General features: G+C 62.0%; 54 protein-coding genes, 6 tRNA genes and 2 pseudogenes (2 of these 62 running past the window's edge). 16 read left to right on the top strand and 46 right to left on the bottom strand.

Going from position 1 to position 56,045, the window contains the following annotated elements:
- Positions 1–892, top strand: the 3' portion of a protein-coding gene (locus BLS27_RS06705; protein ID WP_090343797.1) for a DHA2 family efflux MFS transporter permease subunit. It extends 659 nt beyond the left edge of the window; 892 of the gene's 1,551 nt are visible here — the last part of the coding sequence; the start codon falls outside the window, past its left edge; the stop codon is at positions 890–892.
- A gap of 63 nt (positions 893–955) precedes the next feature.
- Here BLS27_RS06705 and uvrB read toward each other — a convergent pair whose 3' ends face one another.
- Complete coding sequence (uvrB, locus tag BLS27_RS06700) at positions 956–2,971, bottom strand: excinuclease ABC subunit UvrB (RefSeq protein WP_043215438.1); 2,016 nt, start codon at positions 2,969–2,971, stop codon at positions 956–958.
- Positions 2,972–3,258: 287 nt separating this feature from the next.
- On the opposite strand from uvrB, the gene BLS27_RS06695 reads away from it, so the two are divergent.
- Both BLS27_RS06695 and BLS27_RS06690 read left to right on the top strand, forming a co-directional pair.
- On the top strand, positions 3,259–4,455 hold the full coding sequence (locus BLS27_RS06695) for an amino acid aminotransferase (protein ID WP_090343795.1): 1,197 nt from the start codon (positions 3,259–3,261) through the stop codon (positions 4,453–4,455).
- A 62-nt stretch (positions 4,456–4,517) separates the two neighbouring features.
- Positions 4,518–4,593, top strand: a tRNA-Asn gene (locus BLS27_RS06690).
- 62 nt (positions 4,594–4,655) lie between these two features.
- Here the strand turns inward: BLS27_RS06690 and BLS27_RS06685 are convergent.
- The 17 genes from BLS27_RS06685 to BLS27_RS06605 all read right to left on the bottom strand — a co-directional run bounded on the left by BLS27_RS06685 (position 4,656) and on the right by BLS27_RS06605 (position 18,367).
- Positions 4,656–5,069, bottom strand: a complete 414-nt coding sequence (locus BLS27_RS06685; RefSeq protein WP_043215443.1) for a cupin domain-containing protein — start codon at positions 5,067–5,069, stop codon at positions 4,656–4,658.
- Between the two features lie 137 nt (positions 5,070–5,206).
- Positions 5,207–5,764 (bottom strand): DUF1285 domain-containing protein, encoded by a 558-nt coding sequence (locus BLS27_RS06680; protein ID WP_090343793.1) that lies wholly within the window; start codon positions 5,762–5,764, stop codon positions 5,207–5,209.
- Positions 5,765–5,774: 10 nt separating this feature from the next.
- The gene (locus BLS27_RS06675; protein ID WP_043215446.1) at positions 5,775–6,380 is read right to left on the bottom strand and encodes a DUF4823 domain-containing protein; all 606 of its coding nucleotides are present in this window, start codon (positions 6,378–6,380) and stop codon (positions 5,775–5,777) included.
- 66 nt (positions 6,381–6,446) lie between these two features.
- Positions 6,447–7,415, bottom strand: coding sequence for a GTP 3',8-cyclase MoaA (locus BLS27_RS06670; protein WP_043215448.1), 969 nt, complete (start codon positions 7,413–7,415; stop codon positions 6,447–6,449).
- A gap of 104 nt (positions 7,416–7,519) precedes the next feature.
- Entirely contained in the window at positions 7,520–8,155 is a 636-nt protein-coding gene (locus BLS27_RS06665; protein ID WP_043215450.1) for a TetR/AcrR family transcriptional regulator, read from the bottom strand.
- Between the two features lie 392 nt (positions 8,156–8,547).
- Positions 8,548–9,333 carry a TatD family hydrolase gene (locus BLS27_RS06660; RefSeq protein WP_090343791.1) on the bottom strand — a complete coding sequence of 262 codons (786 nt, stop codon included), beginning with the start codon at positions 9,331–9,333 and terminating at the stop codon, positions 8,548–8,550.
- Between the two features lie 33 nt (positions 9,334–9,366).
- The gene (locus BLS27_RS06655; protein WP_090343789.1) at positions 9,367–10,353 is read right to left on the bottom strand and encodes a DNA polymerase III subunit delta'; all 987 of its coding nucleotides are present in this window, start codon (positions 10,351–10,353) and stop codon (positions 9,367–9,369) included.
- Positions 10,346–10,978 carry a dTMP kinase gene (gene tmk, locus BLS27_RS06650; RefSeq protein ID WP_090343787.1) on the bottom strand — a complete coding sequence of 211 codons (633 nt, stop codon included), beginning with the start codon at positions 10,976–10,978 and terminating at the stop codon, positions 10,346–10,348. Before tmk ends, BLS27_RS06655 begins: the two co-directional genes overlap by 8 nt.
- Before the next feature lie 9 nt (positions 10,979–10,987).
- A complete protein-coding gene (gene mltG, locus BLS27_RS06645) occupies positions 10,988–12,145 on the bottom strand; it encodes an endolytic transglycosylase MltG (protein ID WP_043214419.1) in 1,158 nt (385 codons plus the stop codon).
- Positions 12,146–12,148: 3 nt separating this feature from the next.
- Positions 12,149–12,970: an aminodeoxychorismate lyase gene (gene pabC, locus BLS27_RS06640; RefSeq protein WP_090343785.1), complete on the bottom strand. Its 822-nt coding sequence runs from the start codon at positions 12,968–12,970 to the stop codon at positions 12,149–12,151.
- On the bottom strand, positions 12,970–14,214 hold the full coding sequence (gene fabF, locus BLS27_RS06635) for a beta-ketoacyl-ACP synthase II (RefSeq protein WP_043214415.1): 1,245 nt from the start codon (positions 14,212–14,214) through the stop codon (positions 12,970–12,972). The genes pabC and fabF overlap by 1 nt, the downstream gene beginning before the upstream one ends.
- A 152-nt stretch (positions 14,215–14,366) precedes the next feature.
- Entirely contained in the window at positions 14,367–14,603 is a 237-nt protein-coding gene (acpP, locus tag BLS27_RS06630) for an acyl carrier protein (protein ID WP_043214413.1), read from the bottom strand.
- A gap of 206 nt (positions 14,604–14,809) precedes the next feature.
- Positions 14,810–15,550, bottom strand: coding sequence for a 3-oxoacyl-ACP reductase FabG (gene fabG / locus BLS27_RS06625; RefSeq protein WP_043214411.1), 741 nt, complete (start codon positions 15,548–15,550; stop codon positions 14,810–14,812).
- Between the two features lie 16 nt (positions 15,551–15,566).
- Positions 15,567–16,505: an ACP S-malonyltransferase gene (gene fabD / locus BLS27_RS06620; protein ID WP_043214410.1), complete on the bottom strand. Its 939-nt coding sequence runs from the start codon at positions 16,503–16,505 to the stop codon at positions 15,567–15,569.
- A gap of 124 nt (positions 16,506–16,629) precedes the next feature.
- Positions 16,630–17,640: a phosphate acyltransferase PlsX gene (gene plsX / locus BLS27_RS06615; RefSeq protein WP_090343783.1), complete on the bottom strand. Its 1,011-nt coding sequence runs from the start codon at positions 17,638–17,640 to the stop codon at positions 16,630–16,632.
- 3 nt (positions 17,641–17,643) lie between these two features.
- Positions 17,644–17,826 (bottom strand): 50S ribosomal protein L32, encoded by a 183-nt coding sequence (gene rpmF / locus BLS27_RS06610; RefSeq protein ID WP_008096416.1) that lies wholly within the window; start codon positions 17,824–17,826, stop codon positions 17,644–17,646.
- Between the two features lie 13 nt (positions 17,827–17,839).
- Complete coding sequence (locus BLS27_RS06605; protein ID WP_043214407.1) at positions 17,840–18,367, bottom strand: YceD family protein; 528 nt, start codon at positions 18,365–18,367, stop codon at positions 17,840–17,842.
- Positions 18,368–18,463: 96 nt separating this feature from the next.
- On the opposite strand from BLS27_RS06605, the gene BLS27_RS06600 reads away from it, so the two are divergent.
- Positions 18,464–19,042, top strand: coding sequence for a Maf family protein (locus BLS27_RS06600; RefSeq protein ID WP_070573263.1), 579 nt, complete (start codon positions 18,464–18,466; stop codon positions 19,040–19,042).
- Positions 19,043–19,124: 82 nt separating this feature from the next.
- Here BLS27_RS06600 and BLS27_RS06595 read toward each other — a convergent pair whose 3' ends face one another.
- The 3 genes from BLS27_RS06595 to rluC are packed head-to-tail and all read right to left on the bottom strand — an operon-like array spanning position 19,125 to position 21,762.
- Entirely contained in the window at positions 19,125–20,117 is a 993-nt protein-coding gene (locus BLS27_RS06595; RefSeq protein ID WP_090343782.1) for a S49 family peptidase, read from the bottom strand.
- Positions 20,110–20,799, bottom strand: a complete 690-nt coding sequence (locus BLS27_RS06590) for an HAD family hydrolase (protein ID WP_090343780.1) — start codon at positions 20,797–20,799, stop codon at positions 20,110–20,112. Before BLS27_RS06590 ends, BLS27_RS06595 begins: the two co-directional genes overlap by 8 nt.
- Positions 20,800–20,805: 6 nt before the next feature.
- Positions 20,806–21,762: a 23S rRNA pseudouridine(955/2504/2580) synthase RluC gene (gene rluC, locus BLS27_RS06585; RefSeq protein WP_043214399.1), complete on the bottom strand. Its 957-nt coding sequence runs from the start codon at positions 21,760–21,762 to the stop codon at positions 20,806–20,808.
- 907 nt (positions 21,763–22,669) lie between these two features.
- Here rluC and rne point away from each other — a divergent pair.
- Positions 22,670–25,858 carry a ribonuclease E gene (gene rne, locus BLS27_RS06575; protein ID WP_090343778.1) on the top strand — a complete coding sequence of 1,063 codons (3,189 nt, stop codon included), beginning with the start codon at positions 22,670–22,672 and terminating at the stop codon, positions 25,856–25,858.
- 115 nt (positions 25,859–25,973) lie between these two features.
- On the opposite strand, the gene murB is transcribed toward rne, so the two are convergent.
- From murB to BLS27_RS06535, 8 genes are all read right to left on the bottom strand, one after another.
- Complete coding sequence (murB, locus tag BLS27_RS06570; RefSeq protein WP_090343777.1) at positions 25,974–26,990, bottom strand: UDP-N-acetylmuramate dehydrogenase; 1,017 nt, start codon at positions 26,988–26,990, stop codon at positions 25,974–25,976.
- A complete protein-coding gene (locus BLS27_RS06565; protein ID WP_043214393.1) occupies positions 26,987–27,451 on the bottom strand; it encodes a low molecular weight protein-tyrosine-phosphatase in 465 nt (154 codons plus the stop codon). Before BLS27_RS06565 ends, murB begins: the two co-directional genes overlap by 4 nt.
- Positions 27,451–28,215 (bottom strand): 3-deoxy-manno-octulosonate cytidylyltransferase, encoded by a 765-nt coding sequence (gene kdsB, locus BLS27_RS06560; RefSeq protein WP_070573253.1) that lies wholly within the window; start codon positions 28,213–28,215, stop codon positions 27,451–27,453. The genes BLS27_RS06565 and kdsB overlap by 1 nt, the downstream gene beginning before the upstream one ends.
- On the bottom strand, positions 28,212–28,397 hold the full coding sequence (locus BLS27_RS06555) for a Trm112 family protein (RefSeq protein WP_003247142.1): 186 nt from the start codon (positions 28,395–28,397) through the stop codon (positions 28,212–28,214). Before BLS27_RS06555 ends, kdsB begins: the two co-directional genes overlap by 4 nt.
- 42 nt (positions 28,398–28,439) lie before the next feature.
- The gene (gene lpxK / locus BLS27_RS06550; protein ID WP_090343775.1) at positions 28,440–29,450 is read right to left on the bottom strand and encodes a tetraacyldisaccharide 4'-kinase; all 1,011 of its coding nucleotides are present in this window, start codon (positions 29,448–29,450) and stop codon (positions 28,440–28,442) included.
- Positions 29,450–29,884: an ExbD/TolR family protein gene (locus BLS27_RS06545; protein ID WP_043214387.1), complete on the bottom strand. Its 435-nt coding sequence runs from the start codon at positions 29,882–29,884 to the stop codon at positions 29,450–29,452. The genes lpxK and BLS27_RS06545 overlap by 1 nt, the downstream gene beginning before the upstream one ends.
- Positions 29,881–30,516, bottom strand: coding sequence for a MotA/TolQ/ExbB proton channel family protein (locus BLS27_RS06540; protein ID WP_043214385.1), 636 nt, complete (start codon positions 30,514–30,516; stop codon positions 29,881–29,883). The genes BLS27_RS06545 and BLS27_RS06540 overlap by 4 nt, the downstream gene beginning before the upstream one ends.
- A gap of 110 nt (positions 30,517–30,626) precedes the next feature.
- A complete protein-coding gene (locus BLS27_RS06535; protein WP_090343773.1) occupies positions 30,627–32,846 on the bottom strand; it encodes a DNA internalization-related competence protein ComEC/Rec2 in 2,220 nt (739 codons plus the stop codon).
- A gap of 142 nt (positions 32,847–32,988) precedes the next feature.
- Here BLS27_RS06535 and BLS27_RS06530 point away from each other — a divergent pair, with 142 nt between their 5' ends.
- Positions 32,989–33,630 carry a DUF2062 domain-containing protein gene (locus tag BLS27_RS06530; protein ID WP_139205743.1) on the top strand — a complete coding sequence of 214 codons (642 nt, stop codon included), beginning with the start codon at positions 32,989–32,991 and terminating at the stop codon, positions 33,628–33,630.
- Here BLS27_RS06530 and BLS27_RS06525 read toward each other — a convergent pair.
- From BLS27_RS06525 to BLS27_RS06515, 3 genes are all read right to left on the bottom strand, one after another.
- Positions 33,514–34,293: an ABC transporter permease gene (locus BLS27_RS06525; protein WP_043214381.1), complete on the bottom strand. Its 780-nt coding sequence runs from the start codon at positions 34,291–34,293 to the stop codon at positions 33,514–33,516. The genes BLS27_RS06530 and BLS27_RS06525 overlap by 117 nt on opposite strands.
- Positions 34,290–35,222 (bottom strand): ABC transporter ATP-binding protein, encoded by a 933-nt coding sequence (locus tag BLS27_RS06520; protein ID WP_070573244.1) that lies wholly within the window; start codon positions 35,220–35,222, stop codon positions 34,290–34,292. Before BLS27_RS06520 ends, BLS27_RS06525 begins: the two co-directional genes overlap by 4 nt.
- A 140-nt stretch (positions 35,223–35,362) precedes the next feature.
- Complete coding sequence (locus BLS27_RS06515; RefSeq protein WP_043214375.1) at positions 35,363–35,986, bottom strand: glutathione S-transferase; 624 nt, start codon at positions 35,984–35,986, stop codon at positions 35,363–35,365.
- Between the two features lie 185 nt (positions 35,987–36,171).
- Between BLS27_RS06515 and BLS27_RS06510 the strand changes: the two genes are divergently transcribed.
- Positions 36,172–38,619 (top strand): acyl-CoA dehydrogenase, encoded by a 2,448-nt coding sequence (locus tag BLS27_RS06510; RefSeq protein WP_090343771.1) that lies wholly within the window; start codon positions 36,172–36,174, stop codon positions 38,617–38,619.
- A 94-nt stretch (positions 38,620–38,713) separates the two neighbouring features.
- Positions 38,714–39,124 (top strand): PA2817 family protein, encoded by a 411-nt coding sequence (locus BLS27_RS06505; RefSeq protein WP_043209867.1) that lies wholly within the window; start codon positions 38,714–38,716, stop codon positions 39,122–39,124.
- A gap of 116 nt (positions 39,125–39,240) precedes the next feature.
- Here the strand turns inward: BLS27_RS06505 and BLS27_RS06500 are convergent.
- The 5 genes from BLS27_RS06500 to BLS27_RS06480 all read right to left on the bottom strand — a co-directional run bounded on the left by BLS27_RS06500 (position 39,241) and on the right by BLS27_RS06480 (position 39,799).
- Positions 39,241–39,316 (bottom strand) — tRNA-Gly (locus tag BLS27_RS06500).
- An 86-nt stretch (positions 39,317–39,402) separates the two neighbouring features.
- Positions 39,403–39,478 (bottom strand) — tRNA-Gly (locus tag BLS27_RS06495).
- Positions 39,479–39,481: 3 nt separating this feature from the next.
- Positions 39,482–39,557, bottom strand: a tRNA-Glu gene (locus tag BLS27_RS06490).
- 88 nt (positions 39,558–39,645) lie between these two features.
- Positions 39,646–39,721: transfer RNA gene (locus BLS27_RS06485), tRNA-Gly, on the bottom strand.
- Positions 39,722–39,723: 2 nt separating this feature from the next.
- Positions 39,724–39,799: transfer RNA gene (locus BLS27_RS06480), tRNA-Glu, on the bottom strand.
- 314 nt (positions 39,800–40,113) lie between these two features.
- Here BLS27_RS06480 and BLS27_RS06475 point away from each other — a divergent pair.
- Positions 40,114–40,881: a hypothetical protein gene (locus BLS27_RS06475; protein WP_090343769.1), complete on the top strand. Its 768-nt coding sequence runs from the start codon at positions 40,114–40,116 to the stop codon at positions 40,879–40,881.
- Positions 40,882–41,093: 212 nt separating this feature from the next.
- Here BLS27_RS06475 and BLS27_RS06470 read toward each other — a convergent pair whose 3' ends face one another.
- Both BLS27_RS06470 and BLS27_RS23595 read right to left on the bottom strand, forming a co-directional pair.
- Positions 41,094–41,576 carry a GAF domain-containing protein gene (locus BLS27_RS06470; RefSeq protein ID WP_090343767.1) on the bottom strand — a complete coding sequence of 161 codons (483 nt, stop codon included), beginning with the start codon at positions 41,574–41,576 and terminating at the stop codon, positions 41,094–41,096.
- Positions 41,573–41,692: pseudogene (locus tag BLS27_RS23595) on the bottom strand (AAA family ATPase); the annotation flags it as partial. The gene BLS27_RS06470 and the pseudogene BLS27_RS23595, both read right to left, overlap by 4 nt.
- A gap of 95 nt (positions 41,693–41,787) precedes the next feature.
- Here BLS27_RS23595 and BLS27_RS06465 point away from each other — a divergent pair.
- Positions 41,788–44,144 (top strand): annotated as a pseudogene (locus BLS27_RS06465) (response regulator).
- On the opposite strand, the gene BLS27_RS06460 reads toward BLS27_RS06465, so the two are convergent.
- Together BLS27_RS06460 and msrB are read right to left on the bottom strand one after the other, a co-directional pair.
- On the bottom strand, positions 44,134–44,622 hold the full coding sequence (locus BLS27_RS06460; RefSeq protein ID WP_070573232.1) for a glutathione peroxidase: 489 nt from the start codon (positions 44,620–44,622) through the stop codon (positions 44,134–44,136). The pseudogene BLS27_RS06465 and the gene BLS27_RS06460 sit on opposite strands and share 11 nt — an antisense overlap.
- A gap of 13 nt (positions 44,623–44,635) precedes the next feature.
- Positions 44,636–45,031: a peptide-methionine (R)-S-oxide reductase MsrB gene (msrB, locus tag BLS27_RS06455; protein WP_043209856.1), complete on the bottom strand. Its 396-nt coding sequence runs from the start codon at positions 45,029–45,031 to the stop codon at positions 44,636–44,638.
- Between the two features lie 163 nt (positions 45,032–45,194).
- Between msrB and BLS27_RS06450 the strand changes: the two genes are divergently transcribed.
- The gene (locus BLS27_RS06450; protein ID WP_043209854.1) at positions 45,195–46,406 is read left to right on the top strand and encodes a pyridoxal phosphate-dependent aminotransferase; all 1,212 of its coding nucleotides are present in this window, start codon (positions 45,195–45,197) and stop codon (positions 46,404–46,406) included.
- 280 nt (positions 46,407–46,686) lie between these two features.
- Entirely contained in the window at positions 46,687–47,574 is an 888-nt protein-coding gene (gene htpX / locus BLS27_RS06445; protein WP_043209852.1) for a protease HtpX, read from the top strand.
- A gap of 60 nt (positions 47,575–47,634) precedes the next feature.
- Here htpX and BLS27_RS06440 read toward each other — a convergent pair whose 3' ends face one another.
- Positions 47,635–48,285: a thiopurine S-methyltransferase gene (locus tag BLS27_RS06440; RefSeq protein WP_043209850.1), complete on the bottom strand. Its 651-nt coding sequence runs from the start codon at positions 48,283–48,285 to the stop codon at positions 47,635–47,637.
- Positions 48,286–48,386: 101 nt separating this feature from the next.
- Between BLS27_RS06440 and BLS27_RS06435 the strand changes: the two genes are divergently transcribed.
- Positions 48,387–49,154, top strand: a complete 768-nt coding sequence (locus BLS27_RS06435; RefSeq protein WP_090343763.1) for a DODA-type extradiol aromatic ring-opening family dioxygenase — start codon at positions 48,387–48,389, stop codon at positions 49,152–49,154.
- Between the two features lie 108 nt (positions 49,155–49,262).
- On the opposite strand, the gene BLS27_RS06430 is transcribed toward BLS27_RS06435, so the two are convergent.
- Positions 49,263–50,939 carry a DEAD/DEAH box helicase gene (locus BLS27_RS06430; protein WP_043209845.1) on the bottom strand — a complete coding sequence of 559 codons (1,677 nt, stop codon included), beginning with the start codon at positions 50,937–50,939 and terminating at the stop codon, positions 49,263–49,265.
- Between the two features lie 353 nt (positions 50,940–51,292).
- On the bottom strand, positions 51,293–52,048 hold the full coding sequence (locus BLS27_RS06420) for a spermidine synthase (protein ID WP_043209843.1): 756 nt from the start codon (positions 52,046–52,048) through the stop codon (positions 51,293–51,295).
- A 117-nt stretch (positions 52,049–52,165) separates the two neighbouring features.
- Here BLS27_RS06420 and BLS27_RS06415 point away from each other — a divergent pair, with 117 nt between their 5' ends.
- Positions 52,166–53,512: a class II 3-deoxy-7-phosphoheptulonate synthase gene (locus tag BLS27_RS06415; protein WP_043209841.1), complete on the top strand. Its 1,347-nt coding sequence runs from the start codon at positions 52,166–52,168 to the stop codon at positions 53,510–53,512.
- Positions 53,513–53,614: 102 nt separating this feature from the next.
- Here BLS27_RS06415 and BLS27_RS06410 read toward each other — a convergent pair whose 3' ends face one another.
- Positions 53,615–53,836: a DUF1127 domain-containing protein gene (locus BLS27_RS06410; RefSeq protein ID WP_043209839.1), complete on the bottom strand. Its 222-nt coding sequence runs from the start codon at positions 53,834–53,836 to the stop codon at positions 53,615–53,617.
- A gap of 96 nt (positions 53,837–53,932) precedes the next feature.
- Here BLS27_RS06410 and BLS27_RS06405 point away from each other — a divergent pair, with 96 nt between their 5' ends.
- Complete coding sequence (locus BLS27_RS06405; protein WP_052352446.1) at positions 53,933–54,784, top strand: LysR substrate-binding domain-containing protein; 852 nt, start codon at positions 53,933–53,935, stop codon at positions 54,782–54,784.
- 9 nt (positions 54,785–54,793) lie between these two features.
- Here the strand turns inward: BLS27_RS06405 and BLS27_RS06400 are convergent, their stop codons facing one another.
- Positions 54,794–55,543 carry a sulfite exporter TauE/SafE family protein gene (locus tag BLS27_RS06400; RefSeq protein WP_090343761.1) on the bottom strand — a complete coding sequence of 250 codons (750 nt, stop codon included), beginning with the start codon at positions 55,541–55,543 and terminating at the stop codon, positions 54,794–54,796.
- Positions 55,544–55,653: 110 nt separating this feature from the next.
- Between BLS27_RS06400 and BLS27_RS06395 the strand changes: the two genes are divergently transcribed.
- Positions 55,654–56,045, top strand: the 5' end (the start) of a protein-coding gene (locus BLS27_RS06395; protein WP_043209832.1) for a LysR family transcriptional regulator. Its footprint extends 562 nt past the window's final position; only the first 392 of its 954 coding nucleotides appear in the window; its start codon is at positions 55,654–55,656; the stop codon falls past the right edge of the window.

Genomic DNA, 56,045 nt, shown 5'->3' with positions numbered 1-56,045 from the left:
CTGCTTGCAAGTGTTTCTAGAGGAAGGCCATCGCAAGGATTGGCTAGAGTCGAACCTGATCGTCAGCCTCGGCACGGTAGCACTGATCAGCCTGATCACGTTTGTCATCCTGCAGTTCTCCAGACCTCACCCGCTGATCAACCTGCGCATCCTCGGCAACCGCAATTTCGGGCTCAGCAGCGTGGCAAGCTTGGGGATGGGCGTAGGGTTGTATGGCTCGATCTACTTGTTGCCGCTGTACCTGGCGCAGGTCCAGGGCTACAACGCCTTGCAGATCGGCGAGGTGATCATGTGGATGGGGTTGCCGCAGCTGTTCCTGATTCCGCTGGTGCCGCTGCTGATGAAGGTGATTCCGCCCAAGGTCCTCTGCGCACTGGGCTTTTGCCTGTTCGGACTGGCCAGCTTCGGCTCAGGCGTATTGAACCCTGATTTTGCCGGGCCGCAATTCGATCAAATCCAGATCATCCGTGCCGTGGGGCAGCCGATGATCATGGTGACCATCTCGCTTATCGCCACCGCCTACATTCTGCCGGAAGACGCCGGCTCAGCGTCGAGCCTGTTCAACATCCTGCGCAATCTGGGCGGGGCGATCGGTATCGCCCTGCTGGCGACACTGCTGGACGCGCGAACCAAGGTGTATTTCGATTACCTGCGAGAATCAGTGGTGCCAAGCAATCCACAGGTGGCCGAACGGCTATCGCAGTTGGCCGAGCGGTTGGGCAGCGATGACGCGGCGCTGGGCAAACTGAGCGAGATCACCCACCAGCAAGCGCTGATCATGGCCTACAACGACGCCTTCCACTGGGTTGGCTTGGGACTGGTGGTGAGCATGGTGGCCGTGTTGCTGACCCGCAAGTTGCCACCGGGAATGAAGCCGGGCGAGGCCCATTGAATGGGTGTCGCCTGCCCTTTTCGCGGGCAAACCCGCGAAGAAGTCTTACAGGCACTCGAGCGATCAACTCACTATTAATCGATCGCGCAGTTGGGTGATCTCGTCGCGCAATTGGGCGGCCGCCTCGAACTCCAGGTCGCGGGCGTACTGGAACATCTTCTCTTCCAATTGCTTGATGCGCTTGGTGATCTGCGCCGGCGTCTGCAACTCAGCCTCGTTGCGGGCGCTCTCTTGCGCTGCCTTGGCCATGCTCTTGCGCTTCTTGCTGCGTCCGCCCGGAACGCTTGCGCCTTCCATGATGTCGGTGATGTCCTTGACCACGCCTTTGGGCACGATGCCGTGGGCCAGGTTGAATTCGATCTGCTTGGCCCGGCGTCGCTCGGTCTCGTCGATGGCCCGTTGCATGGAGCCGGTGACCTGGTCGGCATAAAGGATCGCCTTGCCGTTGAGGTTACGTGCGGCGCGGCCGATGGTCTGGATCAGGGAGCGTTCCGAACGCAGGAAACCTTCCTTGTCGGCATCCAGGATGGCCACCAGGGACACCTCGGGCATGTCCAGGCCCTCGCGCAAAAGGTTGATGCCCACCAGCACGTCGAATGTACCCAAGCGCAGGTCACGGATGATCTCGACCCGTTCGACAGTATCGATGTCCGAGTGCAGGTAGCGTACCCGCACGTCGTGATCGGCCAGGTAGTCGGTAAGGTCCTCGGCCATGCGCTTGGTCAGGGTGGTGGCCAGCACCCGCTCGCCAGCACCCACGCGCTTGCGGATTTCCGACAGCAGGTCATCGACCTGGGTCAGGGCCGGCCGCACCTCCACCTGCGGATCCACTAGGCCGGTGGGGCGCACCACCTGCTCCACCACCCGCCCGGCGTGCTCGGCCTCGTACGGACCGGGGGTGGCCGAGACGAAGATGGTCTGCGGGCTGACGGCCTCCCACTCGTCAAAGCGCATGGGGCGGTTGTCCAGGGCCGATGGCAGACGGAAGCCGTACTCCACCAGAGTTTCTTTGCGCGAGCGGTCGCCCTTGTACATCGCACCGACCTGGGGAACGCTGACGTGGGATTCATCGATAACCAGCAACGCGTCCGCCGGCAGGTAGTCGTACAGGGTCGGTGGCGGCGCGCCGGCCGGTCGGCCGGACAGGTAGCGCGAGTAGTTTTCGATGCCGTTGCAGTAACCAAGCTCGAGGATCATCTCCAGGTCAAAGCGGGTGCGCTGCTCCAGACGCTGGGCCTCTACCAGCTTGTTCGCCTTCTGTAGGTAGTCCAGGCGGTCCTTGAGTTCTTCCTTGATGCCCTCCACTGCCTCGAGCAAGGTCTCGCGTGGCGTGACGTAGTGGCTCTTGGGGTAGAAGGTGAAGCGCGGCAGCTTACGGAAGACCTCGCCGGTGAGCGGGTCGAATGCGGCGATGTTCTCCACCTCATCGTCGAACAGCTCGATGCGGATGGCCTCAAGGTCCGATTCGGCCGGGAAGATATCCACCACATCCCCACGCACGCGGAAAGTGGCACGGGCGAAGTCCATCTCGTTGCGGGTGTATTGCAGGTCCGCCAGGCGGCGCAGCAGTGCGCGCTGGTCGAGTTTATCGCCACGATCGACGTGCAGGACCATCTTCAGGTAGGTCTCGGGGCTACCCAGGCCGTAGATGCAGGACACCGTGGTGACAATGATCGCGTCGCGGCGTTCCAGCAAGGCTTTGGTAGCCGACAGTCGCATCTGCTCGATGTGATCGTTGATCGAGGCGTCCTTCTCGATGAAGGTGTCGGACGAGGGCACGTAGGCCTCAGGCTGGTAGTAGTCGTAGTAGGAGACGAAATACTCCACTGCGTTGTTCGGAAAGAACGCCTTGAACTCGCCGTACAACTGCGCCGCCAGGGTCTTGTTCGGTGCCAGTACCAGGGTCGGACGCTGCACCTGCTGGATGACATTGGCGATGCTGAAGGTCTTGCCCGAGCCGGTCACGCCCAGCAGGGTCTGGTGCGAAAGCCCAGCCTCGATGCCTTCGACCATCAGTCGGATGGCTTCGGGCTGGTCGCCGGCCGGCTGGAAACGGGTGACGAGTTGGAACTCGGACATGACGGACCTCGCGGTAACGCAGCAACTGTAAATTTAGCCAGTAGTCTATACCCAAATGCGCTCGCCCAGGACCAGAATCAAGGTCAAGCTGCGAACGCGCATTACAGTGGACCGGGCAATTCGACCAATGGTTGAAAAATATTCGCACAAAAGCCCGGAAAACCTGCGCCAGACTGTCGCGGTGACCGATGGGTATCACTATACTGACTCCCCGTTTGCGCACCACTTCTGTGCACTCGGCCGGAGTGTGCGCGTCCTATCACTCTCCAATCAGAGCCAAGGTAACAATGAGCCTGTTTTCCGCTGTCGAGCTGGCACCCCGCGACCCCATCCTGGGCCTCAACGAAGCATTCAACGCCGACCCACGTACCGACAAGGTCAACCTGGGCGTAGGCGTGTACTGCAATGAGGAAGGCCGCATTCCGCTGCTGCGCGCCGTGATCGAAGCCGAGACCCAGCGTGCTGCCCAGCACGCCTCGCGCGGCTACCTGCCGATCGATGGTATCGCCACCTACGACCAGGCCGTACAGAAGCTGCTGTTCGGCGCCGAGTCGCCACTGCTGGCCGCTGGCCGCGTGGTCACCGTACAGGCCGTTGGCGGTACCGGTGCTCTGAAAATCGGCGCCGACTTCCTCAAGCGTATTTCGCCCAACGCCGTCGTAGCCATTAGCGATCCGAGCTGGGAAAACCACCGCGCCCTGTTCGAAAGCGCTGGCTTCCCGGTGCAGAACTACCGCTACTACGATGCGCCGAGCAATGACGTCAACCGCACTGGCATGCTCGAGGACCTGAACAATCTGCCTTCCGGCTCCATCGTCGTGCTGCACGCCTGCTGCCATAACCCGACCGGCGTCGACCTGACCCTGGACGATTGGAAAAACGTTCTGGACGTCGTCAAAGCCAAGGGCCACGTGCCCTTCCTGGACATGGCCTACCAGGGCTTCGGTGACGGCATCGCTGAGGACGCCTTCGCGGTGCGCCTGTTCGCCGAGTCGGGCATGGAGTTCTTCGTTTCCAGCTCGTTCTCCAAGTCGTTCTCGCTGTACGGCGAGCGCGTTGGTGCGCTGTCGATCGTCACCGCCTCGAAAGACGAAAGCACCCGTGTGCTGTCGCAGGTCAAGCGTGTCATCCGCACCACCTACTCCAACCCGCCGACTCACGGCGCGACCATCGTCGCCACCGTGCTCAACAACGCTGAACTGCGCCAAATGTGGGAAGCGGAGCTGGGAGAGATGCGCGAGCGTATCCACGGCATGCGCAAGCAGATGGTCGAGCTGCTGGCCCAGTACGGCGCCAAGCGCGACTTCAGCTTCGTGAGCCGCCAGGTGGGCATGTTCTCCTATTCGGGCCTGACCGTTGAACAAGTGGCCCGCCTGAAGAACGACTTCGGTATCTATGCCCTGGACACTGGCCGTATCGCCGTTGCCGCGTTGAACCAGAGCAACATCCACGTCGTCACCAAGGCCATCGTCGAAGTGCTGTAACTCATTGATTGCTCAGGGGGAAGCTTGACTTCCCCCTGGCGATCAGTAAGATACGCGCAGATTCCGCGATAGCTCAGTCGGTAGAGCAAATGACTGTTAATCATTGGGTCCCTGGTTCGAGTCCAGGTCGCGGAGCCAAACATTGAAAAAACCTCCAGACGCGCAAGCACTGGAGGTTTTTTCGTTTCTGCCGTTGCGTTCTATTTCAGTGGCTCGGTGACAGGTTTGCCCTCATCGACCAGACTCCAAACCAGCAGCTTGGCGGGCCGGCTCTGGCTGGCGTTACGCGACACACTGTGCACGGTACCCGGTGCCTCGTACCAGTACTCCCCTGCCTTGTAGATCCTTTCTCGCTCATCATTGAGCTTGGAAGCCACCGCCCCCTCGAGTACATAGGCCATAACCGCGCCAGGGTGCTGATGGGCCGGCGAGGCCTGTCCCGGTGCATAACTGACGGTGAGCATGACGGCTTTTTTGCCAGGCGCATTGCTGGGAAGCCGCTCTTGCAGGATCTTGACCTGATTGGGCTGCTCACCGTGGGCCCAGGCTGGCGCTTGTAGGCCCCAAAGGCCGAAGGACAGCAGCAAGACGAGGGAGTGATGGAGGGTTTTCATGGGTTTCTCCTGATGGGCGATTGCCAGCAGGTTATGTCCCGATGCGCTAGGGGCAAATGGCCAATTCAGCGAAAAAGCAGGAGGCCGATCGGCGTCGATCCTGGGCCGCTGTGCGCCCCATATCAACCTTCAGCTCTTCAAGGCCGACCGATCGGATAGAACTCGCCGCTACTCCAGACACCCAGCCACACTTGTCCGTCGATCTCGCGCGGCACCGCCAACTCGACCAATTGGTAGAATACGTTGCGGTGAATCAACGCCTCGAGGTTGCTGCGCATGAGGATATAAGGCGAAGGTTCCTGGGTTCGCGAATCGATTTCGACACGTAGGGGATGGTCCTTGCCAGCAGCGACCTGATCGTCGACGTTACTGGTAAAGCGCAGCACCTGTTGCTCGCCGCTGCCTTCCACATCCAGCGTGACAGCGACGAACGGTGCGTCATCGACGCGGATGCCGACCTTCTCCACCGGGGTAACCAGAAAATAGTCATCGCCGTCGCGGCGAATGATGGTGGAGAACAACCGCACCATCGGCTTGCGCCCGATAGGTGTGCCCAGGTAATACCACGTGCCATCCCGGGCGATGCGCATGTCGATGTCGCCGCAGAAGTCCGGGTTCCATAGATGCACCGGCGGCAAGCCCTTCTCCTTGGGGATCTGCGCCAGAAGATCGTTGGCCTTGCCGCTACCTGTCATGCCCCTGCCCTCAACGACTCATACCCACGAGACTACGAGCGTAATCGCGCATGGGCTGAGCAAGCAAATCTTCCGGCGCATTGTCGTGGAACGTCAACAAACCGCCACGGCTCTTGATACGTACGGTGTCGATCAGATAGCGAGTGCTAGTCTCGATCAGCATCATCTGTACCACGCCAGTGTCCACGCCCAAACGATCCACAGCCTGCTCGTCATACCATTCGTCCCCATTACCGATGCGGTCGTCGCTACGAGCGAAGCGAGTGTACAGGACGTAATCGGCCCCAACCGAGCGCGCCTCGGCAATCGCCTCCTCCAGCCCCAACGGCCCCTGTGCACGACGTACCAGCGGGAAGTACTCGACAAAATTCTTGTAGGCTTCCTCGGCCACAGCGTTCTGGCGTGGAACCGGACCTTTGGCCGGCGGTACGAAGTGGCCTTGGCCGATGAAGATGAACGAATCTGGTTGCAGACGCACCGACAGGCTGCGCCGAGTCTCGCTGTGATCCAGCAGCCCAGCATCGCTCATGTGGTACCGAACGCCTTCTCCCATATCACTGACATTCATGCAGCCGCCCAACGCCATCAGGGCGAGCGACAAGACCAGGCTACGCATCATTCCTCCAGAACCCGGCGACGAAAAACCGGCGAATAGCCGCCAGATGCAGCTTTTGCGCCAGAATCAACCGCCGATCACTTTCATGATCGTCACCCCACCGGAAAACGCCACATCCTGCTTGTCCGCCAAAGCCTTGACCAATAACCGCTGCAGGCTGGGAAGCGCCTGGTGACGCGGCTTGTCGAGCAAATCGCCGACAAAATGCCGATTGCCCGATGACAAGCAGCCATGCAGCCAGCCCGTGGAGGACAACCGCAGGCGTGAGCAGGTTCGGCAAAATGGCACGCTCTCGTTGGCAATCACGCCGAAATGCCCTTTGCCGGGAATGCGATAACGCATCGCAGTGGCATCGATAGGGGCACTCGCCTGTTGATAGGCATGAACCTGGCCGATCAACCCAAGCAGTTGCTCCAGGCTCACGAACTGCTGCAGAAAAGCGTTGTGATCGCGGGCCAGATGCCCCATGCGCATGAGCTCGATGAAGCGCAGCTCGTATCCTCGCTCCAGGCAATAATCCAGTAGCGGCAACACCTGATCGAGGTTCTGCCCACGCATCGGCACCATGTTCACTTTGATGCTCATACCAGCGGCACTGGCTTGCGCCATGCCGGTCAACACGCTCTGCAGGTCACCTCCGCGCGCAATTCGGCGAAACGCCTGCGGATCGAGGGTATCGAGGGAAACATTCAGGCGGCGAATACCAGCATCTAGCAACAGCGGCAGCTTGCGTGAAAGCAACTGGCCATTGGTGGTCAGTCCGATCTCGGCCAGCCCCAGCTTGGCCACCGACTCCAGAAAGCCTTCCAAGCGGGGACTGACCAAGGGCTCCCCCCCGGTAATCCGTAGTCGCTCGATGCCAGCCGCCTCGACCAGGTAGGCTACGCCGCGGGCCAGGGTTTGCGCCGGGAGTTCATCCTGTGCCGCCACCAGGCGCTTGCCATCAGGCACACAGTAGGTACAGGCGTAGTTGCAAGCAGCCGTCAGGCTGACACGCAGGTTGCGAAAACGCCTACCTTGACGATCGACGATCATGAATGACTCCGGCATGGAAGAATCGGGCCTGCAAAACCTGACTCAAAAATCAGGTTTTTGCAAGCCTCAATGCCGGACGGTGCAGGGAAAGGCCGGTCAGACCTTCAGTTTGCGATTTCCGGGTCGCGTTTGCGCTTGTTGCCCATGCGTACGCCGATGTCCATGAGGAACTGGAAGAAACCTTCCTGATCCTCCAGTACATTGCTCCAGAAGGGTGAGTGGTACAGCGCAACGGCGCCATGCACCAACGCCCAGGCGGCGCAATAGTGGAAGTATGGCGGCACGTCCTCGAGCTTGCCCTCGCTGATGCGCCCCTTGATCAAGAGGGTCAGGCGATCGAAATTGGAGGCACGGATGCGGTGCAGTTCGTCGACCATCTCCGGCACCTGGTTGCCCTTGACCACTTTCTCTTCCAGGCGGTCGAACAGCCGGTAGCGCTGCGGATCGCGCATGCGGAACTCGAAATAGGCGCGCGACAGGGCCTCCTTGTCACGGTCGACGTCGTCCGAATGCAACAGCGCGTTCAGGTCACGCTCATAGTCGAGCATCAGGCGCAGGTATATCTCCGCCTTGGACTTGAAGTGCTTGTAGATCGTGCCTTTGCCGATGCCCACGGCGTCGGCGATCATCTCGACGGTGACGCTGTCTTCCCCTTGTTCGAGAAACAGCTTGAGCGCGGTATCGAGGATCTCTTGTTCGCGGCGGCGAAACTCACGGACCTTACGAGGTTCTTTCTGCATAGGAAGGACTGGATGACAATCGAAGCGGATTATTATGCCTAACTTGCAGGAAATTGCACGGATCATCCAAGCATCTGTGTATCACGATACGTGCAAGGAAGCCCTCAAGCCCTTGGAAAATACGCCCAGCCATACAGGGATGGCCCAATGGTTCCAAGGCGTATTCCAAATCTGTTTAAAAAACGACCAGTTGTCGCTGGCACTGTGCCAAACCTGACCAATACTTGGAGTGTTGGCGCGGCGCATCCCCCCAAGTGGCGCGTCAATAAAGGTGCCCAGGGACCGCGGTACCTTTGTTTTACTCCTAATGGTCTTAACCCGGATTCCCCCCCCAGAACCCGGGTTTTTTTTGCCCGGATCCCCATGCGCGTTGCAGGGTCAGGGCACTCGGATCAACCAGCCACCCGCGCCAGCGGGAACAGTCGCTTGAAGTTGGCTGTGGTCTGCTCGGCCAAATGGGCATAGCTGACACCTCGCAGCGACGCCACGTACTCGGCTACTTCACGCACGTATTGCGGCAGATTCGGCTTGCCCCGGTATGGAATCGGCGCAAGGTATGGCGAGTCGGTCTCGACCAGCAGCCGGTCGGCAGGCACCTGACGGGCGACGTCACGCAGGGCATCGGCATTGCGGAAGGTGACAATGCCCGACAAAGAGATGTAATAACCCAGGTCCAAGGCTTGGCGGGCCATGTCCCAGTCTTCGGTGAAGCAGTGCAGCACACCGGCCTGGGGCAAGTTGGCCTCACGCAGCAACGCCAAGGTGTCGGCCCGTGCCGCGCGAGTATGAACGATCACCGGCTTGCCGGTCTGGCGCGACGCCTCCAGGTGCAGACGGAAGGATGCCTGCTGCAAAGCTGCCGCCTCCGGCTCGTAGTGGTAATCCAAACCCGTTTCGCCAATAGCGACGACGTGGGGGTGGGCCAGCTCACGCAGCAGCCACTCCAGCGCGGGTGTTTCACCGGGTGCAAGGTCCAACGGGTGCACCCCCACCGAGCAATCCACATCGGCGTATTGCTCGCTCAGCGCTTTGACGGCAGCGGCGTTCTCGGCGCTCACCCCGATACACAGAAAATGCCCGACACCCCGCTCCCGGGCGGTCTGCAGCGCCGCATCGAGGGAGCCCTGGTGGGCACTGAGGTCCAGACGATCAAGATGGCAATGGGAATCTACGAGCATGGGATGACGGCACACATGGAGAAAACGAAAGTATCAGCGGGCGCCAGGCAACTGGACCCAGTGGGCCAGCAAGGCTTCCAGCAGCAGGACACGATTGAGGTTGGCCTTGGCCAGTACTTTCTGGCGCTGTTCGAGAATCCACGCCTGGACCTCCAGCACCCTGCCCTGTCGGCTCTTCTGCGCCAGATACTGAACCACCTTGCGCATATCGGCCAAGCCTAGCCCCTCTTCGTCCTGGGTCAATTGATAACGCAGAATCAGGTGCGACCAGTCACAGAACCAGTCGAACAACAAGAGCAAAGGGACGTTGTTCCAGGCCTCGGCGAGCTGACTGGGCGATTGCTGTTGCTTGAGCAGCTTCTTGACCCCTTCGGTGACCAGCGCACGCTGTTCACGCACGCCTTGTGCCTGCAGACTGACAGCCATCAACGGCGAGCCAGCAGCGAGGGCCAGTAGCTCATCGCGCTCCTCAGCGCTGCTCTCGGGCAAGGCACCGGCCAACCAAGCCTGGCTTTGAGCCAGGCTTGGTTGCGGGCATGCGATCTGCTGGCAACGGCTCTTGATAGTCGGCAGCAAGCGGCTCGGCTGATGACTGACCAGTAGCAACACGGTGTCGCCGGAGGGTTCCTCCAGGCTCTTGAGCAAGGCGTTCGATGCATTGACGTTCATTGCCTCGACCGGCTCGATCAGCACCACCTTGCGCCCGCCCTGTTGGGCAGTCTGCACCACGAAGGACACCAGCTCACGCACCTGGTCGATCTTGATCGGCTTGTCGGCCTCTTCGGGCTCTAGCACGAAGTTGTCCGGATGGCTCCCCGCCTTGAGCAGCAGACACGACTTGCACTGGCCACAGGCATCCAGCCCCTGGGGCTGTTGACATAGCAGGCGCGCCATCAGGCGCTCGGCCAAGGCGCGTTTACCGATGCCCTGCGGCCCGTGCAGGAGGTAGGCATGGGCGTGCTGAGCACGTCCAGACAGTTGCTCCCAAAGCCCCTGCTGCCAGGGATAGGCTTCAGCCACGGCACCGCTCCAAAATGCCAGGCAACAGTGCGTCGATGGCACGCTGCACAGCCTCCAGCGGTTGTGCGGCATCCAGCACGCTATAGCGCTGAGGGGCGCCTTGGGCTCGCTGCAGATACGCCTGCCGCACAGCCTCGAAGAAGGCCTGGCCTTCCTGCTCGAAGCGGTCCAGGCGACCACGGGCAGCAGCGCGCGCCAGGCCGACCTCGACCGGCAGGTCGAACACCAGAGTCAGATCCGGACGCAACGAGCCCTGGACAAAGGTTTCCAAGGTAGCGATACGCGCCTGGGGCAGCCCCCGGCCGCCGCCTTGATAGGCATAGGTGGCGTCGGTGAAGCGATCGCAAAGCACCACCGCACCACGCGCCAGAGCAGGACGAATGACCTGATCCAGGTGCTGAGCGCGGGCGGCGAACATCAGCAGCAGTTCGGTATCGACCGCCATGATCTCGTCACTGGGCGCCAGCAACAGTTCGCGGATCCGCTCGGCCAGCGGCGTACCACCGGGTTCGCGGGTCATGACCACGTCCAGCCCTTGCTCGCGCAAACGCTCGGCCAGGTATTCGCGATTGGTACTTTTGCCCGCGCCTTCGGGGCCTTCCAGGGTAATAAACAAGCCGCTCACTGGCAGTCCTTACTGTTGTTCGTCAGGTGCCGGCGCATCGCCCGGCGCAGGGTCGCTGGCAGGTGCATCGCCCTCAGGGATCGGGTTCTGACCCGACTCGGCCGGCGCCTGCTCGCTCGCATCCGGCTGCGTCTGCGGCGCGGGGCTGGAGCGGTAATCGGAGCGGCGCTTGAGCTGGAACTCACGCACCGCGCTATTGTGATCATCCAAGTCATCCGAGAACACATGGCTGCCATCGCCGCGGGCGACGAAATACAAGCTCGTGCCATCGGAGGGGTTCAGCGCGGCATGGATCGCCTCGCGACCGACCATGGCGATCGGTGTCGGCGGCAAGCCCGTCATGGTGTAGGTGTTGTAGGGCGTCGGCTCACGTAGGTCGGCCCGGGTGATCTTGCCGTTATAGCGCTCACCCATGCCGTAGATCACGGTCGGGTCGGTCTGCAGCATCATGCCCAGGCGCAGACGACGCACGAACACACCGGCGATCTGCCCGCGCTCTTGGGGAATACCGGTTTCCTTTTCCACCAGCGATGCCATGATCAGCGCTTGGTATGGGTCACGATAAGGCAAATCAGTGGCCCGCTCGGCCCATTCCTTGGCCAGGACTTCCTCCAGGCGCATGTAGGCTTGCTGCAGCAGCTCGACATCGCTCATGCCCCGCACGAAACGGTAGGTGTCGGGGAAGAAACGACCTTCAGGAAACACGCCGGTATGCCCCAGCTTTTCCATCACCTCGGCGTCGGACAGGCCGTCAAGGGTGTGTTTGACCTTTTCGTGCTTGGCCACTGCGGCGCGCACCTGGCGGAAGGTCCAGCCCTCGACCAGGGTCAGGTTGTACTGCACCACATCGGCCCGGCGCCAGGCCTCGAACAGTTCGGCCACGGTCATGCCCGGAGACAGACGATATTCGCCGGTGTGCAATGGGGTGCCGGCCATGTTGAAACGCCAGTACAGGCGCAGCCAGACGGCATCATCGAGCAGTCCTTCGCTCTGCATGCGATAGAACATACGATTAGGGGTGGTGCCGCTGGGCACGTCGAGCAGTTGCTCCTGCGTCACGTGCAGAGGCTGCTCCAGAACCGAGTTGACCTTCCAGGCCGACCAGCCCACAGCAAGGCCAGCCAGGATCAACCCCATTTCCAGCAGCAGCAGGAATTTGCGTCTCACGAATCAGGTTTCCAGTAACGTACGGGCAACGGCCTGCAGTTTACGGGTGAGCGGGCCTGGCGACCAGTTAAGCTTGAGTGCCGCGAATTCGCGCACCGGCCAGAGGCCATACACACTATTGCACAGGAACACTTCGTCAGCCTGCTCCAACTCCGCCAACGCGAGGTCGCGCACCTGGGTCTGGACACCGAGTGCTGCGGCCTGCTCGAGCAACGCCGCACGCATCACGCCCGCGACACCGCAGCGGCTCAGGTCCGCCGTCAGCAGCACACCGTCGCGCACCAGGAACAGGTTGCTGTACACGCCCTCGATCAGCCGCCCTTGCATGTCGCGCATCAGCCCTTCGGCGTGATCGGTGCCTTGCCATTCACTGCGGGCCAATACCTGCTCCAAGCGGTTCAGGTGTTTGAGCCCGGCCAGCAGCGGTTGTTCCGCCAGGCGGGTCTGGCAGTCGAACAGCCGTATGCCGTGTTCGGCGTTTTCCCGAGGATAGGCAGGCAACGGGCTGCCCTGGAGGATACGACGGGGCGCGGCACCGGCAGCAGGTGCATAGCCACGCAGGCTGTCGCCACGGGTGAGGATCAGCTTGGCCACGCCTTCACCGAGCTGGCTGGCGTAAGCGATGATTTCGCCACGGATCAGTGGCAGGTCAGCCTCGATCGCCAGTCGCTGGCAACCCAATGCCAGGCGATCAAGGTGCTGCGTGAGCAGGCTAGGCCTGCCCGCACGCACGGCGATGGTCTCGAACAGGCCATCGCCATAGGCCAAGCCGCGGTTCTGCAGATTGAGTGCAGTCGCGGCCTGGCCGTCGATCCAACTGTGCATCAGCCGACGAACCGGCGGAACACCAGCGAACCGTTGGTCCCGCCAAAGCCGAAGGAGTTGGACAACACTACATCGATAGGCATGCTGCGGGCTTCGTGAGGCACGAAGTCAAGGTCGCAGCCGTCGTCCGGCTCGTCCAGATTGATGGTCGGCGGCGCCATCTGGCTGTTGATCGCCAGTACGCTGAAGATCGCTTCCACCGCACCGGCGGCGCCCAGCAGGTGGCCGGTCATCGACTTGGTCGAGCTCACGGCCAGCTTGTAGGCGTGCTCGCCGAACACCCGCTTGATCGCGGCCACTTCGGCGATGTCGCCCGCCGGGGTCGAGGTACCATGGGCGTTGATGTAGCTGACCTCTTCCGGCTGAATGCCAGCGTCACGCAGGGCATTGGTCATGCAGCGCGCAGCGCCATCACCAGTGTCGGGCGGCGAAGTCATGTGGTAGGCATCCCCGCTCATGCCAAAGCCAACCAGCTCGGCGTAGATCGTCGCGCCTCGGGCCTTGGCATGCTCGAGTTCTTCGAGAACCAGGGCACCAGCACCATCGGAAAGCACGAAGCCATCACGGCCTTTGTCCCATGGACGGCTGGCGCGGGTCGGCTCATCATTGCGCGTCGACAGTGCACGGGAGGCGCCAAAGCCCCCCATGCCCAGACCACAGGCTGCCATTTCGGCACCGCCGGCGATCATCACGTCGGCTTCACCGTAGGCGATGTTGCGCGCGGCCATGCCGATGCAGTGGGTGCCGGTGGTGCATGCAGTGGCGATAGCGTAGTTCGGTCCCTGCAGACCCAGGTGGATCGACAGGAAGCCCGAGATCATATTGATGATCGAACCCGGCACGAAGAACGGCGAAATCCGCCGCGGCCCTTGATCATGCAAGGTGCGACTGGTTTCTTCGATGTTGGTCAGGCCGCCGATGCCCGAGCCCATGGCCACGCCGATACGCTCGCGGTTGGCGTCGGTGACTTCCAGGCCGGCATTGCGTACCGCCTGGAAACCGGCCGCCAGGCCGTACTGGATGAACAGGTCGAGCTTGCGAGCTTCCTTGGCCGACAGGTACTGCTCAACCTCAAAGCCCTTCACCGAGCCGCCAAAACGGGTGGTATAGGCAGACAGGTCCGTGTGTTCGATCGGCCCAATGCCACTGCGGCCAGCCAGAATGCCCTGCCAAGTGCTCGGTACATCGGTACCCAGTGGCGACAGCATACCCATACCGGTGACCACGACGCGTCTACGCGACACAGTACTCTCCTCTTCTAATAACAGAGTCTCTTGCCATTGCATTCAGGCAATGGAATGAAATGGCAACAGGCTCTCGACACTCGCAAAGAAAAAACCGCACGCCGGCAAAGGCAGTGCGGTTTTTCCCGACAAGAAGCGTCGACTACTGCGTCTTAGGCCTGGTGGCTTTTGACGTAGTCGATAGCAGCTTGAACGGTAGTGATCTTCTCGGCTTCTTCGTCAGGGATTTCGGTCTCGAATTCCTCTTCCAGAGCCATCACCAGCTCAACGGTGTCAAGCGAATCGGCACCCAGGTCATCGACGAAGGACTTCTCAGCAGTCACTTCCTCTTCCTTGACGCCCAGTTGCTCGGCGACGATTTTCTTGACGCGTTCTTCGATGGTGCTCATACCTAGTTTTCACTCCTAATGGACATATGTCAGGCAGCTGGCCGGTGACCAAGTTTATAGAAAGACGCCTGCTTTTCAAGCGGAACGCGCCGATCTCGAAGACACCTGACCCTCTGCCTGGAATCTGGTTGCAGCTTTATAACGGATTTTAGGCTCCGTGTATGACACTTTTTTGAAGCAATCCGTCACATTGGTGCTGCAGGTTTTTACATGTACATCCCGCCGTTGACCGGCACGGTGGCGCCCGTCACGTAGGCCGCGCCATCGGATGCCAGGAAGGAAACCACCTTGGCGATCTCGTCGGCGTGACCCAGACGACCCAGCGGAATCTGCGACTGCAGAGCTTCGCGCTGTGCTTCTGGAAGCTCACGGGTCATATCGGTATCGATGAAGCCCGGAGTCACCGAGTTGACGGTGATGTTGCGCGAGCCCACTTCACGCGCCAAGGCACGACTGAAGCCTTCCAAACCGGCCTTGGCGGCAGCATAGTTGACCTGACCGACGTTACCCATGGCACCGACGACCGAGCCGATGCTGATGATACGACCCCAGCGTGCCTTGGTCATGCCGCGCAGCACGCCCTTGGACAGACGGTAGAGGCTGTTGAGGTTGGTGTCGACCACGTCGAACCACTCATCATCCTTCATGCGCAGCATCAGGTTATCGCGGGTGATACCCGCGTTGTTGACCAAGATGGCCGGTGCGCCGAACTGCTCACCGATGGCCGCGAGCACGGCACTGACCGACTCGTCGCTGGTCACATTCAGCTCCATGCCGGTGCCATTGATGCCGTGTTCCTTCAGGGTCGCGGCGATACGTTCGGCACCCGAGGCCGAGGTAGCGGTGCCGATCACGGTCGCGCCCTGGCGGCCCAGTTCCAGGGCGATAGCCTGGCCGATACCGCGGCTGGCGCCGGTGACCAGGGCAACTTTACCTTGCAGGCTCATGCAAGCTTCTCCAGTTTCAGGCCAGCGCCGCACGGGCGGCGGCGACGGCGTCAGGGGTATTGAGGTTGTAGGTGGTCACGCCATCGGCGCACCGCTTGTTCAGACCAGCCAGGACTTTACCAGGGCCACACTCGACCAGGTTGACCGCACCATTGGCGGCCAGGGTCTGCACGCACTCGACCCAACGCACAGGCTGGTACAGCTGGGCCAGCAAGTCCTGCTTGAGGGCAGTCAGGTCGGCGGCGATCGCGGCGGTGACATTCTGCACGACCGGAATCTGCGGGGCCTTCCACTCGATGGCGTTGACCGCCTCGGCGAAGCGCTCGGCGGCAGGCTTCATCAATGCACAGTGCGATGGCACGCTGACCGCCAGCGGCAGCGCACGCTTGGCACCCTTGGCCTTGCACAGTTCCATGGCGCGATCCACCGCGGCCTTGTTGCCGGCGATGACCACCTGGCCTGGCGAGTTGAAGTTGACCGCGCTGACCACTTCATCTTCAGCCGCTTCTGCACAGATCGCCACAACATCGGCATCATCCAGGCCCAAGATTGCCGCCATGGCACCGTGACCTGCAGGAACGGCCTCTTGCATGAGCTGGCCACGACGCTCGACCAGGCGAACGGCATCTTTCAGGCTCAGGCTGCCAGCAGCGACCAACGCGCTGTACTCGCCCAGGCTATGGCCGGAAACGAAGGCTGGTTGCGCACCACCCTCTTCCAGCCACAGGCGCCACAGGGCAATGGATGCAGTGAGGATCGCCGGCTGGGTTTTGTCGGTTTGGTTGAGTTGTTCCTCCGGACCTTGCTGGACCAGCTGCCACAGGTCATAGCCCAGAGCCTCGGAAGCCTCCTTGAAGGTCTCGACGATTACCGGTTTCTCTGCGCCGAGTTCGGCGAGCATGCCCAGCGACTGGGAACCTTGACCGGGAAAGACGAATGCGAGGGATGCAGACATTGAACAAGCCCTTATGATCTTGTCGTCGGATAGGGTGCGTCGAGCCCAGGGCTGGACGCGGAAACTGAAAACTTGGATGGGAAAAGAGACCAAGCGGTCACATTTAACCATTTCACGGCGGGAATTAAAGCAAGAGATCTTCCAGGCGACCATGCAGGCGTTGCGGCAGGTTCTCCTGGATTTCGATCAGCGCACGCTGGATGGCGCTCTGGAAGCCCTGCACTCCGGCAGAACCATGGCTCTTGATGACGATACCTTGTAGACCGAGGAAGCTCGCGCCATTGTGCCGCGCCGGGGCCAGGTCGGCCTGCAGTCGCTTGAGCAGGGGCATGGCCATGGCACCAGCAGCCCGGGCCAACACACTCCCCTTGAATAGCGCCTCGATGCGCGCACCGATCATGGTGGCCAGACCTTCGCTGGACTTGAGCAGGATATTGCCGACGAAACCGTCGCACACCACCACATCGGCCTCACCACGGTAGAGGCCATCGCCCTCGACGAAACCAATGTAGTTGAGCCCGCGAGCATTCTGCAAAAGGCTCGCTGCAAGCTTGACCTGCTGATTACCTTTGATGTCCTCGGTGCCAACATTGAGCAGCGCTACCCGCGGACGATGGATTCCCAGCGCCTGGGCGGCCACTGATCCCATCACGGCGAACTGATAGAGGTTCTCGGCGCTGCAATCGACATTGGCGCCAAGATCCAACAGCTGGCAATACCCTGCCTGCGTGGGGATCGCCGCCACCATAGCCGGCCGGTCGATGCCCGGCAGCGTCTTGAGCACGAAGCGCGACAGCGCCATGAGCGCACCGGTATTTCCGGCGCTCACGCAGGCCTGCGCCTTGCCATCACGCACCAGTTCCAGGGCGACGCGCATCGACGAGTCAGGTTTACCCCGCAATGCCTGTGATGGCCGCTCGTCCATACCCACCACTTCGCTTGCCGCTACGATTTGCAGGCGCGCGCGATCCGCAGCCGGCAGACTGCTGACAAGATCTTCGAGGAGGGAGGGTTGACCGACGAGGGTCAGGTGTAACGAGGGGGTAGCCGAGAGGCAAGCAATACTTGCCTGAACAATGCTGCGGGGACCGAAGTCCCCGCCCATTGCGTCGATCGCGATGATCTGAGCGGACAAGGATTACTCGTCAGCGCCCTTGTCGATCACTTTGCGACCACGGTATACGCCTTCTGGCGAAACGTGGTGGCGCAGGTGTACTTCACCGGTGCTCTTCTCTACGGACAGCGCGTTTTCCGACAGGGCGTCGTGGGAACGGCGCATGTCACGGGCAGAGCGGGATTTTTTGTTCTGCTGAACAGCCATAATTGATTAACTCCTAAACGTTTGGGTCACGCTTTAACTGCGCCAAAACACTGAACGGGTTGGACCGCGATACCTCGTCCTTGCTCGATTCGGGCTCATCTGCGCCCGCCGGCTGCTGGCATTCTTCCGGATGATGAGCAGGCACGATAGGCAAGGCGAGCAAGAGCTCTTCCTCGATCAACGCCTGCAGATCCAAAGGATCTTCGCCCAGTTCCAGCACGTCATAGCCTTTCGGCAACGACTGGGTATTCGCACCCTCCTTCACCACAGCGTACGTACATTCACTGTGAATCGGCAGGGTGACCAGCTCAAGACAACGCTGGCAAACCATCTTGACTTCGACATCGAGTTCGCTGTGAAACACCACAGCGCCTTGCTCGTCTCGCTCAAAATCGAACTTCGCCTGCACCGTACCGACATCGTCGGACAGCGGGTCGCAGAGTCTTTCCAAATCAGCGAGTTGCAGCGAACCTTGGATGGTTACGCCACGATCGGCCAATTTGCGCGGGTCAACGTGAGGTGGAATCGGGTCATTCAACATAGGCGCAGCATTCTAGGGATGCCCCCCGCCCCTGTCAAAGGAAATTCGGCGGCATCTCACATGTTAGAATTTGGTTCATCTGCCCAGGAGTCTACCATGCTTCCCCTGTTACTGGCTTCCAGCTCCCCCTACCGGCGCGAACTGCTTGAGCGCCTGCACCTGCCCTTCAGCTGGGCAAGCCCCGATATAGACGAGCGGCGCCTGGATGACGAGCCGGCCACCACTTTGGTTCGTCGCCTGGCCCGCCAGAAAGCCGAGGCGCTTGCGGCCAGCCACCCCGACCATCTGATCATCGGCTCCGACCAGGTAGCGGTGCTCGGCGAGCAGATCCTGGGCAAGCCACATACCTTCGAACGCGCCTGCGAACAACTGCTGGCCGCCAGCGGCCAGCAGGTCACCTTTCTCACCGGCCTGGCGCTACTCAACAGCACCACAGGCCAATGCCAGGTGGATTGCGTGCCCTTTACCGTAAATTTGCGCGAACTCGATCGCGAAAGCGTGGAGCGCTATGTGGCAGCGGAACAGCCTCTGGATTGCGCAGGCAGCTTCAAGGCCGAAGGCCTGGGGGTAAGCTTGTTCCAGAGCACCCACGGCTGCGATGCAACCAGCCTGATCGGGCTACCGCTGATCCGACTGGTCGACATGCTTTTGAAAGAAGGTGTGCAGATTCCCTGAAGGTCTGAACGAAGTAACCCAGCCCCTAGGGGCATCGCCTCACATGCGCGAGCGATGCCCAATGACTGGAGCGGGCTTGATGTCAGCGCAGCGATGGCCCTTGGAAACCCATCCACATAGCCAGGCGCTCAGCCACGCTGGCACCCAAGCGCTTGGAGAAGCGATCGAACGGCGACTCCTGGACAGTGAAGTCCACCAACTCCTTCTCGCCCACGATCTCACGCGCCACGTAGCTGGCACTGCCCAACCCATCCACCAGCCCCAGTTCCTTGGCCTGCTCGCCCGACCAGACCAGGCCACTGAACAGCTCTGGATGCTCCTTGTCCTTCAGGCGATCGCCGCGCCCCTGCTTGACCATGGCGATGAACTGACGATGCGTGGTATCGAGCACGCCCTGCCAGAACGCGGTCTCTTCTGGCTTTTGCGGCGAGAACGGATCCAGGAACGCCTTGTGCTCGCCTGCGGTGTAGGTCCGCCGCTCCACACCCAGTTTTTCCATGGTGCCGACAAAGCCATAACCTGCAGCGGTCACACCGATGGAGCCCACCAGACTCGCCTTGTCGGCATAAATTTCATCAGCCGCACTGGCAATGTAATAAGCCCCCGACGCGCCCAGATCGGCAATCACCGCATAAAGCTTGATCGCAGGGTATTCAGCACGCAGTCGGCGGATTTCGTCGTAAACGTAACCCGACTGCACAGGACTGCCGCCAGGACTATTGATGCGCATGATCACAGCCTTGGTCTTGGCATCCTTGAAGGCGTCTCGCAGACTCTTGATGATATTGTCGGCACTGGCTGGCTCCTCGTCGGCAATCATGCCACGCACCTCTACCAGCGCTGTATGGTTGGCACTGCGCGACGCAGCCTTGTCCACATCCATCATGGGCGTGAACAGCACCAACAGCCCGAACAGGTAAACGAAGGTCAGCAGCTTGAAGAAAATGCCCCAGCGCCGCGCCCGACGCTGCTCTTGGACACCTGCAAGCAGGGTTTTTTCCAGCAACTTCCAGCTCTTGCGCTCCTCACGTCCTTCCGACTCTTCGGGCTCGGGCGCCCGCCACTCATCAGCCATGCTTACCTACCTTGGAATTGACCGTGCGCGAACAAGCGAGCCACTCGCGCAACTGTGAAAAATGATCGATGCACACCTGTGGACCGAATTCGCTCAAGGCCTGCAACGACATAGCACCATATCCCACCGCAACCGAATGCATCCCGGCGTTGCTGGCCATTTGCAAGTCGAATGCAGAGTCTCCGACCATCAGCGCCTGATGGGGTTCGACCTGGCAGTGAGCCAGGATCTGCTCGAGCATCAGCGGATGTGGCTTGCCGCGCGTCTCGTCGGCGGCACGGGCAATGTCGAAGTAACGTTCCCAGCCATTGGCCTTGAGCACCCGATCCAGACCACGACGCGCCTTGCCGGTGGCTACCGCCAGACGGTAGCCGTCGGCACGAAAAGCCTCCAACGACTCGACCACGCCATCGAACAACGGCGAAGGCTGTTGATCCAGGGCCATGTAGATATCGGCGTAGTGCTGCCGGAAAACCTCGACCTGAACGGCATCCAGGTGAGGATATAGCGTGGAGATCGCCTCCCCCAGCGCCAGACCGATGATGCCCTTGATCGCAGCATCGCTGCTGGAGGCTTCGCCGGCACGCTCAGCCGCGGCATTCATGGCCTCGACGATACGCCCAATGGAATCGGCCAGGGTGCCGTCCCAATCGAAGATCAACAACTCATAGGGTTTATTCATGAACGATCAAGTCGCACTCAAGCGCTCCACAGTCTTGGACCAGACCTCATCCACCGGAGCCTCGAGCTTGAGCTCACCGCCATCGGGCAGCGGCACGGTCAGGGCATAGGCATGCAGGAACAGACGCTTGCCACCCAGATCGCGAATCTCCTTGGAGAAGTCTTCGTCACCATACTTGCTGTCCCCGGCGATGCTATGCCCGGCATGCAAGGTATGGACACGAATCTGGTGGGTACGCCCCGTCACCGGACGCGCCTCGACCATGGTCGCGAAGTCGCCGAAGCGACGCAGGACGCGGAACAGCGTCAGCGCTTCCTTGCCCTCCTCATCGACTTCGACCATGCGCTCGCCGGAGCGCAGGTTGCTCTTTTGCAGCGGCGCGCTGACCTGCTTCTTGGACGTTGGCCAGTGGCCACGCACCAACGCCATGTACCGCTTGTCGACACCGTCGCCACGCAACGCGGCATGCAGATGGCGCAGCATGCTGCGCTTCTTGGCGATCATGAGCAGCCCGGAGGTGTCACGATCGAGGCGATGCACCAGCTCCAGCTCCTTGGCATCCGGACGCAGCTGACGCAGCGCCTCGATCACGCCGAAGCTCAGACCACTGCCGCCATGCACGGCAATGCCGGCTGGCTTGTTGAGCACGATCAGCGCCTTGTCTTCATAGACAATAGCCGCCTCCAGACGCTGCAAAAGGCCTTGGGCCACCGGCGCCGGCTCGTCGCGCTCAGGCAGACGGACAGGCGGCACTCGTACGATGTCGCCAGCCTGCAGTTTGTACTCAGGCTTGATCCGCCCTTTGTTGACCCGCACCTCGCCTTTACGCAGGATGCGGTAAACCAAGGTCTTGGGCACGCCTTTGAGGGCCGTGATGAGGAAATTGTCGATGCGTTGGCCGGCAAGCTCCGGCGCGACTTCGATCAGCTGAACGCCGGAAGTCGGAGGGGTATTGGTCGTCATGGAGGAATCATAACAATTTTTTATGGAATTGAAGCACTTAATCATTGCTGCTATAGTCGCGAACGCCGCCAAAAGCGGCAGGCCAGCGGCAGCAGGCTCCAGGCCCGCCCCTGACCATCGCAATTCTCGAGGACGCGAGGCCGTCCGACGGGGTTTTCGCCAGTTTACCGAAATGCCTGGAATCGCCACCAGCGCCGTGTAGAGAAGACCGAAAAAAAACGACAAGTGCGGTGTTTCACCTGCTTACCCGCTTCTTTTCGCCGTACCTCTGCCCGCCCCTTGGCGCTTGCACGCATCGCCCGGCGAATGCTTCGGAAATACCTGCCTTGGACATAAATGGCGCCAGTTCCCGAATCGGAACTGACGAAAAATGCAACCCGTTGCGGATTCAGCGCGCGGCAGCACCCGAACTATCAGGGATACGTGCAGGGTGGAGATGCACAGACCTCGGACCGTGTAGCACGGCATCCGGCCACCAGCCCCAGGCTGGCTTGGCAAGCGGACCCGGGCTTCGCAGACACCCCCGAAAGTGTCCACGGCCCACGGCTGATTCCTCCTCCTGACTGAGTGCAAGTGGCCTGTACGGTTGTTCGAGGATTCACCTTCGAGTGCCAGGGTTTGCCAGGCAAGGCGCCACGCCCCGTCGTAGCCAAGCTACGCCGAGCAATGGCAATGCAGCGAGGCAAGCCCAGGCACCGAGATGAAGTACTCGGTTCGACCACACCGGCCGCCAGGCACCGCAAAACAGGACGCGTCGTCGCGACCACGGCAGGCTGGGCAACCGGCTGGTGCCGAATGTCGTTGGACACGGGGGTGGCCCGCCACCCTTTGCGCACCTTGGCACCGACCATGAGAAGTCGTGTGTGCCGAACGCCGTTTCCGGCAGCCCGGAAACCGACGGTACAACATGAAAAGAATGCTGATTAACGCAACTCAACCCGAAGAGTTGCGTGTAGCCCTGGTGGATGGCCAACGTCTCTACGACCTGGATATCGAATCCGGGGCGCGCGAGCAGAAGAAGGCCAACATCTACAAAGGCCGGATCACCCGGATCGAACCCAGCCTCGAAGCCGCTTTCGTCGATTTCGGCTCCGAACGTCACGGCTTCCTGCCGCTCAAGGAAATCTCCCGCGAATACTTCAAGAAGGCGCCAGAAGGCCGCGTCAACATTAAAGAAGTGTTGAGCGAAGGCCAGGAAGTCATCGTCCAGGTCGAGAAGGAAGAGCGCGGCAACAAAGGCGCCGCCCTCACCACTTTCATCAGCTTGGCCGGTCGCTACCTGGTGCTGATGCCCAACAACCCACGTGCCGGCGGCATCTCCCGTCGCATCGAAGGCGAAGAGCGCAATGAGCTGCGCGAAGCCCTCAACGGCCTGACCGTCCCAGGCGACATGGGCCTGATCGTGCGCACTGCCGGCCTTGGCCGCAGCAGCGAAGAAATGCAGTGGGACCTCGACTACCTCCTGCAACTGTGGACCGCCATCAAGGAGGCCTCCCAAGATCGCGCCGCACCTTTCCTGATCTACCAGGAAAGCAATGTCATCATCCGCGCCATCCGCGACTACCTGCGCCAGGACATCGGCGAAGTGCTGATCGACAGCATTGACGCCCAGGAAGAAGCCCTGACCTTCATCCGCCAAGTCATGCCGCAGTACGCCAGCAAGGTCAAGCTGTACGAAGACAGCGTCCCGCTGTTCAATCGCTTCCAGATCGAAAGCCAGATCGAGACCGCCTTCCAGCGTGTGGTCGACCTGCCCTCCGGTGGCTCCATCGTCATCGACCCGACCGAGGCCCTGGTCTCCATCGACATCAACTCGGCGCGCGCCACCAAAGGCAGCGACATCGAAGAAACCGCCCTGCAGACCAACCTGGAAGCGGCCGAGGAAATCGCCCGCCAACTGCGTCTGCGTGACATCGGCGGCCTGATCGTCATCGACTTCATCGACATGACCCCGGCCAAGAACCAGCGCGCCGTTGAAGAGCGCGTGCGTGAATGCCTCGAGGCCGACCGCGCCCGCGTCCAGGTTGGCCGCATCTCGCGCTTCGGCCTGCTGGAAATGTCCCGTCAGCGCCTGCGTCCTTCCCTGGGCGAGAGCAGCGGCATCGTCTGCCCACGCTGCTCCGGCACCGGCATCATCCGTGACGTCGAGTCGCTGTCCCTGGCCATCCTGCGCCTGATCGAGGAAGAAGCCCTGAAAGATCGTACCGCCGAGGTACGCGCCCAGGTACCGATCCCGGTTGCAGCTTTCCTGCTCAACGAAAAACGCAACTCGATCACCAAGATCGAACTGCGCACCCGCGCCCGCATCATCATCCTGCCGAACGATCACCTGGAAACGCCGCACTTCGAAGTCCAGCGCCTGCGCGACGACAATCCGGACGTGCTGAACAACCAGTCCAGCTACGAGATCGCCGCCGCCGAAACCGAAGAAGCGCCGCAGCCGACTGCCACCCGCACCCTGGTTCGCCAGGAAGCCGCGGTCAAGACCGCCCCGGCCCGCGCCAACGCGCCGGCACCCAGCACACCCGAGCCGGCACCGGCCGCACCAGTCGCACCGGCACCAAGCGCTCCGGAGCCAAGCCTGTTCAAAGGCTTGGTCAAATCGCTGGTAAGCCTGTTCGCCGGTAAGGACGAACCTGTAGCCGCACCGGTCGCCAACACCGAGAAACCGGCTGCCGAGCGCCCACAGCGCAACGAAGAGCGCCGCAACGGTCGTCAGCAGAGCCGCAATCGCAACGGCCGTCGCGACGAAGACCGCAAACCACGCGAAGAACGCAGCGAGCGCGCCCCGCGCGAAGAGCGTCAGCCACGTGAAGAGCGTGCCCCGCGTGAAGAACGCGCCCCCCGTGAGGAGCGTGCTCCACGCGAAGAGCGCCAAGCACGTCAGCCGCGCGAAGACCGCCGCGGCAACCGTGAAGAGCGCGTGCGCGAACTGCGTGAACCTCTGGATGCCGCCCCTACCGCCCGTGAAGAGCGCCAGCCACGTGAAGAACGTGCCCCGCGCGAAGAACGTGTAGCCCGCGAGGAACGTGCGCCACGTGAAGAGCGCCAACCGCGCGAAGAACGTCAGCCTCGTGAAGAACGTCAGCCACGTGAAGAGCGTGCACCTCGTGAAGAGCGTGCACCGCGCGAAGAACGCGCACCACGCGAAGAGCGCGCCGAACGCGAAGAGCGTCAACCACGCGCACCTCGTGAAGAGCGTCAGCCTCGCGCAGGTACCGAGGTCGCCGAGGCCGCCGAGGAACAACTGCCAAACGAAGAGCTGCTGCAGGAAGAGCAACAGGACGGCGCCGATGGCGAACGCCCACGTCGTCGCTCCCGCGGCCAGCGTCGTCGCAGCAACCGTCGCGAGCGCCAACGCAATGCCAATGGCGAGCTGATCGAAGGTGGTGAAGACGAAGCCACCGGCGAAGAGCAACCAGCACAGCAACATCAGGCTACCGAGCTGGGTGCAGAGCTGGCCGCTGGCCTTGCCGTCACCGCTGCCGTTGCCTCCAGCAACATCAGTGCCGAAGCCGAAGCCCAGGCCAACCAGCAGGCCGAACAGGCTACCAACGTGGTTGCCCAAGCCCAGGAAGCTGCCCAGCCTGCCGAGCAGGTCGTCGAGCAGATCGACCAGGCTCAAGAGCTCGCCATCGCACCCGTGGTCGAACAACCGCTCAGCGAGCCGGTCGCGGTGACCGAGCCAAGCGCCGAGCCCGTGGTCGAAGTGGTCCCACAACCGGTCGTCGAAGCGCCAACTACCGAAGCGGTTACAGAAGCTGCTGTCGTGGAATCCGGCGAAGCTGAGCAAGCCCCTGCCTTTGAGCAGCAAGCCGCACCAGCACCGGTTGCCGAGCAGCCTGCCGAGGCTGCCGAGGCCAAGCCGGAAGTGGCCGAGCCCGCTCCGGTAGCTGTCCAGGCCAGCGTACAAGAGCAAGCCCCGGCTCCGGCCGAGCCTGCCACTGTGATGCTGCCAAACGGCCGCGCACCGAACGACCCACGTGAAGTGCGTCGCCGCAAGCGCGAAGCCGAAGCCGCTGCCAAGGCTGCCGCCGAGGCACAGGCTGCCGAAGCGCTGGCGACCACCGATGAGCAGAAACCTAATCACGGTTGATGCCATCGGTTGAATGAAAAAGCCCCGCCAGTGTGAACTGGCGGGGCTTTTTCATTTCGGGAACATTTACCGCGAGACTGACTTGAACGATGGTCTGTGTAGCAGCCCCCAAGGATCAGTACAGGTTCGGTTCCATCTCCAGCTCGACCCCGAAGCGCTCGTAGATATCGGCTTGTATCCTGCGCGCCAAGTCATGCACCTGTGCCCCGCTTGCCCGGCCATAGTTCACCAGGACCAGCGATTGCAGACGATGCACCCCGGCATCCCCGTCCCGGTATCCTTTCCACCCCGCCTGCTCGATCAGCCAGCCTGCAGCCAGCTTCACCTGCCCATCTGCCTGCGGATAAGCCACCACGCCCGGGAAGCGCTCGCGAATCTGCTCGGCCAGCGCCGCCGTTACCACAGGGTTCTTGAAGAAGCTGCCGGCGTTGCCAAGCTCGGCCGGGTCAGGCAGTTTTTCCCTGCGAATGCTGCAGATAGCTTCGCTGATGGCCATGGCGGTCGGCGCATGAACGCCCTGCTCCAGCAGACGCTGGCGAACCGGGCCGTAATCCAGATGCGCATGCAGGGTTCGACTCAGAGCAAAACGCACCCGCAGGATCAGCCACCGCCCAGGGTTGCGTTTGAACAAGCTGTCCCGATAAGCGAAGGCACATTCCTCCAGAGCAAAGTCCCGCAACTCGCCGGTTTCACGATCCAAGGCGGTTAGGCCGGCAAATACGTCCTTGATCTCTACGCCATAGGCACCGACGTTCTGCATGGGCGCGGCGCCAACGGTGCCCGGGATCAGGCTGAGGTTCTCCAGACCGCAAAAGCCCTGTGTCAGGCTCCACTGCACGAAGGGATGCCAAGGCTCGCCTGCCTCGGCCTCCACCACGACCCGATCACCATCGTCCTGCAACACCCGACGGCCTCGGCTGGCCATATGCAACACCAAGGCATCGATGTCACCAGTCAGCAGCAGGTTGCTGCCGCCACCGATCACCAGCACACGCACTTGCCGCTCGATGGCCTCAGCCAGGGCCTGACGGACCTGCGCATCGTCATGGGCCTGGGTGAAATAGCGTGCCTTCACGTCAATGCCAAAGGTGTTGTAGGGCTTGAGCGAGACCCGTTGCTGCCAGCTCGTCATAGCCGCCCCTTGATTTCAACGACCAGCGCCTGGCATGCAGCTTCGATCAGGTCCAAGACCTGCTCGAAACCTTCGGCGCCGCCATAGTACGGGTCCGGTACCTCATCCAAGGCTGCGCCATAGCGGCGCAGAAAGAGATCCAGTTCACCGGGCGCGGCGTGGGGACGCATGGCGTGCAGATGAGCCAGGTTGCTCTTGTCCATCGCCAGGATCAGGTCGTATTCGGCAAAATGCTCTGCCTTGACCTGCTGGGCACGCTGACGGGACAAGTCATAGCCACGCGCCAGAGCCGCGCGGCAGGTACGGCTGTCGGGCGCCTTGCCGACGTGCCAGTCACCGGTGCCGGCCGAGGCCACGTGCACCAGCTCGGCAAGTCCTGCGGCCTGCAATTGGTGGCGCAATACACCTTCGGCAGTCGGTGAACGACAGATATTGCCCAGGCAGACGAACAGAACGCGCATCAGGCCTCCAGCAAGCGCCGAACGCGCTCCAGGTCTTCAGGAGTATCCACGCCGACGGCCGGGGCCTCGATGGCGTCTGCTACGTGAATGCGCACGCCATGCCATAGGGCGCGCAGTTGCTCCAGCGCTTCGGTCTGCTCCAGCCAGCAAGGGCCCCAGCTGACGAAGTCCTGGAGAAAACCCACACGGTAGGCATACATACCGATATGACGGCGGTAAGGAACGCCTTCGGGGATGCTGTCGCGGCGCTTGGCGAACGCATCTCGCGCCCAAGGCAGCGGTGCACGGCTGAAGGTCAGGGCCAGACCATGCTTATCGCTGACCACCTTGACCGCATTGGGATTGAACACGGTTTCAGGCTCGGCGATCGGCTCGGCCAACGTCGCGATGCCCGCTTCCGGATGGGCTGCAAGGTTGGCGGCCACCTGATCGATGATCACCGGCGGAATCAAAGGCTCGTCGCCCTGCACATTGACCACGATGGCGTCAGCCGGCAGGCCCAGATGCGAGGCCACTTCGGCCAGTCGGTCAGTGCCGGACTCGTGGTCGGCACGGGTCAGCAGGACCTCGGCGCCAAATGCTTGGCAAGCCTCGACGATGCTGGCATCGTCGGTGGCGATGACCACGCGGCTGGCGCCGCTTTTGCGGGCCTGTTCCCAGACATGCTGGACCATCGGCTTGCCGGCAATCGCCAGCAGTGGCTTGCCCGGCAGGCGGGTCGAGCGCAGGCGGGCAGGAATCACCACGGTGAAATTCAAGCTCATTTGTCCAGGCGCTCGTCGTCGGTCAGGGTGCGCGCTTCACTTTCCAGCATCACCGGGATGCCGTCACGAATCGGATAAGCCAGGCCCGCGCCCTTGCTGATCAGCTCGGTTTTGTCGGCACTGAGCTTGAGCGGGCCCTTGGTGATCGGGCAGGCCAGGATATCGAGCAATTTGGTGTCCATGGAGGCTTCCTTGAGGCCAAAGGCCGGAAAAAAGAAAAAGGCTCAGGGCTGGAGACGTTCAGGCAGCAGACGCTGCAACTGCCCGTCGAACCAGTTGGCAAAGGCCTGGGATGGCACGGCGTCGACCGCCAGGTACCACCAGTCGTCGGCCGCAAAGGGCCGGCACTTCACTGCATCCTTCTCGGTCATCACCAGCGGCAGCGCCGGACTGAACGCCAGGTTCTCGACGCTGAACTGCGCATGATCGGCAAAGGGATGCGGTATCGGCTGCCAGTTTAGCCCTTGCAATGTATTGAAGAAACGCTGTGGATTGCCGATGCCAGCCACGGCGTGCAACGCCTGGCCAGCCGGAAAGTGATCGAGTGGGCGACGCTCGCCGCTGCGCAGATTGACCAGTGCCGAGGGCCGCAGGCCGAAAGCGAAGCCGTCGTCCAGGTCCACCTTTGCGCCGTTGTACAGCACCGCATCGGCCTCGGCCAGACGCTCGACCGGCTCCCGCAACGGGCCCGCCGGCAGACAACGGCGATTGCCCAGGCCGCGGGCGGCGTCAATCAGCACCAGCTCCAAGTCACGCGCCAGGCGGTAGTGCTGCATGCCGTCATCGCACAGGATCAGGTCTAGCGGCTCGCTGGCCAGCAGCGCCTGCACGGCGCAGGAACGGTCGGGGTCGATCATCAGAGGCACGCCTGTACGTTGAACGATCAACAGCGGTTCGTCACCGGCGTGCTGCGCGCTCTGGTCTGCCCGGACACGCCAAGGCAGGCTGGGCGGCGCTGCGCCATAACCCCGACTGACCACCCCGACCTTGAGCCCAAGCAGACGACAGTGCTCGATCAACCAGAGAATCATCGGCGTCTTTCCGGTGCCGCCGACCGTGATGTTGCCCACTACGATCACCGGCACCGGCGCTCGGTAGCTGGCGCTGTCACCCCTGAGAAAACGTGCACGCTTGCGCGTCACCACCCGCCGGTACAGGGCCTCGAGCGGGCGCAACAGCGCAAGCGCCGGATGCCCGGCATACCAGGCCGCGAGCAGACGGTCAGCGAAAGCCATCAAGGAGTACCCTGCGCGGCCTCGACGGTGGTCATGCGCAACTTGCTGAAGCCGAGCTTGCCGGCCGCATCCATTGCGGTGACCACAGCCTGGTGCGGCGTCTTGCCGTCCGCGCTGATCGCCAGCGGCAGGGTGATGTCCCCGCCCGATTCGCGCTCGAGCGCCTCGGTCAAGGTCGCCAGATCGCTCTTGGGCAGCAAGTGGTTGTTGACCGAATACACGCCGTCCGCACTGATGGTGATTTCCACAACCTTGCCCTCCTCTGCCGGTGCCTGGGTGGCACTGGCGGCTTCGGGCAGCTCGACGCGCAACTGGGTCTCGCGGGTAAAGGTGGTGGTGACCACGAAGAACAGGAGCAGAACGAACACCACGTCGATCAACGACGCCAGGTTGATGTCCACGTTCTCCCGTTGCCGGTTGCGCCGGAACTTCACGCCTTGCCTCCGGCCACTTCCACTTCGCGATCGCCTTGCAGCACCTCGACCAGCTTGATTGCCTCCTGCTCCATGCCGACGACCAGCTCATCGATGCGTCGCTGCAGGAACCGGTGGAAGAAGACCGCCGGGATCCCCACCATCAGGCCGGCGGCTGTGGTGACCAGGGCCTTGGAAATACCACCCGCGAGAACGGCCGGGTTGGCAGTCATCTGCGAGCCCATGAAGGCGCTGAAGATATCGATCATGCCTAGCACCGTACCCAGAAGGCCGAGCAAGGGGGCCATCGCGGCGATGGTGCCCAATGTACCGATATAGCGCTCCAACTCATGGATGACCCGGGAGGCGGCCTCCTCGATGCACTCTTTCATGATCTCGCGACCATGGCGGGAGTTGGCCAGGCCCGCAGCGAGGATTTCGCCCAACGGCGAATCGGCGCGCAGGGCCTTGAGCTTGTCACTGGTCAGTTGCTTGTCCTTGATCCACATCCACACCTGGCCCAGCAGGTGCGGTGGGGTCACGCGACTGGCGCGCAGGGTCCACAGGCGCTCGGCGACGATAGCCATGGCGGCGATGGAACTCAGAATGATCGGCAGCATCATCCAACCACCGGACTTGACCAATTCCCACACAGTAAGCATCCCCTTGAAAAAGGCCGCCACTCTACCATAGGACCGTGGGGGGCTCATCTGCCGAAGGTCAGGGAGTCGGCCGTTCACATTATGACCTGCGCATGGGCCATTCATTGCACCTGTCGCCAGAACCGCCGCTGCGCCCGCAGTCCCTCGACCTCGCCATGGGTGCCCAGGCGTAGGCGCAAAGCGCCTTCGATCGCGGTGTCATGAACGCTCAACCCGTACCGCCGGTAACGCTCCACGACCTGCGGATGCGGATGACCGAAGCTGTTGTAACGCCCCCGGGAAATCATCACGCCCCTTGGCGACGTAGCGCGGATGAACGGCTCGGTGGACGAGCTGCGACTGCCATGGTGCGGCGCCTGCAACCAGTCGATGCGCGGCGCATCGGTCGCTGCCAGCCAAGCCCGCTCGGCACCAGCCTCCATATCGCCGGCCAGTAACAACCGCTCGCCCTGGGCCTGTACCAGCAGCGCACAGGAACGCTCGTTACCGGCCGGTCCCCCTGCCCACTGCCAAAGCATGAAGTCCACCCCATCCCAGTGCCAGCGCTCGCCACTGACGCACCGGCGTGCCCGCAAAGCCTCCGGTAATTGTTCAGGCTCCCCCGCAAGCACCCTACCCAGCGGCAGACCGCGCCCGATAGCCGCTGCGCCGCCGGCATGATCGGCGTGGCCATGACTGATCAGCATCAGATCCAGGTGCTTGACGCCAAGCTTGCGCAAGGTCGGCAACACCACCCGGTCCCCCAGGTCCATGTCACCCTTGGCGGGGCCGGCATCGTAAAGCAGGCTGTGCGTGCGGGTTCGCAGCAGCACGGCCAGGCCCTGCCCCACATCCAGTTGCAGGACTTCAACCTGCCCCTGCGGCACTGGCTCCCGTGGAGCCCACAGAGCCATCAGCATCACGCCCCCCAGTCCACGCAGCGGCACACCCCGGGGCAGCAACAGCAACGCCGCCCCCAATCCGATCAGCAGTCCCGCCCACGGCGTCAATGCCTGGGGCTCCCAGGCCGGACGCCATTGCCCCAACAGCGCCAACTGCTGAAACAATATTTCCAGCAACCCGCCTGCCCACCACAGCAACAGCTCACCGGGCTGGCCCAGCGGCAACAGCGCACTGCCCAGCAGCGCCAACGGCAACACGGCAAAACTGATCCAGGGTACCGCCAACAGATTGGCCAGCGGCGCTGTCAGGCTGATCGGCAAACCCAGCGCCAGCAAGGCCGGCAACAAGCCCACCGCGACCACCCATTGCGCCCTGCTCCAGGCTTGCCACGGCCGCCAGCCGCCGAGGCGCCCGGCAAAGCAGAACACCAGAACGGCGACTGCGGCGAACGATAGCCAGAACCCGGGCAACAGGCTCGCCAACGGTTCGATCAGCAGCACGCCACACAGGGCAGCCAGCAACGGCAGGAGCGCCCCCAGATGACTGAAGTGCAGACGCCAGAGCAGGACCATCGCCAGCATCAGGCAAGCTCGCTGCACCGGCACACCGAACCCTGCGAGCCCGCCGTACCCCAACGCTGAAACCAGACTCAGCGCGCACGCCCAAGGCAACCATGGCAGACGCTGGGGCCACAGGCCCAGGCGCGCCAGCCACGCCACCAAGCCATAGACCAGCCCGGCCACCAAGCCGATGTGCTGGCCGGAAATCACCATCAAGTGCACCGTACCGGTGGCCTGCAACGCCTGCCATTCCGAGCGCGCAAGCCCCGAGCCATCCCCCAGGACCAGCGCCGCCAGGGCACCTTCGCGCCCCTGGGCATCGACTGCCAGCAAGCGTTGGCGCACCGCGTCGCGCCAGTTGTTCGTGGCGGGTGCCAATAACTGCCCAGCCTTGACGGTGCCCACGGCGCCGATCCGCCGCGCGAGAAAAAGCGCCTCCCAGTCGGGACCATGGGGGTTGAGCAGGCCATGGGGTCGCTTGAGCGTGACAGCCAGGCGCCAGTACTCGCCGGCGCTCAGTTGTGGCCCCTCGAACCAGTTCAACTGAAGCCGACGCGGCAAGGCGGTGCGACGCGAGGTAGGCTCCGCAAGCTCGAAGCGCACGGATCGCCCTCGTAGTGCGGGCAATCCCACCACCCGCCCCTCCAGCCACACGGTTCGCCCATCCAACGCGGATTCCAGACGATCATCCAAGGCGTTTTGCGCCGACCAACAGGCCCAGCTCATTCCGAGGAGAAAGCAACCTACAGCCCTGGCTCTGCCAGGAAGACAAACCACGCCGAGCAACAGCATCGTCAGCATCGCGCCGACCGATGGCAATGCAGGCAGAAAACGCAGGCTCAACAGCCCGAGTGCGAGCGCGAACATCCCTGTGCGCATGAGATAGAGCTCCAGAAGCGAAACAGCCCTCTGAGGCTTAGCTGAAAAGTCGGCCGACCTTGCTCAATAATTGTCACAAACTCTGAACAAGGTCGTCAGGCAAAAAAGGCATACTGCCCTCATTCACCTGCCGGGAGCGTACATGCCGCGCCGTCTCTTCAAACGCTACATGCCGGATCCAACCAGCATCCGCGAACACAAGTCCTTACGCTTTTTCGGCAGATTGCTGCACGATCCCAACCTCTGGCACCTGAACCGCCATTCGGTGGCGCGGGCCATGGGCGTCGGCCTGTTTGCGGCACTGATTCCCATGCCCATGCAGATGTTGCTGGCCGCCAGCCTGGCAATCCCACTGCGGGGCAACCTGCCAATCGCGGTCAGCCTGGTCTGGCTGACCAATCCACTGACCATGCCGCCGGTGTTCTTCGTCACCTACATGACCGGCGCCTGGCTGATGCAGGTGCCGCCCCGCACGCTGCCGGACGAAATCACCGTCCAGTGGGTCACCGATCAACTGTCGACGATTTGGCAGCCCTTCCTGCTGGGCTCGGTGGTGTGTGGGCTGGTGCTGGGCCTGTTCGCCTACTTCGCCACCATGCTGTACTGGCGCTGGTGGGTAGGCCGGCAATGGCGCCGGCGCAAGGCCCAGGGGGCAGCCAGGCACGCCTCAGGCACGCATGCCACGGCCGCTAACCAGCAGACGAACGCACAGCAGGTAAAGCACTGCAGTGGCCACCAACATGAAGGTGATCGCAGTGCCGATACGGATATCCGACACCCCTAGGATGCCGTAGCGGAACGAGTTGACCATGTGCAGTACCGGGTTCGCCAACGACACGGTCTGCCAGAATGGCGGCAGCAAGCTGATCGAATAGAACACCCCGCCGAGGTAGGTCAACGGCGTCAGCACGAACGTCGGAATGATCGAGATATCGTCGAAATTGCGCGCGAACACGGCGTTGACGAAGCCCAGCAGCGAGAAGATGGTCGCGGTCAGCAGCACCACCGCGACAGTGACACCCAGGTGATGCACCTGCAGATGGGTGAAGAACATCGACAGGATGGTCACGATCACCCCGACAGCCAGGCCACGCAACACGCCTCCGAGCACATAGCCGACGAGAATGGTGTGCGGCGATACCGGCGAGACCATCAGCTCTTCGATCGAGCGCTGGAACTTGCTGCCAAAGAAGCTCGAAACCACGTTGCCGTAGGAGTTGGTGATCACCGACATCATGATCAACCCCGGCACGATGTATTCCATGTACGTGAAGCCGCCCATGTCGCCGATCTGTCGACCGATGAGATTTCCGAAGATCACGAAATACAACACCATGGTGATCGCCGGCGGCAACAGGGTTTGCGGCCAGATGCGCAAAAAGCGCCGGACTTCACGGTAGACGATGGTGTTGAGGGCGACCCAGTTGGTGCGCAGGTCCAGACTCATACGGCCACCTTCGACAGGTTTTTTTCTACCAGTGACACGAACAGCTCCTCGAGTCGGTTGGTCTTGTTGCGCAGGCTCTGCACTTCGATCTGCTGCAATGCCAGTTGGCCAAACAGCGCGGTGATGCCCATCGCTTTGTCCACCTGCACTTCCAGGGTGTGCGGCGTGATCAGCCGGCACGGGTAGCCCTGAAGCACCGGCGCCTGGGCAAGATCCTGCTTGAGGTCGAGAACGAAGGTTTCCACGTGCAGCTTGCTCAGCAGCTTGCGCATGCTGGTGTTCTCGACGATGGTGCCATGGTCGATGATGCCGATGTTGCGGCACAGCTGCTCAGCTTCTTCCAGGTAATGGGTGGTCAGGATGATGGTGATGCCTTTCTGGTTCAGCTCGGTGAGAAAGCTCCACATCGAACGGCGCAGCTCGATGTCCACACCCGCGGTCGGCTCATCGAGAATCAGCAAGCGCGGTTCGTGAATCAGCGCCCGGGCGATCATCAAGCGGCGCTTCATGCCGCCGGAGAGCGAGCGCGACTGCACATCCCGCTTATCCCACAGGCCCAGTTGGGTCAGGTACTGTTCGGCGCGCTCCTTGGCCAGCTTGGGCGGGATGCCGTAGTAGCCCGCCTGGGTGACCACGATATCGAAGGTTTTCTCGAACTGGTTGAAGTTGAACTCCTGCGGCACCACGCCCAGGCAACGCTTGAGCGCGGCAGGGTCGCGATCCAGGTCATGGCCGAACACATTCACCGTGCCGCTGGTCTTGTTGACCAGGGTGGAGAGGATGCCGATGGTGGTGGACTTGCCGGCGCCGTTGGGGCCAAGCAAAGCGAAGAAGTCACCCTCGGCGACATCCAGGTCGATGCCCTTGAGGGCCTGGAAGCCGTTGCCGTAGGTCTTGGTCAGCTGTCGTATGGACAGGGCGGAACTCATAGCGGGTCAGGTACCGAGAAAAGGGTTCAGGACACGCCAGGGCTGATCACTGGCGCAGTGAGTGCGGCCAATGGTGCAAGCCCTGGCCGCGCAAGTACAGTCATGTGTATCGATAATGACTATCGAAATGACCACGGTGTTCAGGTCAATGCCGTCATTACCGCTGCTTGGTAGGCCGGGCGTTGGCGCAGGCGCTCATACCAGGCCCTCAGATGGTGCATCTGCGGGCGCTCGATCGGCATTTCGAACCAGGCGTAGATAAAACAGCCCAGGGGGATATCGCCCATGCCAATCTGCTGGCCGGACAGGTAAGGCTGGTCCGCCAGGGCCTGGTCGGCGATCGACAGCAACTGCGCGCATTGCTTGTGGGCAGCATTGATGGCCACCCAGTCGCGCTGGTCCTCCGGCGTGCGCAGCAGGCCCCAGAACAACGGCCGGAATGGCGTAGCGAAGGACGAGGTGGTCCAATCCATCCATTTGTCCGCCAAGGCGCGCTGGCGCGGATCGTCCAGATACCAGCCTTGGTCGCGGCCATATTGGGCGCACAGGTAGCGAACGATGGCGTTGGACTCCCAGAGCACCAAGTCGTCATCTTCGAGCATCGGCACCAAGCCATTAGGGTTGCGCGCCCGATAATGCGGCTCGTCCACCACACCGAAGGCGCCGCCAGCGTCGATCGATTCGAAGTCCAGGCCCAGTTCATGGGCAATCCACAGTGCCTTGCGCACATTGCTCGAGTTCTTGCGGCCCCAGATCTTCAGCATGACAGCGTCCTTTGGTATGCAGAGGCCCGATAGTCTACTCCAATCCGCCGGCCTGGTTGGTGAAACACCGGACTGCGCTGAACGCTCGCCGCCATACCCTGTCACTGTTCAGGTCAGGCCGTCCCGCCAGGCAGGTCTAAGCTCTGTGGGATAGCTCGTACCCAATGTTCCATGGAGGAAGGATTATGTTGCTGCTGTGGTTGGTGGTGTTGGTGATCGGTGCGGCGTACCTCACGCATCGGCGCCTGGCCCCCCTGAAGATCCTGGGGGCCGTCGCGGTATATGTGTTACTGATGGGCATCTGGGGGCACGCCCCTGCCTGGCTGCTGGCATTGATCTGGCTGGTATTGGCCTTCAAGACCGCATTTTTGGTATTGCCGCAATGGCGGCGCAAGTTGTTCACGACCCCTGTGTTCCAATGGTTCCGGCGCACGCTGCCGCCGATGTCACGAACCGAACGCGAGGCCATCGACGCCGGCACGGTCTGGTGGGATGGCCAACTGTTCAGCGGCCGCCCCGACTGGAATGTCCTGCTCGACTATCCGGCAGCCACGCTGACCGACGAAGAACAGGCCTTCATCGACGGCCCCACCGAGGCCCTCTGCGCCATGGTCAGCGACTGGCAGATCAGTCAGGACCTGGACCTGCCAGCAGAAGCGTGGACGCATATCAAGGCCCATGGCTTCTTCGCTCTGATAATCCCCAAAGCATACGGCGGCAAAGGTTTCTCGGCCTATGCCCACTCTCAAATCGTGATGAAACTGGCTACCCGTAGCGCCGACCTGGCCTCGACGGTGATGGTGCCCAACTCCCTGGGCCCGGCCGAGCTGCTGTTGCACTACGGCACTGAGGAACAACGCAATCATTATCTGCCTCGCCTGGCTCGCGGCGAGGAAATCCCCTGCTTCGCCCTCACCGGCCCACTGGCCGGCTCGGACGCGAGCGCCATGCCAGACACCGGCGTGATCTGCAAAGGCCAATGGCAAGGTGAAGAAGTGATCGGCCTGCGCTTGAACTGGGAGAAGCGCTATATCACCCTTGGTCCGATCGCGACACTGCTGGGCCTGGCCTTCAAGGCCTATGACCCGGAGCACCTGCTGGGCGACACGCAGGATCTGGGCATCAGCCTGGCGCTGGTGCCCACCGATACACCGGGTGTCGAAATCGGCAGGCGCCACTTCCCGCTGGGCGCGGCCTTCATGAATGGCCCCAACAGCGGCAAAGATGTCTTCATACCGCTGGATTACCTGATCGGCGGCAAGGACATGCTCGGCAAAGGCTGGATGATGCTGATGAACTGCCTGTCCGTGGGCCGTTCCATTTCCCTGCCCGCGGGAGGCACAGGTGCAGCCAAGTACAGCAGCCTGGTGACCGGTCAGTACGCACGCATTCGCGAACAGTTCAATGTTCCCTTGGCCGCCTTCGAAGGCATCCAAGCCTCCCTGGCCCGCATTGGCGGCAACGCGTGGCTGGCCGACAGCGCCCGGATACTGACCGCCCAGGCCGTCGACCTCGGCGAAAAACCCTCGGTGCTGTCGGCGATTCTCAAGTACCACCTCACCGAGCGAGGTCGCGAATGCATCCAGCACGCCATGGATGTACATGGTGGCAAAGGCATCATCCTGGGCCCGAATAATTACCTGGCACGCAACTGGATGGGCGCACCGATCTCCATCACCGTCGAAGGGGCCAACATTCTTTCACGCAATTTGATGATCTTCGGTCAGGGCGCGATCCGCTGCCATCCGTTCGTGCTCGAGGAAATGGCCCTTGCCGGGCGCGAGGACCACGAGCAGGCGCTCGCCGAGTTCGATGACTTGTTGATGAAACATATCCTCTTCGCCGCCGGCAATGCCGCCAGCACCCTGGTACTGGGGCTCGGCCTGGGTCGCTTCGAGCAGGTACCAGGTGATGCCCTCAGCCAAGGCTATTTCCGCGCGCTGAACCGACAAGCTGCGGCATTTGCACTGCTGGCGGACCTGTCGATGATGATGCTCGGCGGTGCACTCAAACGCCGGGAACGCCTCAGTGCGCGCCTCGGCGATGTATTGAGCTATCTGTACCTGGCTTCGGCGTCTCTCAAGCGCTACCACGACTTGGGCTCACCGGAGCACCTGCAACCATTGCTGCGCTGGGCCCTGGAGGAAAGCCTGGGCCAGTCGGAGGCCGCACTGGATCGCCTGCTCGACAATTTCCCTAACCGCTTCGTCGGTTGCGCCTTGCGTGTGCTGGTCTTCCCTCTGGGACGTCGCCACACCGGGCCAAGCGATGAATTGGATGCCGAGGTGGCGGAGTTGATTGGGCGGCGCAAGGGAGACCCTGCGCTTGAAGAGCTGCTGAGCGGCTGCTTCCGTCCGCAGGCAGAAGCCGACCCGGTGGCAGCCTTGCAACGGGCCAGCGACCTATTGGCAGAGTGCGCCCCTCTGCACAAGGCGCTGCACGAGGCGATCAGGCACGGCAAGGTCCATCCCGCACCTGGGCAGTCAGCGCTAGACGCTGCCGTCGAGGCTGGCGTACTGCAAGCTGCCGAGGGGCAGCGCTTGCATGAGGCGCAGGCAGCTCGGCGACGGGTGATCGATGTGGACGCATTCGACAAGGAGGCGCTGCGCCCGATCAAAGACGCGATACGCTGACTCCTGGCGATCGGGTTGTGCTGACACGCTCAGCACAGCCCGCGCAACCGGCGTATACTCCGCCCCCGTTTCAGCCATACCGAGGACCCTTTCCATGGCCAACCCGCACCTGGAGTATCACCTGCAACTGCTTCAGCACCTGCGCACCATTCTGGTCGCCCTGGGTGAAGCCGAGCAGGTGCCGGAAGAGAGCCACGCCCTGTTCCTCGAACGCTTCGATGAACTGCTCACCCTGCTGCCGCAGGATCCACTGGAAAGCCAGTACCTGGGCCAAGACCTGATTTGTCAGGTAATCCAGCGCTACCCTCAGATTGCCCACCTGGTACCACGGGACCTGCTTTGGTTCTTCGGCGGCGACTGCCTGCACTTCATGCCCGATGAAGAACTGGCCGTGTACCAGCAACTCGAAGACCTGCGCTACGAAGCCGAACAGAACGGTGAAGCCTTCGACTGGAACCAGCAAAAGCAACTGCTGAGCCTGCCTGAACAGACACCGAAGCATTGATGCCCCAGCAGGGCAAGCACAGGCTTGCCCTGCCCCCAAAAAAAACGGGAGCGCGGGTGCCGACGCCAGAAACGGCAAAAAAAAACGCCCTCTCGTCTGAGAGGGCGTTTTCGATTTGGAGCGGGAAACGAGACTCGAACTCGCGACCCCGACCTTGGCAAGGTCGTGCTCTACCAACTGAGCTATTCCCGCAAATATGAAGCAAACCGCTATTTGGCATGAAGCGCCGTACTGGCCTTCATCGCCACTGCATCGCCATGGACGATACAGCTTTGAATTGGAGCGGGAAACGAGACTCGAACTCGCGACCCCGACCTTGGCAAGGTCGTGCTCTACCAACTGAGCTATTCCCGCAAATGGCGTCCCCTAGGGGACTCGAACCCCTGTTACCGCCGTGAAAGGGCGGTGTCCTAGGCCACTAGACGAAGGGGACATACCCAACGCTTTTCAGCGCACCAGCTCAATGCCTTTCGACAGCGACTGGATTTTCAAGCTCTGCCAGAGGCAGAACTCAGGAAAACTGGAGCGGGAAACGAGACTCGAACTCGCGACCCCGACCTTGGCAAGGTCGTGCTCTACCAACTGAGCTATTCCCGCATTGGCGTCCCCTAGGGGACTCGAACCCCTGTTACCGCCGTGAAAGGGCGGTGTCCTAGGCCACTAGACGAAGGGGACACACACTACAACTTTTCACTCCCTGCCGCGCTTTGCTGTGAGCTTTACGCTGCAAGTGGCGCGCATTCTATGGATGCCTTGAGGGGGCGTCAACCCCTTTCTGGAAATTTATTTAAATCAATGACTTCCGGCTTTAGAAAGACAACAGGCATGATGCGCCCAACGGCTGGCGTTGATTTTTTGACAGCAGGTCGGCAAGCTCGTGGCAAAGTGCTAGCAGAGCAATTCGCAATCCTGTCGGATAGCCCTACCCGGCCATAGGCGAACTCTCCTACACTCAAGTCGGAAATTATCTATTTGACGAGGCGTTAACGGTGACACCACTTCTGATCACCTTGCTCATCGTGGCAGGTATCGCGCTACTGATCGTGATCGGCTACCTCAATAATGTCGTGGAAAACGCCAAGCTTGAGCGCGCTCGCCTGAAAATAGAACTGGCAGAACGCCTGCGTCGCTGCGGCGAAATCAGCGAAACCTTCCCCCGGCAACTCATGACGCCAGCCCTCAAGGTGCTGCTGACCCGCCTGGAGCTCAACCTTTATCAACGTCAATTGGCACTGGACAAGCACAACGCCGAGATCAAGGGACGTATCAGCGAGCTGGAAAGCCTCGTTGCCCAAGGCGACGGCATTGCGATCAACAACCCGCCCAGCCCGATCCAGACCGAGGCCAAAGCCAAGGAAGTGCGTTTTCTCTTGGAGTCGTTGCACAACCAGATCGTACGCGCCACTCAGGAAGGTTTCCTGCAAACCAATGAAGGCAAGTATTGGGTCAAGGAGATTCGCCACCTGTTGGTCCTGCTGCACATCGAGTTCTTCAACAACCTGGGCCAGCAAGCCCTGCAGCAGAACCAACCCGGTCAGGCGCGGCTGGCTTTCGACCGGGGTGTGCAATACCTGCGCAAACAGCAGGACCCCAAGCAATACGACGAACAGCGCATCTACCTGGAAAAGCTCCTGGCCCGTGCCGACGCACTGGTGAAGGACAAGATGGAACCTGCGGAAAACGACGAAAATGCGCTGACCCAAGGTCTGAAGACCGACGAAAGCGAAAACTGGAAAAAGAAAGCGCTCTACGACTGAGGGCTGATCCTCGCGACCACTTCGTCAAACTGCTCGTTGCGCGAAGCAGATAACGCGCTACGCCAGTGTGCACGGACAAACCCGCTCCCACAGAATCGGCGCAAATCCTGGAGGATCGGGTTTAGCCGTGAAGGCACCGCCACGGGGCCAGGCAACGGCTCCCACAGAAAACGCAGCAAAGACAAGGGGCTTTCATAGGCCCCTTGTCGTTTTCAGCAGTCTGTCAACTCAAGGAAAATCGCCGTCAGGCGTTCCAGCCCGGCTTGATCCGCCTCGCTGAACCGCGCCAGCTTCGGGCTGTCCAGGTCCAGCACACCAATCAGCCTGCCCGCCTTCACCAGTGGAATCACCAGCTCGCTATTGGATGCGCTGTCACAGGCGATGTGGCCTGGGAAGACATGCACATCCTCGACCCGCTGGGTCTGACGCGATGCCGCGGCCGCTCCGCACACACCCTTGCCGAAGGGGATGCGTACGCAGGCCACCTGGCCCTGGAACGGGCCGAGCACCAATTGCTCGTCGCGGTTGAGATAGAAGCCAGCCCAGTTCAGGTCCTCGATCTGATGATAGAGAAACGCAGAAAACTGCGCGGCATTGGCGATGAAGTCGCGTTCGTCGGCAAACAGCGCCTGCACTTGCGCGGCCAGCAGGTCGTAGCCATCGAGGCCGGAGCCGCTGGCGTTGAGGTCGATCATTGTTTCTGCTCCAACAATTGCCGCCCGAACCAATACCGGGCGAACTGATAGGCACAACGGCCATTACGGATGCCGCAGCCGGACGACCGGCGCACGACGAGTTTGTCCAAGGCTTCGCACGATGCCGCCCCCGGGCTAGAGGTGCCGCCAAAGCCCATGATCGAGCGGTAAAGAACCTGACACCAACGCGAGCAGCTTGGCTGTATCGACTATGCTTGCGCAGCGCAAGGGACGTAAACCGGCTCGGACTCCATGGATATCAAGTTCACCAATCGCCTGTCATACAAGCAAGCCCGGTTGACAGTCATGGTCGGCTTCATCTTGGGGGCGCTGCTCAGCCTCGTGCAGATCGGCATCGATTATGCCAGCGAAGACGCGTCCATCAACCGCGAGGTGCAGGCGCTGCTGCAAATCAGCCACGATCCGCTGTCGCGCATCACTTACAACATCGACGCAGAGCTTGCCCAAGAGCTGATCGGTGGCCTGCTGCAATCGCCGGCGGTGATCCGCGCGCGCCTGGTCGACAACAACGACACCGTGCTGGCCGACGCCAGCCGCCCTCGCCAGGAAGACCGCTACCGGCCACTGAGCGATTTCCTGTTTGGCGAACAGCGCCAGTTTCAGGAACGCTTGTTTCTGTCCAGCCTGCCCAATGAATACCTCGGCACTTTGTATCTGGACATCGACACCTATGCCTTTGGCGGTCGCTTTCTGGACCGCGCAGGCGTCACCTTGGTCAGTGGTTTCGCCCGCAGCCTGGTGCTGGCCGGCATTCTCCTGGCGTTGTTCTATATGATGCTGACCAAGCCGCTGGTAACGGTGATCGCCGCTCTGAGCAGTAGCGACCCGCGCCATCCCCACCAAGGACGCCTGACATGCCCCCATGGCCATGAACAGGATGAGATCGGCGTGCTGGTCAAAGTCGCCAACCAGCAGTTCGTCAGCATGTCCACCGAGATCCAGCAACGCCGCAATGCCGAAAACCGCCTGACCGAGTACCTGAACGAACTGGAGGATATCGTCTCGGCCCGTACCGACGAGCTCAAGGCCAGCAACAACCGCCTCAGCCAGTCCAACCAAGAGCTGGAGCACGCCCGCCAACAGGCATTGGACATGGCCCAGGCCAGAGCCGCATTCCTGGCCAACATGAGCCATGAAATCCGCACGCCGCTCAACGGCATGCTCGGCATGATTTCCCTAGCCTTGGACAGCCCGCTGGCCGCCGAACAACGCCAGCAGCTATCCATCGCACACGACTCGGGCAAGGTGTTGGTAGAACTGCTCAACGATATTCTCGACCTGTCCAAATTCGATGCCGGGCAACTGGAGCTTGAGCGCATCCCCTTCGACATGGGCGCGATGGTCGAGGACACCGCCAATCTGCTGTCGCAGAACGCGGCAGCCAACGTCGAACTGACCTGCCTGATCAGCCCCGACTTTCCCAGCACGGTGCTGGGCGACCCGACCCGGGTACGGCAGATTGTGAGTAATTTGCTGTCCAACGCTCTCAAATTCACCCGCTTTGGCCGGGTCGATGTGCGCCTGACGCCGATCGTCGGGGGCGTACGCCTGGAAGTGTGCGACACCGGCATCGGCATCCCAGAACAGGCCCAAGCGCGCATCTTCCAGCCCTTCACCCAAGCCGGCGCCGGCATCACCCGCCAGTACGGCGGCACGGGGCTAGGCCTTGCCCTGACCCGCAACCTGTGCAAGGCCATGCAAGGTCACTTGCACATCGACTCCGAGGCAGGCTTTGGCAGCCGCTTCACGGCTGAGCTGCCGCTGCTCGCGCACACCGAAGCCATCCCGCCCGCCCCTTTGCATGGGCGCGTCGTCGTTCTGAGCAACGCCGCCAGTGGCCTGACCGAACTGTTGCACAAGCTGCTGCCTGGCTGGGGACTGTCCTATCACGGCTTCGATGATGCAGCGCAGGCCGCCGACGCCACGCCCGACTTGGTAATCACCGACGATGTGGCCCACCTGGACACCTTGCGCTCCTGCCTGCAGGCGCCGATTCTGCTGGTGACTGCGTATGGCAACTTCCTCACCCAGGAGCACGCCACGCAACTGGCCCCCCTGCTGCAACTGGCGCGCCCCCTGGCACGCAACACCCTGTATCAGACGCTGCGCCGCGCATTGGAGGGTGTCGAGGCCGACGTCCCCCGGCGCCACCTGCAGGCCCAGCACCAGCCAATACGGGCTCGCGTCCTGCTGGTAGAGGACAACCCGGTCAACCAACTGGTGGCCAAAGGCATGCTGGTCAAACTCGGTTGCCAGGTGCTGCTCGCCACCCAAGGCGCCGAGGCCCTGGCGCAATTGGAGCAGGAGACGGTGGACATGGTGCTGATGGACTGCAACATGCCGGTGATGGACGGCTACGAGGCCACCCGGCGCATCCGCCAGGACGGGCGATGGCCAGCACTGCCGATCGTTGCCTTGACCGCCAACGCCATGCCCGAGGAGCGCGAGCGTTGCCGCGCCGCCGGCATGAACGATTACCTGGCCAAGCCGTTTCGTCGCGAGGAGTTGCTGGCGTTGGTCGACCACTGGGTGCCGATCAGCGGCTGAGCAAGGCCTCGATCGACGCCTTGAGCGCCTCAGGCTTGGTGTTGGGGGCGTAGCGGGTAACCTTGCCGCTGGCAGGGTCGACCAGGAACTTGGTGAAATTCCACTTGATCCGCTGCGTGCCCAGGATGCCGGGTGCGCGCTTTTTCAGCTCGACGAACAAGGGATGGGCATCCGGGCCATTGACCTCGATCTTGCGAAACAACGGGAAGCTCACACCGAAGTTGCGCTCGCAGAACTGCGCGATGTCCAAGGCATCCCCGGGCTCCTGCTTGCCAAACTGATTGCAGGGGAACCCGAGGACCACCAGCCCGCGTTCGCGGTATTGCTTCCACAGCTGCTCCAGGCCCTTGTACTGGGGCGTGAAACCACACTGGCTGGCGGTGTTGACCACCAGCAGCGCCTTGCCCGGAAAGTCGCCCAGCACCTTTTGCTCGCCCTTCAAGGTGACGCAGCGGATGTTCTTCAGCGTATCGGCCATCGCAGGTCTCCGGTCAGTCACGCGGCTTGAGGTCCAGGCACACTGAGTTGATGCAGTAGCGCAGGCCGGTCGGTGGCGGGCCATCGGGGAACACGTGGCCCAGGTGGGCATCGCAACGCGCGCAGGTGACTTCGGTACGGATCATGCCGTGGGAGGTGTCGCGTATCTCGATCATGGCGCTCTGCTCGATCGGCTCGTAGAAACTGGGCCAACCGCAGCCGGAGTCGAACTTGGCTCGCGAGTCGAACAATGGCAGGTCGCAGCAGATGCAGTGGTAGATGCCATCGCGACGCTCGCTGTTGTACTTGCCACTGAAGGGGCGCTCGGTGCCCTTCAAACGGCACACCTCATACTGGGCCGGATCCAGCATCTGGCGCCATTCTTCCAGGGTTTTGTCGATCTTTTGCATGGGGGAACCTCGGCAGGCTGAATTTCACTCGCGCCGTCTTTCTTTATGGCGGGGGTGACACGTATATTAATTGGCTTCTTTTGCCAGCCAGTCTGGCATGCACTCCGCCCTTTTCAAACCTTTTGACGGCGGCGCGCCGCGACTTCTCAATCGGGATCACATCATGCAGTTCAGCAAATCGAACAAGCTCGCCAATGTCTGCTACGACATTCGCGGCCCAGTGCTCAAGCACGCCAAACGCCTGGAAGAGGAAGGCCATCGCATCCTCAAGCTGAACATCGGCAACCCGGCGCCGTTTGGCTTCGAGGCGCCGGACGAGATCCTCCAGGATGTGATCCGCAACCTGCCCACCGCCCAGGGCTACAGCGACTCCAAAGGCTTGTTCAGCGCGCGTAAGGCGGTCATGCAGTACTGCCAGCAAAAGCAGATCGAGGGTGTGGGCATCGAGGACATCTACCTCGGCAACGGCGTGTCCGAGCTGATCGTGATGTCCATGCAGGCACTGCTCAACAACGGCGATGAAGTGCTGATCCCGGCCCCGGACTACCCGCTGTGGACCGCCGCCGTCAGCCTGGCGGGCGGCAAGCCTGTGCACTACCTGTGTGACGAACAGGCCGACTGGTTCCCGGACCTGGAAGACATCAAGGCCAAGATCACCCCGAACACCAAGGCCCTGGTGATCATCAACCCGAACAACCCGACCGGCGCTGTGTACTCCAAGGAACTGCTGCTGGGCATGCTGGAGCTGGCCCGCCAGCACAACCTGGTGGTGTTCTCCGACGAGATCTACGACAAGATCCTCTACGACGAAGCCGTGCACATCAGCACCGCGTCGCTGGCCCCGGACCTGCTTTGCCTGACCTTCAACGGCCTGTCCAAGTCGTACCGGGTGGCGGGCTTCCGCTCCGGCTGGCTGATCATCTCCGGGCCCAAGCAGCACGCCCAGAGTTACATCGAAGGCATCGACATGCTGGCCAACATGCGTCTGTGCGCCAACGTGCCGGCCCAGCACGCGATCCAGACTGCCCTGGGCGGCTATCAGAGCATCAACGACCTGGTGCTGCCGCCAGGCCGCCTGCTCGAGCAGCGCAACCGCACCTACGAGTTGCTCAACGACATTCCCGGGGTGAGCTGCGTCAAGCCCATGGGCGCGCTGTACGCCTTCCCCAAGATCGACCCGAAAGTCTGTCCGATCCACAATGACGAAAAGTTCGTCCTCGACCTGCTGTTGTCGGAAAAACTGCTGATCGTCCAGGGCACGGCCTTCAACTGGCCTTGGCCGGACCACTTCCGCGTGGTGACCTTGCCACGGGTGGACGATCTGGAGCAGGCCATCGGACGGATCGGCAACTTCCTGCGCACCTACCAGCAGTAAGCTATCGGAGGGGGACTGTGTCCCTTCCCAGGCTATCGCCGTCGCCCGACTGCCTTCGGTGTCGGCGATAGTCCTCGATGATTCGCAGCGCCGTCATGGAGCGTTTTCTGCAGGAGAGTTCTTACATCCTGCAACGCTCTATCCCACAGCCCACGCCCTATCCTCTGCCATACTCCGCCGTACACAGTTTGAAATAGTCGGCCGGTTGAATCAGTGTGACCCGCCCCTTATATAGCCCGCAGTACGCGACATTTTCATCCGTCAGGAGAACGTAACAACCATGATGCGCATTCTGTTGTTTGTAGCCACCAACCTCGCGGTGGTGCTGGTTGCAAGCATTACCCTGAGCCTGTTCGGCTTCAACGGGTTCATGGCGGCCAACGGCGTTGACCTCAATCTCAGCCAACTGCTGGTCTTCTGCGCCGTGTTCGGCTTCGCCGGCTCGCTGGTCTCGCTGTTCATCTCCAAGTGGATGGCGAAGATGACCACCGGCACCCAGATCATCAGCCAACCTCGCACCCGCCACGAACAGTGGCTGCTGCAGACGGTCGAGGAACTGTCCCGCGAGGCCGGCATCAAGATGCCGGAAGTGGGTATCTTCCCAGCCTACGAAGCCAACGCCTTCGCCACCGGCTGGAACCGCAACGACGCTCTGGTGGCCGTATCCCAGGGCTTGCTCGAGCGCTTCTCGCCTGATGAAGTGCGTGCCGTGCTGGCCCATGAAATCGGCCACGTGGCCAACGGTGACATGGTCACCCTGGCGCTGGTGCAAGGCGTGGTGAACACCTTCGTGATGTTCTTCGCCCGCATCATCGGCAACTTCGTTGACAAGGTGATCTTCAAGAACGAAGAAGGCCAAGGCATCGCCTACTATGTGGCGACCATCGTCGCCGAGCTGATCCTGGGTATCCTGGCCAGCATGATCGTCATGTGGTTCTCGCGCCGCCGCGAATACCGTGCCGACGAAGCCGGCGCCCAGCTGGCCGGCACCGGCGCGATGATCGGCGCCCTGCAGCGCCTGCGCGTGGAGCAAGGTATGCCTGTGCACATGCCCGACACCTTGAAGGCGTTCGGCATCAATGGTGGCCTCAAGCACGGCCTGGCGGGCCTGCTGATGAGCCACCCGCCACTGGAAGACCGCATCGAGGCGCTGCGCCGCCGCGGTTGATCCAAGCGCACGAAAAAGGGCGACTTCGGTCGCCCTTTTTCGTGCACGCTGGACGCTCGTTCAGCGCACCAGTCGATATACCCGCTCGATCAGACTCGTGATTCCGGCCTGTTCGAATTTTGGGCTCTCCTGAATGATCTCCCGCTCTTCGAGCGTTTCCACCCGCCAGCCAGCGAACCCAGTCCGTACCTCGTCATCCGTTACCGAAAACGGCGGCCCGTCGAGCCGTGCCTGATCGTAATCGAGCGTCACCATCAGGCCCTTGCAGGCATCCGGCAACAGCCGCGACAGCAACGCCAGGTAACGTTCGCGCATGGCAGGGGGCAAGGCAATGACCGCCGCACGGTCATACAGGCCGACGCAATCGCCCACATCCTGCGCCGTCAGCGCAAAGAAATCCCCGCACCACAGTTCCACATCACCGCTGCGCCATACTTCGAAGGCGCCCTGCTGGGTCACCTGCGGCGCCAAGCCGTGTTCGTTGAAAAAGTCCTCTACTGCACGCCGGGACAGCTCCACGCCCAGAACCTGATGCCCCTGCCCCGCCAGCCAGGCCAGGTCCAGGCTCTTGCCACACAAGGGCACCAGCACGCGGCTAGCCTGCGCCAGGCCTAATGCAGGCCAATAGGTTTGCAGATAAAGATTGACCTGCGCCTGATGAAAGCCGATCTGATTGTCCGCCCATCGCTTGTGCCAGAACGCCGGCTCCATGCTTCCTCCCGGTTTTTCGATGAAATGCGCTGAAAACTTATATTGGATATCGATCAGTAACTGATCGAAGATGAACGCATCTTACCCGCCAGGACATCTCCATGCTGCCCAGCCTGTTCATTTCCCATGGTTCGCCCATGCTCGCCTTGCAACCCGGCACCAGCGGGCCCGCATTGTCCAAGCTGGCCAATGACCTGGCGCTTGCGAAGGCGATCATCGTGGTATCGGCGCACTGGGAGAGCCGCGAGTTGCTGGTGACGGGCAATCCACAGCCACAAACCTGGCATGACTTTCATGGGTTTCCTGCCGCGCTGTATGCCGTGCAATACCCCGCCCCCGGTGAGCCGGAACTGGCCCGACAGGTGAGCGACCGCCTGACGGCAGCAGGCCTGCCCACCCGCCTGGATACCCACCGCCCCTTCGACCACGGCGCCTGGGTGCCGCTGTCGCTGATGTATCCGGATGCCAGCATTCCCGTCATCCAGGTGTCGTTGCCCAGCCAACTTGGCCCAGCCCTGCAGCTCAAAGTTGGCGAAGCGCTTGCCGGGTTGCGCGCCGAAGGCGTACTGCTGATCGGCTCCGGCAGCATTACTCACAACCTGAGCGAGCTAGACTGGCACGCCGGGCCGGATGTGATCGAGCCGTGGGCGCTGGCGTTTCGGGACTGGGTAGTGGAAAAGCTGACACAGAATGACCGGCAGGCGCTGCTCGACTACCGACAACAGGCGCCATTTGCCGTGCGCAATCACCCCAGCGACGAACACCTGTTGCCGTTGTTCTTTGCCCTAGGGGCTGGCGAGCGGTTTGGTGTCGTCCATCAAGGATTCACCTTTGGGGCGCTTGGGATGGACATCTATCGGTTCGACTGAGGAACGTTTCACGTCCCAGGCCTGTGCGACCCTGTACAGCCCATCACGCCAATGCACCGACAAAAAAAATCCCCGACCTAGGCCGGGGATTTTTTCATTGCGCCAGGATCAATCCTCGCGGTAGCGGCGCAGCTTCAGCTGCTTGCCAGCCACACGGGTGTCCTTGAGCTTGGACAGCAGACGCTCCAGGCCGTCTTCAGGCAGCTCGATCAAGCTGAAGCTGTCACGTACCTGGATACGGCCGATGGCGTCACGCGCCAGGCCACCTTCGTTGAGGATCGCGCCGAGCAGGTTCTTGGCGGCGATGCCATCACGGGCACCGAGGGCGGTACGGCAACGCACGCGGCCTTCGGCCAGCGGCATTGGCGCACGGCGCTCGCGATCACCACGCTCGCTGCGCTCACCGCGATCGGAACGCTCGCCGCGCTCACGCGGGGTGAAGGTCGGCACCAGAGGCTGCTCACGCTCGACCGAAGCCAGGTCCAAGGCTTGGCCGTTGGTGGCCTTGCGCAGCAGGGCCGAAGCCAGGGCACGCGGGCTGCAGCCCAGGTCTGCGGTCAGGCGGTCGAACAGCTCGCCATGGCTGGCTTCTGCCTCGGCAACCATCGGTGCCAGGCTTGCGGTCAGCTTCTTGATACGTGCATCGAGCACGGCCTGCGGGTTCGGCAGGCGGGCTTCAGCGACCTTCTGCCCGGTCACGCGCTCGATGACCTGCAGCATGCGACGCTCACGTGGGGTGACCAGCAGCAGTGCGCGACCATCGCGACCGGCACGACCGGTACGGCCGATACGGTGCACGTAGGACTCCGGGTCGTACGGCATGTCGACGTTGAACACGTGGGTGATGCGCGGTACGTCCAGGCCTCGGGCGGCGACATCGGTCGCGACGACGATGTCCAGGCGGCCATCCTTGAGCGAGTCGATGACACGTTCACGCTGGTTCTGGGCGATGTCGCCGTTCAGCGCGGCGGCCTTGTAGCCCTTGGCTTCCAGCGCGGCGGCCAGGTCCAGGGTGGCTTGCTTGGTCCGTACGAAGGCGATCAGCGCGTCGAACTCTTCCACTTCCAGCAGACGCAGCACAGCCGGAATCTTCTGGTCGGCATGGACCATCAGGTGGGCCTGGTCGATCGCGGTGACGGTCTGGGTCTTGCTCTGGATCTTGACGTGCTTCGGTTCACGCAGGTGACGCTCGGCGATGGAGCGGATCGAAGACGGCAGGGTGGCGGAGAACAGTACGGTCTGGCGCGACTCCGGGATGGCCTTGAAGATGACTTCCAGGTCGTCCATGAAGCCGAGCTTGAGCATTTCGTCTGCCTCGTCGAGTACCAGGTACTGGACGGTGGACAGGACTTTCTCGTCGCGGCGCAGATGGTCGCACAGGCGACCCGGGGTGGCGACGACGATCTGTGCGCCGTTACGAATGGCGCGCAGTTGTGGGCCCATCGGGGCACCACCGTAGACAGCCACCACGTTCACGCCAGGCATCTGCTTGGCGTAGGTTTCGAAGGCGGTGGCTACTTGCAGCGCCAGCTCGCGGGTTGGCGCTAGGATCAGGGCTTGCGGTTCGCGCTTGCTCACATCGATCTTGTTGAGGATCGGCAGGGCGAAGGCAGCGGTCTTGCCGGTGCCAGTCTGCGCCTGGCCGATCATGTCGTGACCGGCGAGGATGATCGGGATCGATTGTTGCTGGATGGCCGATGGCTCTTCATAGCCTGTGGCCAGCACGGCGGCAACGATGTTCGGATGAAGATCGAGAGCGGCGAATCCGCCGGTTTCCTGGGTCATGGGTCTGCCTCTATGTGCATCCGCAAAGACCCATGCTCCAAAGCTGCACATGCCTTGAAAGACCAAAAGGTCACCCAGGCAGCTTTGGCGGCGGGGATTTGCGAAAACGATTGAAAAAGGAACGTCTTGGGGAGGTCCGCCTAGCGGACGTGCAGCCGAAGCTGGACTCGGAGGGTTTGCACCACCTGATTTTGAGGTCCGCTAAAAGACCGGCGCGTACTATACCCGAATCCGTGCCCGACCGTGAGATTTTTTTCAGTGGAGAGGGCCACCTTGCCGCTATCGCGTCGTCGCCGCTGAATCGTTTCTACAGCCTCGATGGAAAGCGACGCCTCCCAGACGCTCGTCAACCGTCAGGTCGCGGGCCGGATCGCCTTGATCAGATACTCCAGCGAATACCCAAGACGCGGCGCCAGGGCCGCGGCGCGCTCACCCACGCCGTCCAGGTCCAGTACTTGCTCGAGATCGGCCGGTACCAGCAGGATGACGTTGCCCTCCTTCACCGGCAGTTCCCAGTAATGGCGATGGTACAGCCCACGCAGCAAGGCCGCGCCCAGCGGCCTGCCATCATCGCCAGCCCACTGGTTGATCACCAGCCAGCCGCCAGGGTTTAGCTGCTTCTGGCAGTTTTCCAAAAAGCCCCATGCCAGATGACCGACGCCCGGCCCGTGGTCGGTATACAGGTCGACGAACAGCAGATCGGCCTTTTCGGCGGTCGGCAGCAGTTCCAGGGCATCGCCAACCCGCACGTACAGCCGCGGATCATCGTCAAGGCCCATGTACTCCATGGCCAGGCGCGGCACATCCGGCCGCAGCTCGATGGCTTCGACATCGTCCAAGGGCAGGAACTTCAAACACGCCTGGGTCAGGGTGCCGGCCCCCAAGCCGAGGAACAACGCGCTCTCGGGCTGCTCATGGCACAGTGCGCCTACCAGCATGGCGCGAGTGTAGTCGTACTCCAGCCAGCTGGGGTCGGCGGTAAACGTGCAGCTTTGCTCGATGGCATCGCCAAACTCCAGGAAGCGGTAGTCGTCCACTTCATAGACGCTGATGACCCCGAAGGCGTCCTCGACCCGGGCCAACAACCGCTCTTCCCGCTCCGTCCCCATGACCGACACCTGTGCGCGCAAAAGCCGACATTCTCCGCCAATGCCCCCGGTGCAACAAGCGCGTCGCCAACTGATACCATGGCGATCATGCCTATAGCCGACAACACCGAGCCTGTGATGAACCGACCCTGGAGTCCCGATAGCTGGCGCGCCCTGCCGATCCAGCAGCAACCGACCTACCCCGATGCTGCGCACCTGCTCAAGGTCGAGCAGACCCTGGCCAGTTACCCGCCCCTGGTGTTCGCCGGTGAGGCCCGGGAGCTGCGCCGGCAGTTCGCCGAGGTGACTGAGGGCCGGGCGTTTCTGCTTCAGGGTGGCGACTGCGCCGAAAGCTTCGCCGAATTCTCGGCAGCCAAGATCCGTGACACCTTCAAGGTATTGCTGCAGATGGCGATCGTCATGACCTTCGCCGCCGGCTGCCCGGTGGTGAAGGTCGGGCGTATGGCCGGGCAATTCGCCAAGCCGCGCTCCGCAGGCGATGAGACCATCGGTCAGGTGACACTGCCGGCCTACCGGGGCGACATCGTCAACGGCATCGGTTTCGATGAGCAAAGCCGCGTTCCGGACCCCGAGCGCCTGCTGCAGGCCTACCACCAGGCCACCGCCAGCCTGAACCTATTGCGCGCGTTCGCCCAGGGCGGCTTTGCCGACCTGCACCAGGTGCACAAATGGAATCTGGACTTCATCGCCAACTCGGCGCTGTCGGAGAAATACCACCAACTGGCCGGACGGATCGACGAAACCCTGGCCTTCATGCGTGCCTGCGGCCTGGATAGCGCGCCGCAATTGCGCGAAACCAGCTTCTTCACCGCCCACGAAGCCTTGCTGCTCAACTACGAGGAAGCCTTCGTGCGCAGCGACAGCCTGACCGGCGACTACTACGACTGCTCGGCGCACATGCTGTGGATCGGCGACCGTACCCGGCAATTGGATGGCGCACATGTGGAGTTCCTGCGCGGGGTGCACAACCCGATCGGGGTCAAGGTCGGCCCGAGCATGAACCCTGAGGAACTGATCCGCCTGATCGACACCCTCAACCCGGCCAACGACCCCGGCCGCCTGAACCTGATCGTGCGCATGGGCGCCGGCAAGGTAGGCGATCACCTGCCCGGGCTGATCCGCACCGTCGAGCGCGAAGGTCGCAAAGTGCTGTGGAGCTCCGACCCGATGCACGGCAATACCATCAAGGCCAGCAGCGGCTACAAGACGCGGGATTTCGCGCAGATTCTCGATGAGGTGCGCCAGTTCTTCCAGGTGCACCAGGCCGAAGGCTCGTATGCCGGCGGTATCCACATCGAGATGACCGGACAGAACGTCACCGAGTGCATTGGCGGAGCGCGCCCGATCACCGAGGATGGCTTGTCGGATCGCTACCACACCCATTGCGATCCACGGCTCAACGCTGATCAGTCGCTGGAACTGGCCTTCCTGATTGCCGAAACGCTCAAGCAAGTGCGTCGCTAAGGGCGCATCGCGTCGCGGCTTCGCGGGTAAACCCGCTACCGCAAGGGTGGCAATACCCTTGTAGGAGCGGGTTAACCCGCAAAAAACCACCGCAACACCCGGTCATTTGCGCAGTGGGTCATCCCAGAATGGCCGCTCGGCCTCCTGCTGGATATCCGCCCGGCTCAACCCCAGGTCATGCAAGGTCGCATCGCTCAGGCTCAGCAGCTCGCGGCGCTGACGGTACAGCTGATACCAGCGAAGGATCCGCGCCAGTGCGGCCTCTCCCAGATGGGTGATCGAAAAGGCAGGTTTGACGTACAGGGAAGTGATCTGACCTTTCATCTTGAAGCCCTCCGTGAAGATGGCTTCAGTCTCTCGCCAGGCTTAAGATCAATCCAACGAATGTTTCTGATGCCATGCATCTCGGAGATTGATGCAATGTCCCAGTACCAGAACCTGGATTCGGATGTCCTGCGCACCTTCGTTGCAATTGCCGAGCAAGGCGGCTTCACCCGCGCCGGCGAGGTGGTCAACCGCACCCAGTCGGCGGTGAGCATGCAGATGAAACGCTTGGAAGAAGACATCCTCCAACGCCAGCTGTTCGAGCGCGACGGCCGCCAAGTCCGCCTGACCGCCGAAGGCCAGGTCCTGCTCGGCTATGCCCGGCGCATCCTCAAGCTGCAGGGCGAGGTGTTCAACACCCTGCGCATGCCGCACATGGTCGGCGTGGTGCGCATCGGCACGCCGGACGACTACGCCATGCGCTTTCTGCCTACCATTCTTTCAAGCTTCGCCCAGGCGTATCCGCTGATCCAGGTGGAGGTGCACTGCGACTCGTCCAAGCAACTGATGCTGCGCCAGGATCTGGACCTGACCATCGTCACCCGCGAGCCTGGCAACGAGATTGGCCAATTGCTGCGCCAGGAGCGGCTGGTCTGGGCCGCAGCCCAGGGCTTTTGCCCGCAAGAGCAGCGGCCCATGCCTCTGGCCTTGTTCAACACCGATTGCTTCTGCCGCGCCTGGACCTGCAATGCCCTGGAAAGCCAAGGCATCGACTACCGCATCGCCTACACAAGCCCCAGCCTCGCGGCGATCTTCGCCATCGTCACCGCTGGCTTGGCGGTGACAGCGCAACTGCAGAGCCTGATCAGCGGCAACCTGCGCACCCTCGGTGAGCAGGAAGGCCTGCCGCAACTGCCCTTGGCCAACGTGATGCTGCTGCGAAATACCCAGCATCAGTCGCCCATCACCGACTGCATGGCCGATTACATCGTGGAAGGATTCAAGTAAGGCCGGCAACTACAGCTCGTACGCCAGCATCACCGCACAGACCACCAGGAAGGCACAGAACAGCGTACGCAGTACTTTTTCCGGGAGCGCGTGGGCGAGCTTCACTCCCCAGCTGATGCTGAGCAGGCCCCCGATGGCCAGCGCGATACCCGCGTGCCAGTCAACACTCCCGTGCACGCCGTAAGTGACCAGTGTCACCAGTGTGCTGGGCGCGGCCAAGGCCAGGGACAACCCTTGCGCCACAACTTGTGTGGCGCCGAATACGCTGGTCAGGATCGGCGTGGCCACCACTGCCCCGCCTACCCCGAACAACCCGCCCATGGCACCGGCAAAACTGCCCAGCACGCCCAGCCACGGCCAGGGGTAGCGCAGCTCGGTGCTCGGCGGGGCGACCGGTAGGAACATCCGCGCCACATTCCACACCGCCAGCGCCACCAGAAAGCCCACGAAGCCCAGGCGCATGGAATGGGCGTCGATGCCCACCGCCCAGATCGACCCAAGCCAAGCGAACAAAAAGCTGCACGCCGCCAACGGCAGCGCGTGGCGCAGTTCGATGCGGTTGCGCTGGTGATAGCGCCACAGCGCCAGCAACACGTTCGGCACCACCATGACCAAGGCCGTGCCCTGGGCCAGTTGCTGGTCGAGGCCGAACAGCACTCCAAGGGCCGGAATGGCGATCAGACCGCCACCGATGCCGAACAGACCACCCAGGGTACCCAGGGCCGCGCCCAACGCTATGTTTATCAACCACTCGATCATCAGGGCCTCATCCACATTCAACGATGTCCGCATGCTAGCGATTGATGCCTGGCAGGGAAACGCACAGCAGCGCACAATGGCTTTGCGTTATTCGCACAAGCAGAGCCACCATGAGCCCCGATATTCTCACCGAACAACTGAGCCTGTTCCTCGATGTACTGGAAACCGGCAGTTTTTCCGCCGCCGCCCGGCGTCACCCGCTGACGCCTTCGGCCGTGGCGCGGCGCATCGACAATCTCGAACAGGCGGTGGGCAGCCGCCTGTTCGACCGTAGCACCCACGCCGTTCGAGCCACGCCCGCCGGCAAGGCTTTCGCCGAACGTGCCAGGCGCATCATCGAGGAGCTGCGCCTGGCGCGGGCCGAAGCGGTGTCCTTGAGCAGCGCGCCGGAAGGCCTGATCCGCGTCGATGCCCCGGCTGCCTTCGGGCGTCGCCACCTGGCCCCAGCGATTGCCGATTTCCTGGCGGCCTACCCGGGCCTGGATGTCCAACTGCGCTTGAT

The organism is Pseudomonas guariconensis, from assembly GCF_900102675.1.
In the GTDB taxonomy this organism is placed as follows: Bacteria; Pseudomonadota; Gammaproteobacteria; order Pseudomonadales; family Pseudomonadaceae; genus Aquipseudomonas; species Aquipseudomonas guariconensis.
Note: the sequence above shows the minus strand (reverse complement) of the source record. Positions and strands in the feature narration are given on the sequence as shown.

Bases quoted from the DNA above. Each gene is read 5' to 3' on its own strand.
- uvrB (WP_043215438.1), bottom strand. From the start codon at position 2,971: ATGTCCGAGTTCCAACTCGTCACCCGTTTCCAGCCGGCCGGCGACCAG.
- BLS27_RS06695 (WP_090343795.1), top strand. From the start codon at position 3,259: ATGAGCCTGTTTTCCGCTGTCGAGCTGGCACCCCGCGACCCCATCCTG.
- BLS27_RS06685 (WP_043215443.1), bottom strand. From the start codon at position 5,069: ATGAAAACCCTCCATCACTCCCTCGTCTTGCTGCTGTCCTTCGGCCTT.
- BLS27_RS06680 (WP_090343793.1), bottom strand. From the start codon at position 5,764: ATGACAGGTAGCGGCAAGGCCAACGATCTTCTGGCGCAGATCCCCAAG.
- BLS27_RS06675 (WP_043215446.1), bottom strand. From the start codon at position 6,380: ATGCGTAGCCTGGTCTTGTCGCTCGCCCTGATGGCGTTGGGCGGCTGC.
- BLS27_RS06670 (WP_043215448.1), bottom strand. From the start codon at position 7,415: ATGATCGTCGATCGTCAAGGTAGGCGTTTTCGCAACCTGCGTGTCAGC.
- BLS27_RS06665 (WP_043215450.1), bottom strand. From the start codon at position 8,155: ATGCAGAAAGAACCTCGTAAGGTCCGTGAGTTTCGCCGCCGCGAACAA.
- BLS27_RS06660 (WP_090343791.1), bottom strand. From the start codon at position 9,333: ATGCTCGTAGATTCCCATTGCCATCTTGATCGTCTGGACCTCAGTGCC.
- pabC (WP_090343785.1), bottom strand. From the start codon at position 12,970: ATGCACAGTTGGATCGACGGCCAGGCCGCGACTGCACTCAATCTGCAG.
- acpP (WP_043214413.1), bottom strand. From the start codon at position 14,603: ATGAGCACCATCGAAGAACGCGTCAAGAAAATCGTCGCCGAGCAACTG.
- fabG (WP_043214411.1), bottom strand. From the start codon at position 15,550: ATGAGCCTGCAAGGTAAAGTTGCCCTGGTCACCGGCGCCAGCCGCGGT.
- fabD (WP_043214410.1), bottom strand. From the start codon at position 16,505: ATGTCTGCATCCCTCGCATTCGTCTTTCCCGGTCAAGGTTCCCAGTCG.
- rpmF (WP_008096416.1), bottom strand. From the start codon at position 17,826: ATGGCTGTTCAGCAGAACAAAAAATCCCGCTCTGCCCGTGACATGCGC.
- BLS27_RS06605 (WP_043214407.1), bottom strand. From the start codon at position 18,367: ATGTTGAATGACCCGATTCCACCTCACGTTGACCCGCGCAAATTGGCC.
- BLS27_RS06600 (WP_070573263.1), top strand. From the start codon at position 18,464: ATGCTTCCCCTGTTACTGGCTTCCAGCTCCCCCTACCGGCGCGAACTG.
- BLS27_RS06595 (WP_090343782.1), bottom strand. From the start codon at position 20,117: ATGGCTGATGAGTGGCGGGCGCCCGAGCCCGAAGAGTCGGAAGGACGT.
- BLS27_RS06590 (WP_090343780.1), bottom strand. From the start codon at position 20,799: ATGAATAAACCCTATGAGTTGTTGATCTTCGATTGGGACGGCACCCTG.
- rluC (WP_043214399.1), bottom strand. From the start codon at position 21,762: ATGACGACCAATACCCCTCCGACTTCCGGCGTTCAGCTGATCGAAGTC.
- rne (WP_090343778.1), top strand. From the start codon at position 22,670: ATGAAAAGAATGCTGATTAACGCAACTCAACCCGAAGAGTTGCGTGTA.
- murB (WP_090343777.1), bottom strand. From the start codon at position 26,990: ATGACGAGCTGGCAGCAACGGGTCTCGCTCAAGCCCTACAACACCTTT.
- BLS27_RS06565 (WP_043214393.1), bottom strand. From the start codon at position 27,451: ATGCGCGTTCTGTTCGTCTGCCTGGGCAATATCTGTCGTTCACCGACT.
- kdsB (WP_070573253.1), bottom strand. From the start codon at position 28,215: ATGAGCTTGAATTTCACCGTGGTGATTCCTGCCCGCCTGCGCTCGACC.
- BLS27_RS06555 (WP_003247142.1), bottom strand. From the start codon at position 28,397: ATGGACACCAAATTGCTCGATATCCTGGCCTGCCCGATCACCAAGGGC.
- lpxK (WP_090343775.1), bottom strand. From the start codon at position 29,450: ATGGCTTTCGCTGACCGTCTGCTCGCGGCCTGGTATGCCGGGCATCCG.
- BLS27_RS06535 (WP_090343773.1), bottom strand. From the start codon at position 32,846: ATGCGCACAGGGATGTTCGCGCTCGCACTCGGGCTGTTGAGCCTGCGT.
- BLS27_RS06530 (WP_139205743.1), top strand. From the start codon at position 32,989: ATGCCGCGCCGTCTCTTCAAACGCTACATGCCGGATCCAACCAGCATC.
- BLS27_RS06525 (WP_043214381.1), bottom strand. From the start codon at position 34,293: ATGAGTCTGGACCTGCGCACCAACTGGGTCGCCCTCAACACCATCGTC.
- BLS27_RS06520 (WP_070573244.1), bottom strand. From the start codon at position 35,222: ATGAGTTCCGCCCTGTCCATACGACAGCTGACCAAGACCTACGGCAAC.
- BLS27_RS06515 (WP_043214375.1), bottom strand. From the start codon at position 35,986: ATGCTGAAGATCTGGGGCCGCAAGAACTCGAGCAATGTGCGCAAGGCA.
- BLS27_RS06510 (WP_090343771.1), top strand. From the start codon at position 36,172: ATGTTGCTGCTGTGGTTGGTGGTGTTGGTGATCGGTGCGGCGTACCTC.
- BLS27_RS06505 (WP_043209867.1), top strand. From the start codon at position 38,714: ATGGCCAACCCGCACCTGGAGTATCACCTGCAACTGCTTCAGCACCTG.
- BLS27_RS06470 (WP_090343767.1), bottom strand. From the start codon at position 41,576: ATGATCGACCTCAACGCCAGCGGCTCCGGCCTCGATGGCTACGACCTG.
- BLS27_RS06460 (WP_070573232.1), bottom strand. From the start codon at position 44,622: ATGGCCGATACGCTGAAGAACATCCGCTGCGTCACCTTGAAGGGCGAG.
- msrB (WP_043209856.1), bottom strand. From the start codon at position 45,031: ATGCAAAAGATCGACAAAACCCTGGAAGAATGGCGCCAGATGCTGGAT.
- BLS27_RS06450 (WP_043209854.1), top strand. From the start codon at position 45,195: ATGCAGTTCAGCAAATCGAACAAGCTCGCCAATGTCTGCTACGACATT.
- htpX (WP_043209852.1), top strand. From the start codon at position 46,687: ATGATGCGCATTCTGTTGTTTGTAGCCACCAACCTCGCGGTGGTGCTG.
- BLS27_RS06440 (WP_043209850.1), bottom strand. From the start codon at position 48,285: ATGGAGCCGGCGTTCTGGCACAAGCGATGGGCGGACAATCAGATCGGC.
- BLS27_RS06435 (WP_090343763.1), top strand. From the start codon at position 48,387: ATGCTGCCCAGCCTGTTCATTTCCCATGGTTCGCCCATGCTCGCCTTG.
- BLS27_RS06430 (WP_043209845.1), bottom strand. From the start codon at position 50,939: ATGACCCAGGAAACCGGCGGATTCGCCGCTCTCGATCTTCATCCGAAC.
- BLS27_RS06420 (WP_043209843.1), bottom strand. From the start codon at position 52,048: ATGGGGACGGAGCGGGAAGAGCGGTTGTTGGCCCGGGTCGAGGACGCC.
- BLS27_RS06415 (WP_043209841.1), top strand. From the start codon at position 52,166: ATGAACCGACCCTGGAGTCCCGATAGCTGGCGCGCCCTGCCGATCCAG.
- BLS27_RS06410 (WP_043209839.1), bottom strand. From the start codon at position 53,836: ATGAAAGGTCAGATCACTTCCCTGTACGTCAAACCTGCCTTTTCGATC.
- BLS27_RS06405 (WP_052352446.1), top strand. From the start codon at position 53,933: ATGTCCCAGTACCAGAACCTGGATTCGGATGTCCTGCGCACCTTCGTT.
- BLS27_RS06400 (WP_090343761.1), bottom strand. From the start codon at position 55,543: ATGATCGAGTGGTTGATAAACATAGCGTTGGGCGCGGCCCTGGGTACC.